Genomic DNA, 57,671 nt, shown 5'->3' with positions numbered 1-57,671 from the left:
AGGGATTGCTGGAGATATGGCCCTTTCAGCCTTGATTGATCTAGGAGCAGATATCGAATATATCCGAGATCACCTGAAACTCCTTCCCTTTGATCCATTCGAAATGCATGTTGAAACTGTTGTGAAGCAAGGGATGTCGGCTAAGAAGCTAGTTCTCCGATTTGAAAAAGAGGCTGATGGCCACAGTCACGATCATAGCCATGATCACGGCCACAGTCATGATCACGGCCACAGTCATGATCACGGCCACAGTCATGATCATAGCCATGATCACGGCCACAGTCATGATCATAGTCATGATCACGGCCACAGTCATGATCATAGCCATGATCACAGTCACAGTCACGATCATAGCCATGATCACGGCCACAGTCACGATCATGTCCATCGTAAGGCTTCGGGAATTATTAAGGATATTGAGGAATCCTCATTACCGGAACGCGTGAAGCATAGAAGTATTCGAATCTTTCAAGCGATTGCTGTTGCGGAAGGTAAAATTCATGGCATGAGCCCGGAAGATGTTCATTTCCATGAAGTAGGTGCGATGGATTCTATCATTGATATCATCGGCGTGTGTCTGGCACTTGAGAATCTCGATATTGATATTATCGAATCATCGCCTGTTCCGACTGGAAGAGGAAGGATGCGAATGGCACATGGGCTATACCCTATTCCGGCTCCTGCTACATTGGAGATCCTGCAGGGTATTCCATTGGATGACTTTGCTGTAGAGAGTGAATTGACAACTCCCACTGGAGCAGGAATTCTAAAGGCTCTAGCGACACGCTTTGGACTACTTCCTGCAGCGCCAATCGAAAGAATGGGTTACGGCGCTGGAACGAAAGACTTTGCCCATCCCAACGTACTGCGTGTATGTCTAATAGAGCACAATGAGTATAGCCAGAGAGAGACGATTCAAGTTCTTGAAGCTCAATTAGATGACAGTACAGGTGAGATGATGGCTTTCGCGATGGAGCGTTTGTTGGCAGCAGGAGCACTGGATGTATTTTACACATCCGTTTACATGAAGAAGAACAGACCTGGTGTATTAGTGACTGTATTATCTTTACCAGATCATGTGGATCAATGTGAAGAGACGCTATTAAGAGAGACGACAACCTTTGGAGTTCGTAAAAGCGAATGGTCTCGCAAAATACTAGATCGCAAATGGATCTCAGTGGTTACGAAATATGGAACGATTAAAGTGAAGCAGGCTTGGCAAGATCAGAAGATTATCCACCAAGGGCCCGAGTACGAAGATGCCGCTAAGGCAGCTAGGGAGCATCATATTCCCATCAAGTGGGTGTACGACGAGGTCGCAGCACAATTAATACATGGGGAATATTAAAATACTATTATATGGAGGATTATTATTATGAAACAAATTGCCCAGGCTTTAAAAGAAGGTCGTATTGAAACCGCTTCACCACAACATGTGAAAATTTATGAACGTTCTCTACATACCCATAATAAAGTTCATCTACTGATGCTCAAAGTGGAGAGTAAGAAAGTGATCATGGCGGTTGGCGAAGGTGCATTATTTAATGAACTGGCTGGTGAAGTTCAAGATGGATATAAACTAAGCCCTTTATCCCATGAGAATCGTATCATTCTTGCTAAATATTTCCCACATTTATCACCAAAGGCTTTCGGAAGACAATCAACAACATTTGGTTTAGGAGATCGATTGGGACTTGCAGGACCAGGACATTTAGCGACACTTAGAGGACGTCCAGTCTCACCCGTTCTTGCACAACAAAGTATCCGTGAACTTGCTTTGACTGGCAGAACTTATCTTGATGTGCTTGATGCAGCTAGTTACGCAGCATTCCAAGAGGGATTCAGAGATGGATACGGAGCCGACGGGGATCATTTGAAAGAAGAAGCAGACATTCAGATGTCTCTTGATCTAGGATTTACCATGCTGACTCTAGATTGTTCAGAGAAGATTCCGAGTGATATTCAGGATCTGAACGACGCTGAATTGAATGAACGGTATGGTCAACTTTCAGAAAAGATACGTAAGGGTTATGAGGAAAGATACCTAGATCAATCATTCCAAGTGGGTGAGGAGAAAGTATTCTTCGATCAAAAAGAACTTATGAAATGTGTTCTTATTTATAATGAAGCTATTCCATTCATGATCTACATTTATGAAAAATATATTAAATCGGTGGATCGCGAGATTGACTTTGAAATTTCCATAGACGAAACGGTGACACCAACATCTCCGGAAGCCCATTATTTCGTAGCAGCTGAGCTAGAGCGTAACGATGTTCATATCTTCAGTATGGCTCCAAGATTTTGTGGGGAATTCCAAAAAGGAATAGATTACATCGGAGATCTTGAACAGTTTGAGAAAGAATTACGTATTCATGCAGCAATTGCAGATCATTTCGGATTTAAACTCAGCATTCACTCTGGAAGTGATAAGCTAAGTGTGTTCCCAGTAATTGCTAAGTATACAAAGGGACGCTTCCATGTAAAAACAGCTGGAACAAATTGGCTTGAAGCGGTAAGAACAGTTGCGAAAGAGAGTCCTTCTCTATATCGCAGAATGCATGCATACGCATTGGCGCATTTTGAAGAAGCAAAAGCATACTACCATGTGACTACAGATATTTCTAAAATTAAGCCACTGGATCAAGTATCTGATGAGCAATTACCAGAGTATATGGAGGAAGACAATGCACGTCAACTACTCCATATTACGTATGGTATTCTACTTAAGGCACAAGATGGAGCGGGTCAGAATTTATTTAGTGACGAGTTCTTCGACACGCTTGAGAAGAAAGAAGAGGCTTATGAGCAGTCGCTTAAGTCGCATATTGGTAAACATTTGGATTTACTTAACGTCTAGTCCCCCTAATAACCAATAAGAACTAACAAATAGACCACATGAGCTGATTTTCTCATGTGGTCTATTTGTTGAAAAATTAGTTAAATGCTATTCTACGGTTTCAGTAGATGTCTCTTCAGTAGTAGTCTCAGGTGTTTTCACATCTTTAACTAGTGTATTCTTGATGTCTGCATTTGTTTTAAGTCCAGCGATCCATTCCGAAGACAAAGTTGAAAGTTGTTGACTAGTCAACATTTCTTTAATATCAGCAGATGACTCTTCAAGCGTTGCTGTGCCAAAAGACTCTGCATTGCTTTCGAAGAATGTCTTGATATCCTCATCCGTTACTTTTACTTGAGGTTCTACTAATTTACGTATTTTTACTTGAATCTTCATTTCTTCTTTCAGGTTGTCCAAAGTCATGCCCATTTGAGTAAGAGCTGCTGTGAACTCCTCATCCGATCCAAAGTTCTTCTTAATAGTATCCATTTCTTTGGTTATGTCTTCTTCCGTAACAGTAATCTTCGCTTTGGTCACTTCTTGTTCAATTAGTTCTTCTGTAATAAGGTTCTCGAGTGTCTGAGTACCACCAAGAGTGATCAATTCGTTATACAGCGTGTCTTTAGTAATATCAACACCATTCACAGTAGCTACGGATTCAGTTCCTCCATTGCCACCAAAAGGTGGTTTAACAAGTACAATCACAAGAACAATAGCAAGAAGAAGGGTAAGACCCATCCATATCTTAGGGCTACTGTTAGATGGTGGCGTAACTGCGGATTCTTGATTAGATGGATTCTGATTGCCTTGAATTTGATGAAGGACAGCCGTCTCTTCTGAGTTTAATGATTCTGTAGTGGAAAGGATGGGTTCGTTTACGATCAGTTCATCTTCAACGAGATGATCTTCTACCACTACATTCTCAATACTCTCATTGTTTTCTGAGTTTGTTTCCTCAGGCTTTCCTTCAAAAGATTCGTTTTCTGGATTCCCTAATTCTTTGTCAGTCATTACTTTGTAATCCCCCTTAATATTAAATACACATTTACTAGACTTTAGTTTAACAGAAGTTGGAGTTTCATTCCTTAAGAGTTAATGAAATTATTTTATTTTCTTTTAAGGGAATTTTAATTTTTGCTAATTACTTCGTGAACAACTCAGCAAATATGACCGCTTTTGAGAAATATGATGAATCATTGGATGTACACTTTTCAACAGTATGAATCTAATGATACAATAGAGTTCAGTACGAACAAAAATACCTTGAACATAGGGAGCCTAGCCTTACGTGATGACATCATTTAAAGAAACTCTTCAAATACCAGCTGTCAAAAGAATAATCGTTCTGGCAACACTTATCTTGTCGCTTTATTTATTTAGAAGTATGATGAATCTATTATTAATCACGTTTATTATTACCTATTTGGTTAATCGGTTGCATTCATTTCTTAGCAGAAAGGTTACTAGTCGATTCAAGATTAATGGAATCGTGTTGGTTATAATTATCTATGTTATTGCTCTGGGTATTTTAACGATTGGTACATACAAATATGCCCCTAAGCTGATATCGCAGCTTAATGATCTCTTACAGCAAGTGATTTCTTTTTATAGTAGACCCTTTGAGCCTACAGATAACAAAATAATTAACTATTTAATGGAATCTATTCGTAAGATTGATGTGGTAAGTTACGTGGATCAAGGCGTAAGTATCATTATGAAGACGTTATCTGATATAGGTAAGTGGAGTTTCAATATTGGAATCGCGCTTATTATGAGTTTGTTCTTCATGCTTGAGAAGGAGAAGGTTACTCACTTCACCGCGAATTTTAAGGAAAGTAAATTTGCTTATTTCTATGATGAATTAACTTACTATGGTAAGAAGTTTATTTTCTCATTCGGCAAAGTAATTGAAGTTCAGTTTTTAATTTCTATCATTAATTGTATTGTTTCAACGTTTTTCCTTTGGATGATGGGATTTCCTAATTTATTCGCGCTTGCAATCATGATCTTTCTTTTAGGTCTAGTTCCTGTTGTTGGTGTATTTGTCTCATTAGTCCCATTGTGTGCTATTGCATTTAAATTGGGTGGAATAATTAATGTTGTGTATGTGCTAGCAATGATAGCAGCGTTACATGCTTTTGAGGCTTATTTTATGAATCCGAAGTTTATGTCCTCCAAAACCCATTTGCCAATCTTTTATACGTTTGCTGTCCTTATCGTATTCGAACATTTCTTAGGAGTATGGGGGTTGATTCTTGGAGTACCAATATTCATGTTTATTTTGGATCTACTGGAAGTTCCCGTGTTGGAACCAGATAAGAAGAAATGATGAATTGAATGATATGGAGTGAACAAAATCCTAACCGCAAAGTTAGGATTTTAAAGTTGAGATGTGATCTTTGTTAAAGATGTGAGAAGGTGCCGTGTTGTATTTCATGGTGATTTCCATATTTATGATTCAGAGCGATCTTTAGTTTTTCGGGTAATTTTCGCTTGATCATTTCACCTTGTTCTTTACTTATTTTTCCGGATTTGATAGCAGAGTCGATCTTTTTGAGTTGTATCTCACTTAATTTCTTGGTGAACAATTCTTCATTCCATCCTTTACGATCTTTAGCGATTTGAATCAGGGTATTTCCTTTCTGCCATTCTTTCAATAACTCCTGGCTTTCCATATTCAGCAAATGAGCGACATCTCTTGTGATGCCTCTGTGATGATGTGGATGTTTGTGTTGTCTATGTTGCCTATTTTGATGGGGTGTCTGCGTTGTCGGATCTTCTGAATGGGCATAGACGGTGAACTCGTCTGTCTGTGCTCCAATGAATAGAAGGCCGGTCATCATAGTTGTTATAGCTAACTTAGTTAGTAAATTCTCATGACTCATACTCTATTTCACCTCTGCTTTACTTGTTCTTTCCAGAATTAGTATGAACCATTTACAGAATTTCATGCATAATAACATAGAGTGGCTGTTCAATAGGTGATATTTTGAACGACCATTGTGCTAAGGTAGGGGTAATATATTAATAAGCAATTGTAAGGGGGACAGATGACTGTGACTTTTGGTGCACGTATGCTTAAAACAGGGATCGCGGTTACCCTCGCTTTATATCTTAGTTCATGGCTTCAACTCTCACCTCCTGTGATAGCGGCTGTTGCGGCTATATTTGCTATGCAGCCTTCGATATATCGTTCGTGGCGGTATTTTCTTGATCAAATACAGACGAATACTTTAGGGGCAGCCATTGCGATGTTTGCTGGTTATTACTTCTCAAATGAACCTATTGCTGTTGGAATTGTATGTATCGTTGTTATTATGATCTGTCTCAAATTCAAAATGGGTGATACGATTGGTCTGACTCTTGTAACTGTCATATCTGTCATGGAAGCTTCGGGTCAATGGGAATTTGCATTGAATCGATTCTCACTAAGTATTATTGGGATCATCTCAGCATTTTTAATTAATATTCTGGTTATGCCACCGAAACCAAGACAGCAACTAACGGGACAGATTCAGGGAATATTTGATCATATGTCGCTATTGCTACGGACATCTATTACGGACGAAATGAAGGAACATATATTTAGGGATGAGAAGAATACCTTGGAGAAGGATATTAATTTTCTTTCTGACAAGTATTCATTATTTGAGGAAGAATATAAGAAGCTTAAGAGGGGTTCACTCAGTGAAAGTAGACATTTAGTTGTGTATAAGCAAATGTTGAATACGCTACGAAAGGGTCAGGAAGTGCTAGATGCGATAGGAGAGCATTATTTCCAATCGGAACGTCTTGCGGATACAGATCAGGAATTTACTGATGAAATTGAAATGCTCACGAAATTTCACGAGCATATTTTGCTGAAACTTGATCATAAGCTAAAGCCGAATACAACAGATGCGCTATTGACGGAAGAAACTAGCGATGAGTTTATTAAAAGAAACATTAAGCATTACATGGAACTAGAGGGTGGTCGTTCATTTCGATTAACGATTGTAGCGGCATCGATGTACGACTATGGTCATCAATTGAATCGGCTTAATCGTCTAGTGGATAATTATCTTAAGAATGAAGAGGATAAGGAGCATATATAATGACACAAATATATAAATGGAGTAGATCAACATTAGCAGATTGTATGCCTGAACTTGTTGCGACAGCGCGTGGGGATCTAAAGGCAACACTTGCAGTGATCAATATTAAATTAGTGAACGTCATCTCAGGTGAAATCCTACCCGGAATGTCGATTGCTGTAAAGGGATCAAGAATTGCCTACGTAGGCAAAGATATTAGTCATACTATAGGTGAGAATACAGTTGTAGTCGATGGGCAGGGTAAATATGCTGCTCCCGGCCTTCTAGATGGTCACTGTCATATTGAGAGCACGCAGCTTACAGTAACCGAATTCGCCAAAGCGGTACTACCTCTTGGAACAACAGGCGGGTTCTTCGATGCACATGAAATATCAAATGTCATGGGTCTAAAGGGACTGCGTTTCATGCTAGATGAAGCTAGAACGACACCATTGGCAGCATATATGCAGGCTCCATCTTGTGTTCCCTCGACACATCCAGGTTTTGAAACAACAGGGGCCTTTATTGGTCCTGAGGAAGTTGCGGAAGCATTAAGCTGGGGTCCAGATATGATTGGATTAGGGGAAGTCATGAACTTTCCAGGTGTTGTGTATGGTGATGATAAGATGATTCGTGAAATTCAGGAAACGTTACGTGCAGGTAAATATGCTGATGGTCACTTTACTTGGAAATCAGATGACTGGCGATTGCCGGTATATGCTGCGAGTGGTATAAGTGGGGATCATGAATGTGTGACGAAGGAAGACGTTATCGAACGCATCCGACTTGGGATGTACGCCAAGATGCGGCAAGGATCTGCATGGCATGATGTGGCTGAGACGATTAAGGCCCATACAGAGGACGGAATCGATACAAGACGAATGATGCTGGTCACAGACGATCGAAGTTCTGAATCGTTACTTCGGGAAGGGCATATTAATTTTGTAGTTAAACATGCAATTGCACAAGGAGTAAAGCCCGTTACTGCCTTCCAAATGGCAACGATTAATACGGCTGAACGGTTTGGGGTATCAAGAGATATTGGCTCCATAACGCCGGGGTCATGTGCAGATATCATATTACTTGATGGCAATTTAGTTGATGTAGATGTGGTGATGACGATTGCTGCAGGTCAAGTTGTGGCTGAGAATGGTGAAATGAAGATGACATGGGAAGGATATCGTATCCCTGAGGAAGCATTCGAGACGGTTCATATTGGTAGACAGTTGACGGAAGTGGATTTCAACATCGTAGCTCCAATAGCTAAGGGGATAGTGTCCGCTACAGCAATCGAAGTGATTGAGAATCATGTTGATACGCATGAAAGGAAAGTACAAGTTAAAGTAGAAAACAATCACGTAGTTCTAGAGGATTCGGTTGATCTGTGTAAAATGGCGGTATTTGAGCGTCATGGTTTAAATGGAGGACAATCCATCGGAATTGTGAAGGGTATTGGACTGAAAGTACCAGCAGCCATCGCTATGACAGTATCACATGATAGTCACAATTTGACTGTGATAGGGAACGATGACGTTCTTATGGCGAAGGCAGGGAACCTCGTTGCTAATATGCAAGGAGGTGTGGTCATGGTGACGGAAAGTGAGACAACCATATTCCCATTACCAGTTGGTGGGTTGATGTCCCCAGAACCATTCGAGACGGTAGCGCTTCAATCTGAAGCGATAAGTCAGGCTTTATTACGAGCAGGTTGTAGTCTTAATAACGTGTTCATGACGTTATCATTACTATCACTTGTAGTCATTCCGGAAATTCGCCTGTCGGATAAAGGATTAGTGCGAATATCGGCCGAAGGGATTGAAATTATTCCTTTATTTGATTCTGTTGGTGAGAATGAATAGAAAGATAGTAAGGGGATGAAACATTCATGAGTACGATTGATCAAGAATGGCGTGATGAACAGCAACGAGTTGATGAAGTAACGACGAAAGTGACTAGAAGAATAGATAAGCTTCAACAAGAAGTGGGAACGGTACGCGGTGATGTTGTAGATTTACGTAAGGAGTTCTGGGATGAAGTACGAGTCAACTTTAGTAGCTCAGATGACTTAGGTGAAACATCTACCAGTCTACGACAACAGTCTCAAGTGTTATCAGAGCGGGAACGAAGACATCTTCATTCCTCTGAATCATTGAAGAAAATGAAATTGCTTGTAAGGTCCCCATACTTCGGACGGATAGACTTTGAAGAAGATGGTTCAAATCTGAATGAAACGATTTACCTAGGTATCGCTTCCTTCCTAGATGACGATGATAAGACATTCCTTGTGTATGATTGGCGTGCGCCTGTATCAAGCTTGTATTATGATGGTGCACCCGGCCCGGCTAACTATGAAACTCCCAGTGGTGAGATTAGGGGTGAAATGAAACTTAAGCGTCAATTCGTTATACGAAATGCTCAAATTGATGTTCTATTCGATACAGGTGTGACGATTGGAGATGAGTTGCTTCAACAAGTGCTTAGCCACAGCGCTGATAATCAAATGAAAAGTATCGTTGCAACCATACAGAAGGAACAGAATGCCGTTATTCGTAATGAAAAGAGTCGTATGTTGGTTGTTCAAGGTTCGGCAGGTAGTGGTAAGACATCAGCTGCTCTACAGCGTGTCGCTTATTTACTATACAAACACCGTGCAACTTTGAGCGCTGATCAGGTTCTTCTGTTCTCGCCTAACCCTTTGTTCAATAGTTATGTTTCATCGGTTCTCCCTGAGCTAGGGGAAGAGAATATGCAGCAGACGACCTTTCAGGCATATTTAGATTACCGATTAGCTAAAGACTTTGAACTTGAAGATGTCTTCTCACAAATGGAATCTTTATTGAAGACAGAAGAGGGGCACTCTCTTGATGTGAAGCGGGCAGCTATTAATTACAAATCATCACCTGCATTCTTGGAAGTTATTATCAAGTATAAAGAATATTTAGAAACCCAGGGTATGATGTTCCGACCAATTCGATTCCAAGGAAGATTGATCATATCATCAGAAAAGATGAGAGAAAAGTTCTATGGCTTCGACCTTGGAGTGAAATTAGCAAATCGTATTGAGCTCATGGTGGAATGGATGTTGAAGGAACTTACACTCTTTGCTCGGAAGGAAAGAGAGGCTGCTTGGGTAGATAATCAGATTGATCTGCTAAGTCCTGATGAGTATCAGAAAGCTTACACGCAAGTCCGGCGTAAACAGCATGCGAAGAAGGACAGTTTCGACGGTTATGATCAAGAGCGGAATCTATTAGCCAGAATGATTGTGAATGAGTGGCTGAAGCCAGTTCGCAAGTGGATTCGACGGAAGCGATTCGTGGATGCGAAAGGAATCTATAGGGAACTATTTCGGAGTGAAGAGCTTCTTAAATCCATTAATGGAACGGAAGAACTACCTGATTATTGGAATGAAATTAGTGAGAGTACTTTAAGTGAGCTGAAGAGTGGCAAGCTATCTTATGAAGATGCTACACCGTATTTATATTTACAGGAATTGGCTCAAGGTTTCCAAACGAATAATCTCATACGTTATGTATTCATAGATGAGGTGCAGGACTACTCACCTTTCCAGTTGCATTATTTAAAAAGATTATTTCCTCGTGCTTCAATGACGGCACTTGGTGATTTGAATCAGGGGATTTATGCCCATGCATCCGTTCTTGGTAGTATGGAATCGTTGCAACAACTGTATGGGCCAGAGAATACTGAAATGATCAATCTGATTAGAAGCTATCGTTCAACTTATGAGATTGTGGATTTCACCCGCAGTATGATGCCTGGTGGGGAGAAGATCATTGCCTTTAACCGGCAAGGGGATAAGCCAATGGTCGTTGTTGAAAGTGATCTTGACGAGCTGCATCGGAAGATCATTGCAGATATTGAATCGCTGAATGCCCAAGGATTTGAACATACAGCGATTATCTGTAAGACGCTTGAGGAGAGCGAGCTAGTATATGAAGCTTTGAAGGATCATTTAACGTTGAAAAAAGTAACCAAAACAACGCCTTCCTATGTGCTAGGAACGCTGGTCATTCCTTCCTACTTGGCTAAAGGGGTAGAGTTCGATGCGGTGATCATCTATAACGCATCGAACGATGTGTATGTGCGTGAGAGCGAACGGAAGCTATTCTATACTGTTTGTACGCGTGCGATGCATCTCCTCCATGTATACAGCTTAGGGGAACCAAGTCGTTTCATTACAGATGTGGATTCAGACAAATATCATTTAGTTTAACCCTTCAAAGAATTGCTTCCGGTACTTAGACGGAGTGCAATTCTTTTGTTTCTTAAACACAGTGATGAAGTAGCTCAGATTGTCGAAGCCAACATCCATAGCAATATCGACTATTTTTTTATCCGTGTTCTCAAGTAGCTTAGAGGCTTTCTGGATGCGATAATTATTCATGTAATCTATCGGCGTTTTCTGTACCATTTGCTTGAAGAATCGGCAGAAATGGCCCTCGCTCATATTGATCTCTGAAGCAAGGTCGTTTAGCTTAAGCGGCTCTGGATAATGCTCATGAATATAATTCAACACATTTTTGATTCGCTCCACCTTCTCATGACTTCCGGTAGAACGGATTTCATTTCTTGTCGTCGTATGCATATGATTGAACATCTTAGCAAAAATAAGATAAAGATGAGCTTTGGTCGTTAACTCACATGTTACTGAATTTTCTTCATTCTCTGTAAGGATGTTATCTAGGTAATCTAGAACATCGATTTCCCATTGCTCCGTTCTCTTGATATGCGGCGGTGGGAGTATTTGTTTCTTGAGTATTGGCGTGATAAACTTTTCTTGCACAATATCGAAGGCTTGACTAAGAAGCAGGTCAGGACTAAACACGACTGCTGAGAAAATACAAGGAATATCATCTTCATTCTCCACATACCCAGCATGGAGCTCACCACTATTTACAAAGATAGCTTCGCCTGCGTGGACTTCATAATAGGACGTATTAATTTGGAAAATAGCGCTGCCTTGCCTGACAACGATGAATTCCATTTCGTCTTGCCAATGGCAATCTAAGATGCTTTGACCGTTTAGTTGCTCAACATTAGGATAGATGCTAACAGGATACATGGGGTTACCATGCGCTCGATTTTCTTTTAATAATTCTCGATTCATTATATGACATGCCACCTTTAGGTTATTTATGGGTTGAGTTGATAGTAAATATCAATATATTGATACATTTGGTCAAAATATCGTAAGAAAAGTCTCCTTTTAATCAATATAATTATAGTATAAACCAATAGGAGGTAAAAAACATGAAATTTACGGATGGATATTGGCAAATCCGAGAAGGTTATGAAATTCAGAATCCAGCGGATATTCGCGACATCACACAGAATGGTGATTCGATGACCGTCTATGCAGCAACAAAAGAGATTAAATCAAAAGGTGATACGCTTAATGGTACATTGTTGAAAGCTACTTATAGCTCTCCAATGCCTGATGTTATCCGCGTTCAGCTTAACCATCATAAAGGTAAAGTGAAAAAGGGTCCTGAGTTCGAATTATTCACTGAAAATACAGATGTACAAATCGCCATTGGCGAAGAAGTGGCTGAGCTTACGAGCGGAAGCCTTAGCGTCAAAGTGAACAGAAAAGAAGGTTGGAATGTCGATTTCAACTTTGCTGGTAAACGTGTGACTGGTAGCGGTTGGAGAGCACCAGCCTACATCCAAGCTACTACTGCTGACAAGAGCACTTATTACCGTGAGCAGCTTGATCTTGGCGTTGGGGAATATATCTATGGTCTTGGCGAACGCTTCACTCCGTTCGTGAAGAATGGCCAAATTGTTGATATGTGGAATGAAGATGGCGGGACAAGCTCTGAGCAATCTTATAAGAATATTCCTTTCTATCTATCCAACAAGGGCTATGGCGTATTCGTTAATCATCCAGAGAAAGTATCTTACGAGATTGCCTCCGAGAACGTATCAAGAGTACAGTTCAGCGTCGAAGGGGAATCACTTGAATACTTCATCATTGGTGGTGGCACTCCGAAAGAAGTGTTGAATAACTACACGAAATTAACAGGTAAGCCTGCACTTCCTCCAGCATGGACATTTGGTCTATGGCTTACAACTTCATTCACGACAGATTACGATGAAGACACTGTAAATCATTTCATCGATGGTATGGCAGATCGCGATATTCCGCTCTCCGTATTCCACTTCGACTGTTTCTGGATGAAAGAATACCAATGGTGTGACTTCGAATGGGATAAAGATATGTTCCCAGATCCAGAAGGCATGCTAAGACGTCTGAAAGCTAAAGGTCTTAAAATATGTGCATGGATTAACCCGTATATTGCGGAAAAATCCCACTTGTTCGATGAAGGTATGGAGCAAGGATATTTGGTTAAGACAGCTGACGGAAGCGTATGGCAATGGGACAAATGGCAAGCAGGTATGGCGCTTGTTGACTTCACCAATCCAGCTGCGGTTCAATGGTACAAAGATAAGTTGAAGACGCTAATTGGTCAGGGCGTAGATAGCTTCAAAACAGACTTCGGTGAAAGAATTCCAACAGATGTAGTCTACTATGATGGATCTGATCCAGTCAAAATGCATAACTACTATACTTTCTTATACAACAAAGCTGTATTTGAAGTATTGGAAGAAAACTTGGGTAAAGGTGAAGCTGCTCTATTCGCACGTTCTGCAACGGTTGGCGGACAACAGTTCCCTGTACACTGGGGTGGAGATTGTTCGGCTAGTTATGAATCGATGGCAGAAACCGTTCGTGGTGGATTGTCATTAGGTCTATCTGGATTCGGATTCTGGAGTCATGATATTAGTGGTTTCGAAATGACAGCTGCACCAGACGTATACAAACGTTGGGTACAATTCGGTCTGTTGTCTTCGCATAGCCGTCTACATGGAAGTACTTCATACCGAGTGCCTTGGTTGTTCGGTGACGAAGCGGTTGATGTCGTTCGTGAGTTCACGAAGCTGAAATGCAGAATCATGCCGTATCTATTTAACTCAGCAGTAGAATCTACTGTGATGGGTATACCGATGATGAGAGCGATGGTGCTTGAATATCCTGAAGATCCTACTTGTGCTACGTTGGATACGCAATATATGTTCGGTGATTCCATCTTGGTTGCTCCAATCTTCAATAAAGAAGGCGATGTAACGTATTACCTTCCAGAAGGTAATTGGACGAACTATCTGACAGGTGATGTACTTGAAGGTGGACGTTGGTATAGCGAGAATCATGACTTCATGACGCTTCCAATGATGATTAAATCCAACAGTATCATTGCAGTGGGTCAACAAGATAACAAGACGGATTATGATTTCGCTGATGGTGTTAGTCTACATGTGTTCCAATTGGCTGATGGTGCAACAGCGCAAGCTGAGGTTGTTAACCTACAAGCTGAGAAGGAACTTGATGTTACAGCTACACGTACTGGCTCTGTAATCGAAGTTACAACAAGCGGTGTTGGTAAAGCTTGGTCTGTTGTACTTAGAGGCATTAATGAAGTAGCTTCTGTCGATGGTGGTAAGTCAGAATCCGGTGCAGACGGTGTCGTAATTACACCAGCAGCGGGTGCAACTTCTGTGAAGATTACATTGGTATAAGTTAAGATAACTTCTTCATGTATGAGAAGAAATTTGAAACATGAATAAAGATGTTTGGTAATTCATAAAAACCGAGTCATGAAGACGTGCAGCTGTGCGCGTCTGATATGGCTCGGTTTATTTTATATAAGGGTTGTGGCAATGATATGGAAATGTCTAAGTTATTTAAGAATGTGTCAGATGAACAAATCCGTTCTTTTGAAAAAAATATGATGGCAGTTGAACCATATACTTATGGGTTGATGGCTAAAGAGGGAATTCCCTGTACACATGTTATTCGTTATGATGGTTCTGGATCGATTATCGATCGACAGTATATGTTAATTACATTTATAGAAAGTATTCAATTAAACGATCTTTCGATTACAGAAGAGGAGTATGATACATTACAAGAAGAACTTGGGGGATTAACTCGCCAAATGCATGATATAACAGCTGATTATTTTGGATTTCCACAGCCAGATGGAACAGTGAAAGGGTCGACATCTTGGAGTGATGTATTGATCCTGTTCTCTTCGGAAGTTGCTGGCTTGTGTAGAGAGCATTGTTTGCTTGAAACGACTATGATCGATGAATTCCAATACTATTTTGTAACGCACAGCGCGTTATTTGATGAAGTAACTGTACCTTCATTAGTCCATAATGATCTATGGGATCCTAATGTACTCGTTCAAAGAGGGCATGACGATGTTCTACGTATTGCAGCTATAATCGATGCAGATCGGGCGATGTTTGCTGATCGTGAGTTTGATTTTGTATTATATAACAATGAACCTAGGTTTATAAAAGGATACGGGATCGAACTTGACATGAATGAGAAGGCGGTTGCCCGTAGAAAAGCATATGATGTGTTATGGACCTTTACGAATCTGTATATTCATGAGGTACAAATTGAATTACATGAATTAGCAGCTAAATTGAAAGAGGATGCAGTTAAATCTTTTCAATCACTAATCCGAGTCACGTAATGATTGTCTCACCTTCGTATAGGAAAGTAACCATATTACATTGAAGGGGGACTGAAATTGGGAGACCAGCATTTTAAAGAAACAGTTGAACTGACCTTGAAAGTCATCGGAGGAAAGTGGAAACCGGTTATACTATGTCATTTGACAGAGGGTACACATCGTTTCGGAGAATTGAAGCGAGAGATGCCCATTACGCAAAAGATGCATGAAATAGCTCTTCATAGTATCGAATTGGTAACTACGTTACATAAAGGTGCGTACTTTTCATTTGGATAAGGTGTGTCTAGATTAGGGTATAGTAAGTCTAGTACATTTTAGAGGAGATTATTATATATGAAATTACAATTAGCGTTAGACCTTGTCGATATTCCAGGAGCAATTGAAGTTGTGAAGCAAGTTGAATCTTTTGTTGATATTGTTGAAATTGGTACACCGATCGTTATTAACGAAGGTCTACACGCGGTAAAAGCGTTAAAGGAAGCTTTTCCTAATCTGACTATACTCGCAGACTTGAAAATTATGGATGCAGGTGGATACGAAGTTATGAAAGCAGTTGAAGCCGGTGCAGACATCGTCACTATCCTTGGTGTAGCGGAGGATGCAAGTATTAAGGGTGCGGTTGAAGAAGCCAAAAAACATAGTAAGCAGATATTGGTTGATATGATTGCCGTGAAAAATCTTGCTGTGCGCGCAGCAGAGGTTGATGCCTTAGGCGTGGATTACATTTGCGTTCACACGGGCTATGATCTTCAAGCAGAAGGACAAAACTCCTTCGAAGATCTTCGCACGATCAAAGCGGTAGTCAAAAATGCAAAAATAGCAGTTGCTGGCGGTATTAAACTGAGCACTTTACCAGAAGTTATTGCGGTGCAGCCGGATTTAGTTATCGTAGGCGGAGGTATTACAGGACAAGAGGATATGGTAGCAGCTGCTTCTGAGATGAAGCAACTGATCACGCAAGGGTAATCGAAATCATGGAAACGAAGTCATACGTTGCTGCGATATTGAGGGAGTTGGACAACGCTTCTAGTCAGCTCGCGGATGAACAGCTAGATCTACTTGTTGAGCGAATAAGTGAGGCGGGAAGAGTGTTCGTAGCTGGTGCTGGCCGCTCTGGACTGATGATGCGCGCCTTTGCAATGCGGCTGATGCACCTCGGATTGGATGTATACGTTGTAGGCGAGACGGTAACGAGAAGTCTTGCTCAGGGAGATCTGCTTATAATTGGGTCGGGTTCGGGAGAGACGAAGTCGATTGTGCCGATGGCTGAAAAGGCACGAAGCTTGGGGGCAATTGTAGCCGCTTTGACGCTGTCACAAGCGTCTACAATTGGTGAGCTAGCACATATTATGGTTCTGCTTCCTGGCGCACCTAAGGATCACCTGGAGAATGAATCAAGCACAATTCAACCGATGGGTTCGCTCTTTGAGCAAATGCTATTACTTGTATGTGATGCCGTTATTTTGCGACTGATGGAGAAGCAGTCATTGAGCGGTAAGGCGATGTACGGTAATCATGCAAACTTAGAATAAGGTTAGGCGGTCCTACGGGACCGTCTATTCTATCTATATTAGTATGCCGTATGCTCGACAGGCTAAATAAAATGTATTAAATGGTATGTGAATATGAATGGATGAATTAAACCACAATAGATATGTCTACAGAACCTCAAAGGTGGTTAATTCAATGGATAATAAGAAATGGGACTTAGTAGCACTCGCTTCCATTCCACTCATCATGACGCTGGGTAACTCCATGCTGATTCCTATTTTGCCGCAAATTTCGCGTGAACTTCACGTAAGTTCTTTTAAAGTAAGTATGTTGATTACGGTGTATGCGATTGTTGCAATCCTGTTTATTCCCATTGCAGGTTATCTTTCAGATCGGTTCGGTAGAAAGAAAATCATTATTCCAAGTTTAATTATAGCAGCTGTAGGGGGGGCGGTCTCTGCGGTAGCCTCCTGGTTATTAAAGGATATGTCTGCATACTGGATCATTCTAGCAGGTAGGCTTCTACAGGGGATTGGTGCGGCCGGCGCTTTTCCTATCGTTATTCCTTTGGTTGGAGATATGTTCGAGAAAGAAGAAGACGTCAGTCACGGTCTTGGGATTATCGAGACGGCCAACACATTCGGAAAGGTTATTAGTCCAATTCTTGGGGCTGCCCTCGGGATGGTTCTATGGTATTTACCCTTTATTAGTATACCCGTGCTCTGTCTCATTTCTCTGCTGCTCGTTATATTTCTAGTTCAATCTCCACATAAGGGTGAGTCTAGCGTTTCTTTGAAGAAATTTTTGATGGGAACAAAGGACATATTGAAGGAAAAGGGCCGTTGGGTTTATGCGATCTTTGCTGTGGGTTGTATATGTATGTTCATTCTATTTGGAGTACTGTTCTATTTGTCGGAGACGTTGGAGTCGAAATATAAACTAGAAGGCGTTATTAAAGGGTTGGTGCTAGCGATCCCATTGGCGTTGCTTTGTCTGTGCTCATACATTAGTGGGAAGGTGATTGGCCAGAATAAGATGCTGATGAAATGGACCGGATTTGCAGGAATGGCTTTATTAACAGTTTGCCTAGTTATTATAGGTTTTAGTAGCCAAATTATTTTTGTGATTAGTTTATTTTCACTTTGCGGTGCAGGAATTGGGCTCGCACTTCCTTGTATGGATGCGTTAATTACGGAGGGGATTGAGAAAGAACAGCGAGGAACCATTACCTCTTTATATAGCAGTATGAGATTTATCGGGGTATCACTCGGACCACCTATTATATCCTTGTTACATAATATAGATCACTGGATTCTCTTCGATATAATGGCGATAGTCGCGGCAGTTGGCGGATTGCTGACCCTATTTGCGGTTAAGCCATCGGAGAACAAGAATGAGGATCTTAGAGGTGAGATATAGTTAATATTAGAACAGTCCGGTTGGAATTATAATGATATGGTTACTTGAAAGTGAGGTGCGTGACCATATCGGAAGAAATCAGTACGAAGCGGCGGGCTAAACCATTAGAAAATAGGGGTCCACGCATTGTTAGGGAGAAAGATATCGTAGCTATTATGATTCATAAATATTGTAAGGGGCATGGACATATTCGAAATGAGAACACGGAGAATGGTTCAGACGAAATGTGTACTGACTGCAAGGATCTAGTTCGCTATGCTCATGCTCGTCTTGCACTGTGCCGTTTCGGTGAGGATAAGACGACTTGCGGACGTTGCCCTGTTCACTGCTACAAGGCAGATCGACGTGTCCAGATTAAGGCTGTTATGAAGTATGCAGGACCACGCATGTTATGGAGCCATCCGTTAGAATCACTTCGCCATGCATTGGATGGATGGTCTGGACGGAGAAATAAACGTGTATAAATGGATGGATCATTTTAGAATGATCAACGAAGTTAAAGAGCCCTCAAGGTCAATGATCTTGAGGGCTCTTTGACTTTCAATGAAGAATAACTCAACTTTTGCAGCTTAAATTCGGCAGGTAAACCTTGATGTCCTTGAACAAACTGGTGATTTATTGCTGGAATTGTTTTTGGATGGTCGCAGCGTGGTGTTTGTATGAAAAACTATATAAAGTGCTGTCAATTGGCAGTAGTAGGATGGGTCTTATACGAAAAAACGTACAAAATGCACTCAATTGGCGCAGCAAGTTTAGGTTCTATACGGAAACCCGTACAAATCACCCAGGCACATCAAATAGTTAAGCCGAGTTTTCTCTGCGAAAGTTGAGTTAATAGCAAATAGAGTGCCGTTGAATGATTATTAAGCTACTTCACAGATTGTCCACTTGTGAAGTAGCTTGATAACTATGTATAATAGTGAAAATTCATATTGCTGGATGATGTTTGCGGGAGATGGAATGCAAGTTCCGACCGAAGGGGCAAAGCTCTCAGGTGCTTAGGTTAGTAGAAGCGGGACCGTGAACGGACAGAACTCTGGAGAGACCCTATATTTTACGGGCGCCGAAGGTGCAAGGCAGATGAAGATCTGCTTAAACTCTCAGGCAAAAGGACAGAGACAGGATTAAAATATGGTAGATATCACCTATGATTTGTGATTATTTTCACTAATTGATGGAATATTTGTGTTACCTTATATCCTGTGCCTCTCTCTAAGAGTCTAAATCAATTGATTTGGCTCTTTTTGTTATTTATTATTATTTGGGGGAGTGGTTTAGATGTTAGAATTATTAGAGAAAATTAGCAACGTGGTATGGGGAGCACCCTTACTTATTCTAGTCATGGGAACAGGGATTTGGCTGAGTATTCGATTGAATTTACTTCAGGTACTACGTCTACCGATGGCGCTCAAGTTGATTGGTAAAGCACCCAATGAGGGTGATGGTGATGTTAGCAGCTTTGGGGCATTAAGCACAGCGCTGGCCGCAACGGTAGGTACAGGTAATATTGTTGGTGTAGCCACAGCTATTAAGATGGGTGGTCCGGGAGCATTATTCTGGATGATGGTTGCAGCCTTTCTAGGAATGGCAACGAAATATGCAGAAGGATTGTTGGCTGTTAAGTATCGCACGATTGATAAGAATGGAAATTATTCGGGTGGACCGATGTATTATATTGAGAAAGGTCTCGGACCTCGCTTTAAACCGCTAGCAATCATGTTCGCTGCAAGTGGTATATTAGTAGCATTATTCGGTATAGGAACGTTTCCGCAGGTGAATGCGATTGTATCCTCAACAGAAGCGAGCTTTGGAGTTCCCATCGTAGTAACGGCTGTTATTCTAGCGGTGCTGACAGGAATTGTGACCATTGGAGGGATCAAGAGTATTGCTCAAGTGTCCACGAAGGTGGTTCCATTCATGTCCGTTTTGTATATTCTTGCTGCTCTAGGGGTTCTAATCACCTTCGCTGAGGAACTTCCACACGCGATCGCTCTAGTGTTCACATCTGCATTTTCAACGACTGCGGCAACAGGTGGTTTCGTCGGGGCGACGATTATGCTTGCGATGCGCAGTGGTGTTGCAAGAGGGATCTTCTCCAATGAGTCTGGCTTAGGAAGCGCACCAATCGCTGCAGCTGCAGCCAAAACGAAATGGGCAGCTGAGCAGGGATTGATTTCGATGACAGGTACCTTTATAGATACAATTATTATTTGTAATCTGACCGGACTGACTTTATTGGTAACAGGAGTATGGAATGGAAATAGCGAAGGTGCGCTTATGACGCAGGCAGCATTCGCCAGCGCTTTCCCTGCATTTGGAGCAGATTTACTGACCATCTGTTTGGTATTGTTCGCATTTACGACTATTCTAGGATGGAATTACTATGGGGAACGATGTGTTGAATATTTAATAGGGGTAAAGGGGATTAAACCATATCGTATCTTGTTCATAGCATTAGTAGCTGGTGGAGCATTTATCAAATTGGATGCGATTTGGCTGTTAGCTGATATTGTCAATGCGTTGATGGCATTCCCTAACTTGATTGCACTACTAGGTCTATCAGGTGTTGTAGTATCTGAGACACGAATATATATGGAGGCAATGGGTAAGGGGAAGCAGAAGGAATGATCCCGAGCTTGTCGAATGATATGGAGTGGACTCCCTACCTAATTAGAGATGGGATATAATAGAGTTGTGTAAGTCCATCATATAACATCAACGACATAAAGGAGATTACTTAATTATGCATACACACGCTAGTCTTTTGGAACAAATGAATCAAATGGAGATTAACCAAGAAGGTGTCGTACTTGTACACTCCTCCATGAAAAGTTTAGGTGAGGTAGAAGGAGGGGCTGATACGGTCCTCAACGTGTTGTCAGAATTCATGGAAGACGGACTGCTAGCTCTACCTACTCATACATGGGCTAATATAAATGCGAACAATCCTAAATATTATGTGGAAGAATCACCTTCTTGTATCGGTATTCTTCCTGAAATATTCCGTAAGCGACCGGGTGTCATACGCTCTTGGCATCCTACGCATTCCGTGGCGGCCTTGGGTGAGGGAGCGGAATCATTCACTACGGGTGATGAAGTGTTCGATACACCATGTGCCAGAGGTTCAGCATGGGGCAAATTATTGGATCGCCAGGCGACCATTCTACTCGTAGGGGTGGACTTGCGCAGAAATACGTTCATGCATGGGATTGAGGAATGGGTTGATATTCCAGGCAGAATGACCGATGATCCTGAACCGTTGCAAACCGTCTTAGCTGATGGAACCGTGATTGAAGTGCCATCCCGTAGGCATTGTGGACAGTCATGGTCAGAGTATTTCTGGAAGGTTGAGGACGTGATGGTGAAGCATGGTGCGATGTATTTCGGACAATTGGGTGATGCGGTTGTACGTGTATGTGACACGGTCAAGATGACTGAGGTTCTTACAGAAATGCTGCGTGAGTATCCCGATTTATTCTCGGACAATGAACCATTAAATGAGCATATGCAGCAGTTATTTGGATAAGTTAGTGAAGAATAGAGTAGTATACATATTTCTATTCTTTATAGTAATGACTTTAGGAATTTGTTCGAGGACCTTTTCAGATGTATTACCCTTATTTGTATCACGACATTTCGGAGATGCTTTGTGGGCAAGTATGGTTTACTTCGGTTGTCGGATATTGTTCTTACAGCAAAGATTACTTGTGTCTGTTTGTTTAAGTTTAATCTTTAGCTTTAGTATTGAATTCAGTCAGTTATATCAAGCGGATTGGATTATTGGAATACGATCAACACTATTGGGAGCATTAATATTAGGAAAAGGTTTCTTAGTCATTGATTTAATCCGATATGTGGCTGGGATCGCTTGTTCTTGTATTATGGATTATTACTTGTTTAACCGAGGAGGAAGAAGATGAGCAACCTGAAATGGTTAGAAGGTTGGTATGAGAATCATTGTGATGATGAGTGGGAGCAGACCCATATTTTGAAGATTGAATCGATAGACACTCCCGGATGGAGATTAACGGTACCTTTACTTGAGACTGAATTAGAGGGAAAAACGTTAGACGAAATTATTATTGATCGAGATGATCATGATTGGGTGAGATGTTGGATCAAAGATGGATATTTCGAAGGTGCAGGTGGATTGAGAAATTTAGAAGAGATGATACAGATCTTTAAGGAATGGGCGGAAAGCTAGCAGAGAGATACCATAAAAATATCTTAATGGGGAGTTCGTGGGGTTCTCAATTTCAAAGAATCTAAAAAAAGAGATTCTAAAGTTCCAATAATTGTGTTAGTATGTATCCAATTGAATACGTTAGATCACTAGGGGTGCTATTTGGCTGAGACGGAATGTGTGATTCCAAACCCTTTGAACCTGATCTGGATTATACCAGCGTAGGGAAGTGAGCTTGAGCTTTGGTTAAGATATTTTTGTATGCGTATATGCGTATATACGTCTGCATTCTTTTGACTATAGTTATAGGCCACCTTCTATTGCAGAGGGTGGCCTTTTCGCTGTTCCATCTTATCTGAGATTCGTCATACGAGAAAATAGGGAGGGAGTGCGATGTCAGCACGAGAATTACATGTGATCTCGAATGGTCAGTCTGAGTTAGAACACTTTGCAAGGATTGCGGCACTTATTCATCCTTTTGTAACGGCATTTCATATAAGGGAGAAATCAAGTCATGCAGCTGAACTTTGGGCAGGGGTATTGGCTTTAAGAGCAGGTGGAGTACCCCTTAGTAAAGTGATCATAAACGACCGAGTTGATGTGGCTTATGCCGCTGGAACTGGGGGAGTCCAGTTAAGCTACCGTAGCCTAGAAGTGCAGGCAGTGAGGAAAGCTTTCTCTGAATTGCGAATAGGACGTTCTGTTCACGATGTTCAAGAGGCAGTGGAGATGAGTGAGCAAGGATCTGATTATCTAGTGTTTGGGCATATCTTCCCAACAGCTTCTAAGCCCGGACAGCAAGCTAGAGGAACGAAGAAGTTAAAGGAAGTGGTGAAAAGTGTTCCTATTCCAGTTATTGCGATCGGAGGTATTAAGCCCGATCATGTGCAGCAGATTGTCGCAACTGGAGCAGCAGGTATTGCAATATTATCAGGGATTACTGCAGCAGATGATCCGTTAAGTGCAGTACACAATTATCGAGAGGCATTGGATATGAAAGGTTATGCTAAAAAAAAGTAGGAGGTTATTGACTAGAATGAAACAATTGGATGTCATTATTATCGGTGGCGGTGTTATTGGGAGTTCAATTGCCTATTATATGTCTGCGCGGGGAATGAAAGTTATCTTATTAGAGCGAGATCGCTTGGGTAGCCAAGCTTCGAGTGCGGCAGCGGGTATGCTTGCTGTACAGGCAGAGATCACTGAAGCAGGCCCGATGTTCGAGATGGCGCGTGCCAGTCGGACGTTATTTCCACAGCTAGCGAAGGATTTAAAGGACTTGACTGGAATAGATATCGGCTTGAAACGCAAAGGGATGTTTCGGCTAGCTGCAACTAAGGATGATATGCAAGAAGTTCAGCGTATTCTAGCTTTTCAAAAGCAAGTGGGAGAACAAGCGGAGTGGTTATCTCAAGAGCTGGTAGGACAACGTGAGCCCAAAATATCCGCAGATATAGAGGGAGCAATGTTCGCAGAAGAAGATAGTCATGTTGATGCACCTGAATTATGTCTTGCATTGGCGAAGGCAGCGGTAGTACTTGGAGCAGAAATAAAGGAATTTACTGAGGTTAAATCACTTCTCTGTGATCAAGAGCGTATTACTGGGGTAGTTACAAGCGAAGGAGAGCTTCACGCTAATCAAGTTGTGATATCTGCTGGGACTTGGAGTGATTCTCTGCTTAAGCAAGCTGGATTAACTTGTGAGATGTATCCAGTCAAAGGAGAGTGTTTCTCTGTGCTTAGTCATTCTCCGTTATTGAAATCTACCGTGTTTAGTGATGGTTGTTATCTCGTCCCGAAGAAAGGAGGACGACTCGTAGTTGGAGCTACGATGGTGGAACATAGTTATGATCGCAGGGCTACAATTGGAGGGATTTCTAAACTATTAGATGCTGCAAAACGGATCTTACCAGGTATCGTGGAGGCGGAGTGGGAACAGGCTTGGAGTGGTCTCCGTCCGCAGACATTAGATGGGTTACCTTATTTGGGTGAGCATCCGACTTTGAAAGGGTTATATGTAGCAACGGGTCATTATCGTAAAGGAATTCTACTTGGGCCAATTACGGGTACCATTGTGGCAGATTGGGCAGAAGGAAAGAAGGAAAAGAACTTGTCTATAGAATCGTTTCGTGTCGATCGGCATCAGAATGTTAAGCGGGAACAGGTCGTGACTATATGCTAAAGTTACAAATTAATGGTGAACAGGTCGAAGTCGCTAATACATGTACGACAGTTACAGCATTATTGTCGCATTTTGAATTAGAATCTAAGGTTGTTATTGTGGAGTGGAATCAGCAGATCTTAGAGAAATCAGATCATGAGACGACATGCTTGGCAGATGGAGATCGAATTGAGATTGTACATTTCGTAGGAGGTGGCTAATTTGTTGAAGATAGGAACACATGAATTTAGTTCAAGATTGCTATTAGGAACAGGGAAATTCCCAAGCTTTGAGGTCCAAAAAGAAGCCGTTGATGTATCTGAGGCACAAATTTTGACGTTTGCGGTTAGACGTATGAATATATTTGAGGCGAGTCAGCCTAATTTTTTGGAAATGTTAGATATTAATAGGTATACACTACTCCCGAATACAGCAGGTGCTTCAACAGCTGAGGAAGCCGTTCGCATCGCGAAATTAGCGAGAGCATCTGGGCTGTGCGACATGATTAAAGTCGAAGTGATTGGTGATTGGAAGACGCTGTTGCCAGATCCACTGGAGACGTTAAAAGCTTCGGAAATGCTTCTAGAGGAAGGATTTATCGTTCTACCCTATACATCAGATGATGTGTTATTAGCGAAAAGACTACAAGAATTAGGTGTTCATGCCATCATGCCAGGTGCATCCCCGATAGGTTCGGGTCAGGGTATTATTAATCCTTTGAATCTTAGCTTCATTATTGAGCAAGCAACGGTGCCGATCATTGTAGATGCGGGTATTGGTAGTCCTGCTGATGCGGCATTTGCTATGGAGCTTGGAGCCGATGCGGTATTACTGAATACGGCTGTTTCAGGAGCGCAGCATCCTGTGAAGATGGCTCTAGCAATGAAACTCGCGATTGAAGCGGGTAGATTAGGATTTGAAGCGGGTCGAATTCCGAAGAAGCGATATGCATCTGCTAGTAGTCCGATGGAAGGATGGAGTAGCACTTGAATGAACGATATTCACGACAGAAGCTATTTGCACCGATAGGAGAATCGGGACAGCATAAGCTGGGTACGAAGCATGTCCTGATTATCGGTGCAGGGGCATTAGGTACAGGAAATGCAGAGGCACTTGTAAGAGCAGGTGTAGGCAAGCTAACGATTGTTGATCGAGATTACGTGGAATGGAGTAACCTGCAACGCCAACAACTATACTGTGAAGCGGATGCGGAGCAACGCATACCCAAAGCTATTGCAGCGAGGCAAAGGTTGATGGAGATTAATTCGATGGTGGAAGTGAATGCACATGTAATGGACGTTACGACAAGTGAGATACAATATATGGTCTTGGGTGTCGATCTGATCATTGACGCGACAGATAACTTTGATACTCGGTTGCTAATGAACGATGTTTCTCAAAAGGTTCGTGTACCTTGGATTTATGGAGCATGTGTCGGTAGCTATGGGATCACATATACCATTATTCCTGGAGAGACTCCTTGCCTGAACTGCTTACTCGAAACCGTACCGTTAGCTGGAGCTACCTGTGACACGGTGGGTATTATTAGTCCAGCTGTACAAATGGTTATCGCTTATCAGTCAGCAGAAGCTTTGAAGTTATTGGTAGGGGATGTATCTTCATTACGTAATAAACTTACTTCTTTCGATCTATGGAGTAATCAGCACTCTTCCATAAATGTACATAGCATGAAGAGGCTGTCATGTCTTTCCTGCGGAGAAAAGCCGACCTATCCCTATCTTTCTGAGTCAAATCATACGAGAACAGCCGTCTTATGTGGAAGAGATACGGTTCAGATTCGACCACCCGTACCGATAAGACGAGATTTAGTGAAACTCGTTGCAGTTTTCGCTCAACAAGGATATCGAGTAGAGTATAACCCATACCTGGTTTCGTTATATACAGGTAATCATAGGTTGGCTATTTTTCAAGATGGAAGAGTGTTGGTACACGGAACGAATGATATTGCTGAAGCTAAGAGCTTGTATCATCGATATTTAGGTTGATCTTATGGCATGCTCAAAATAGGGGAGAAGCCCAGTGACGAGAGTCATCCTGGACTTCTCTTCTCCTTCTTTTGAAAAATGCTTACCTTATCTTTGATCAGTAGGAAATCAACTAGCTTGATATACAACTTAACCTATATAATGGAATACATAATGTATTATATTTCAATTTTAATGATTATAGAGACTTTTTATAAACGGAGGTGTTGTGTCCATGATTCGGTTATGTAACGAACAAGATGTGAAATCTATATATGACATCATAAATGATGCCGCTCAAGCATATAAAGGGATCATCCCAGAAGATAGATACCATGAACCTTATATGTCTCTTGAAGAGTTAAATGAAGAAATGAATAATGGTGTGCTTTTCTGGGGGTATGTAGTGGATAACAAGGTTGTTGGCGTGATGGGATTGCAAGAAAAAGGTGATGTTTCCCTTATACGCCATGCTTATGTGAGGACCAATCAACGTAATCTCGGTTTGGGTGGTAAGTTATTAGTTTATTTGGTTTCTTTAACAAAGAAGCCTTTACTCATTGGCACCTGGGAGTCAGCATTCTGGGCAATTGGATTCTATGAGAAATATGGGTTCCAGGTCGTATCTAATGAATCTAAAGAGGAGTTATTACGTAAATACTGGAATGTCCCGGATAAACAAATCCAAACATCGGTCGTTTTAACGAATGAAATCAGGTACCTGTAAATGAGTACTTCTTCTTAGGAGATAATCCTAACGATAGTTTCGACTCTCATACATGGGATTGTCCTTTTGTTTATTACTATAAACTATAAGTGCTATTTGTTTTATATATTTCAACAATAACCATTTTTATGTAATAATACCTTCAACAACATTATTGTCATGAAGGAGGATGTACATGATGGGATCAATACATGAATGGAAACCGGAATTATATGATGATAAATTAGGGTTTGTTTCACAGTACGGAAAAGGAATATTGGAGATATTAAATGTTCAGAAAGGTGAAAGAATTCTAGATCTGGGGTGCGGAACAGGTGATTTAAGTTTTGGAATTGCACAATTAGGGGCTTCAGTCACAGGCATGGATTTATCCGAAGAAATGATGGACAGAGCGAGAAGAAAGTACCCTGACATCAAATTTATTAGCGGAAATGCTGAGAATTTTTCATTGGATCAACAAGTAAATGCTGTATTCTCGAATGCTGCTTTACATTGGATCAAGAATGCAGAGAACGTTATATCATGTGTCTGGAATGCTTTAGAAGAGGGTGGCCGTTTTGTTGCAGAATTTGGTGGGAAGGGTAATATAGAGATTATAGTAAAGTCTATTACTGATGTACTAGCACAAGATTATGGTGTGGATGCGAACGAGCTTAACCCTTGGTCTTTTCCGAGTATAGGAGAATATAGCCATTTGTTAGAACAACAGGGCTTCCGAGTAACCTACGCGGTTCACTTTGACCGTCCTACACAACTGGAAGATGGAGAGAATGGGCTAGCACATTGGTTAAATGGACTTGCAGCCGATGTGTTTTTTAAAGGTTTCACGGAGTCAGACAAGAAACGTGTTTTCGAAAGAATAGCCGATATCGCTAGAAAGTCATTATTTGACGGTGAATCTTGGGTTGCTGACTATAAGAGAATAAGAGTCGTGGCTATAAAATAAGAAGGAGTACTACGGGAGATGAAAATTTGAAATTTGTATTTGATTTGGATGGAACGATTTGTTTCAAAGGGCAGCCGATATCAGAAGGGATAGTACAGCGTTTAGAACAATTAATAGAAGAAGGTCATGAAGTGATCTTCGCTTCAGCTCGGCCCATTCGCGATATGCTTCCAGTTGTTGATAAAAGGTTTCATAATCATATCTTAATAGGTGGGAATGGTTCACTTGTTTCAAAAGAAGGAAAAGTGATCCACGTAAACTCATTTATGGTGGAACAAGTAGGGCAGATCAAGGAGCTTATTCGAGATCATGAGGCTACCTATTTAATCGATGGTGACTGGGATTACGCATATACTGGAGCAATGGATCATCCTATTTTAAATAATGTAGATTCCATGAAACTGGCTAAGAGGGTTTCTGTCGAATCTCTTGAAAGAATCGTTAAAATACTTATATTATCGGCGACCAATATGGAGAAATTATCGGAAAAGTTAGCGGAGCTTGATGTGGTTGTGCATAAACATAAAGACGAGAATGTGCTCGATATTAGTCCTAGAAACATTCATAAGTGGAGTGCTTTGCAAGCCATCGGAGTTGAAGAGAAACAATTTATAGCTTTTGGGAATGATGCCAATGATATTAGTATGTTTAAAGCTGCGCTGCATTCCGTTAGAATTGGTCATCATCCTGAACTAGGCGAGTATGCCACGGAAAGTATATCGCTGGGAACTGATGTGGAGAGAAGTATTATTGATACAATAGGAGAGCTATCTGAGAGGAGATTAATATGATCGCACTAGTCCTAGCTGCTGGGTATGCAACGAGATTGTATCCACTCACATTAAATCAGCCTAAATCGTTGTTGCCCATTGGCAATCGGAGTATCTTGGACTATATGATAGATGAATTAGAACAACTTGAAGAGATATCACAAATCTATATCGTGAGTAACGATAAATTTTACCAAGCGTTCGTAGATTGGGCTGACTCAAGGACGACGAATACAAGGCTTCATATCATTAACGATGGCACAACAACAGTGGAGAATAAATTAGGGGCAATTGGAGATATTCACTATGTGATTGAGAAAGAGCAAATCCAAGATGATCTCATGGTGCTAGCGGGTGATAATATTTTCACATTCGATCTTCGAGATTATATTCAATTCTTTTATAAGGAATATAGGGACAGTATTCTAGTGCAGAAATTGGATGAATTAGAAGACCTGCAAAGAGTTGGTGTTGTGGAGTTAGATAACGAACAGAGAGTATTATCTTTTGAAGAGAAGCCTGTTCATCCGAAAACGAATATAGGTGTGTTTGCTATTTATATTTATAGAAAAGATACGTTACCGTTATTCGATCAGTATTTAAGTGAAGGACATAATCCAGACGCTCCTAGCTATTTCCCGGAATGGTTACATTCTCGCAAAGAGATCAGGGCATACGATGCCGATGGGGATAGCTATGATATAGGGACTCATGAAGCATATCAGGAGGTTCAGACACTATGGAGGTGTTGACATGTGTGGACGATATACAATAACCGTCTCTATGGAAGAGTTGTTAGTCAGATACTTAACGAATGATTCGACCATGATCCACTACGCCCCGAAATATAATGCAGCCCCCATGCAACTCATCCCAGCTGTCATACATAATGGTTCAGGGAATAGATTAGGAGAACTCCGCTGGGGTCTTGTCCCGTCCTGGGCGAAGGATCAGAAGTTGGGCAGTAAAATGATCAATGCAAGAGCAGAAACGTTGTTGGAGAAAGCCTCGTTCAAACGTCTTGTTAGTACTAGACGATGTATTATCCCGGCAGATGGGTTTTACGAATGGAAGAAGCAAGGCAGTAGCAAACAACCGATGAGAATCGTCATGCGTGATGGAGATGTTTTCTCAATGGCAGGATTATATGATATTTGGATAGATCCCGACGGTAAGAAAGTAAGTACCTGTACGATCATCACGACAACACCTAATAGCCTCATCGCAGACATACATGATCGCATGCCAGTTATTGTGCGGCGCGAAGACGAGGCGGAATGGTTGAGTCGGGATAATCGTGATGAATCGTCACTAATGACGTTACTTCGTCCATATGAGGCCGATAAGATGCATGCCTATCCTGTGTCATCTACTGTAGGAAGTGTGAAGAATGACTCAAAGGAATTAATTGAAGAAATAGAGGTGGGTGGGTGATTGATATGAATCTGAAATGGCTTGAATGGGCGAAGCAAATCCAGGCAATTAGTCAGAATGGGCTTGCATATTCCAAGGATGTTTATGATCTGGAGCGTTTCGGACAATTAAGGGATCTTAGTATTACGATATTGAATGAATATACAGATGTGGAGATTGATAAGATCAGAACACTGTTTGCGAGTGAGAAGGGATATGCAACACCTAAAGTGGATGTGCGAGGAGTTGTTTTTCAGAATGATGAAATCTTACTTGTAAAAGAGCGGCTTGATGGGGCGTGGGCATTACCCGGGGGATGGGCAGATATAGGACTCTCACCACGTGAGGTCGTTATTAAAGAGATAAAAGAAGAATCGGGGTATGATGTTAGAACCATTCGATTACTAGGAATTTTGGACACGAAATTTCATGATCATCCACCGTCTGCGCTACATGTTTATAAAGTATATATTTTGTGTGAGATTACCGGTGGAGATGCCTCTGGCGGAGTAGAAACTTCTGAAGTGAATTTCTTTAAGGAGAATGAATTACCAGTCCTATCGGAAGAAAGAGTTACCGAGAAGCAAATAAAAGAATTGTTTAAATTTCTGAGAGATCTCAATAAAGAGATTTTGTTAGATTAGGATGTGACAAGACTTGAAAAAGCTGCTCCTATTCATAAGCTTATGTGTTATCACATTGACGACGTATATTGTAGTAAAGTATCGCTATACCCCCTCGAAATAGAACAAAAGAAGGGGATAGGTATGAAGTTTATGTTCCGCCTTTAACAGCGGATGTAGCCCATATCTATCCCTTCCTACCCACCACATGAACTCTTTCGCCAAGGGAAGCTTAGCTGTCCCTACTTAGATAAACAGATTAATACCGGATTGGTCTGCCTTTCCTCAATAATAACCAACTCCACCGATCTGAACGTGATCGATTAATTCTTCTCGTGTGATACCCATGCCCATCATATCATTTTGGACATCGATAATTTACGACTTCCGCGGGGTAACATGGCTCCGAGCATCCGTCCTATGAAGGTTTTGTCGACCCCGTTGAATACGACCGCTTGTGCCCCGAGAACCGTCCCTTCATCGTTGAACAGAAGTTTGATCGTCATCGGTGTAGCTCTAGGCTAGTAAGTAGCATGAGAACTTGGGTGAACATATATTACATAGTAAGGAATATTTAAACGTTGCAATGTCTTCTCATTTCTCCTCCCCCAAAAAGTGCTTATTATGCTTTATAGTGCAAGATGCAACCATGATCTTGATATACAACCAGATTCATGTTATTATCATATAATAATAATTATAAATAAAATTTATGACAAATATAATATTAGAAAAGATTGAGGAGGTGTCGTTAGTCTATGATTAAAGAGCGCATCGAGGATATCAGAAAGCAATTGACTGCTAAAGGATTTAAGCTCACAACGCAACGGGAAGCAACGGTAAAAGTGTTGTTAGAGAATGAGGAGAATCATTTAACGACGGAAGAAATTTATATGATTGTTAAAGGTATAATTCCGGAAGTGGGTATTGCTACAGTATATCGAACCTTGGAGTTGTTGAAAGAACTTCGTGTAGTTGAGAAAGTTAATTTTGGTGATGGCATTGCACGTTTTGACTTACGTAGTAAAGATCAAGCTCATTTCCATCATCATATTATTTGTACGGAATGTGGAGATGTGCAAGAAATTAAGGAAGATTGGTTGTTACCGTTAGAAATACGCGTCCAACGCGAGTTTGGCTTCACAGTTACCGATCACCGTCTTGATTTTCAAGGAGTATGTCATTCCTGTAAAGCCAATCGTACCAGTGGGACATGCAAATCGGTTTCTTGAATAACCTCTCTATAAGAGGACAATGAGCCCAGAATATATTCTGTGGCTTTTTTTGTACGTGCTATCATAGATAGACTGACCTAATATATTGAAATAGGGTATTATATTAGTAAAGGAGAGCATAAAGTACAACTTACTGTCGGGAGTAAGCAAGCTGTCGTCAATGACAAAGAAGCTGCACTGAAGGAAGTATCAGAAATTAGAGAAGGAAGAGTATTCATACCTCTTCGTTTCGCTGTTAAAAGCTTAGGCGCTAGAATTAAATGGGATGCAACTACACGCACAGCTGCTATTGAGTCAACCTTTTCATCAGCCAAAGCCAAATCGGTCATTGCGGATATAGCGGAGAAGGTGATTCAAGCATTAAAGAATAAAGATTTGATATCACTGTCGAATATGAGCAATCAGAACAAGGGTATTCGGTTCTCTCCCTATGGCTATGTCAAATTGGACGAAGATCGAGTGTTAACTCATGAGGGGATCGCCAAAGGATTTGACGACAATAAGAAGTATATTTGGGGATTGGAAGATGGGACTGGAACTCCAATTTCGAGGACTTTTGACTCTTACTATAATCGATTTGTGTACAGTAGTGATTTTGCTAAAGCGCCGCAGATCAGTTACAATCAGACGCTTGGTACTGGCAATACATTGAATAATGTCCGTGCTATCTATCCTAACGCCATCGTTGTTTTGAATATTACTACGATGGATTTGACCCGCAGTATGAAGGGATGGACTGGCAGAGCTTACGTCTTGTATTTGAGAGCGAAGCTGATAGAAGGGTCTTGGTAGGGATTATCCATGATGAATGGACGATATAAGCAAACAATTAACATTCTTATATTATAAAAACTAAAGTTGTGGATCGAACAACAAGTTGAAGGAGCATAATTTATCATGTGGCTGTTACTCGCGGCCCTTTCAGCCCTTTGTTTCGGGCTAAGGGGTATTTTCTATCATTGGTCTTCACAGCAAGGAATAGATCGGAATTTGATGCTGTTCGGCGTGTTTTTCACAGGCGCTGTAGCAAGTGTGTCTGCTAGTTTTATGTTTGGTCAGGATTGGACAGCTAGTGCGTTAACGGGTTTATTTATGGGGACGTTCTCATTTGTTGCTAACGCATGTATGTATCAGGGATTCGCTGTAGGGAAATCATCACTCATTGCGATTTTGACAGGACTACCGCCGGTCGTTGTTGTAGTTCTAGCATATATATTATGGGGAGAAACATTAACATTAGGGCAACTATTTGCTTTTGTTCTCATCGTTGTTGGTATTTTGACAGTGCGTTATTCAAATGACCTGCGGATAGGTAATCTTCAAGGAGCTCAGTGGGGACTGTTGGCTATGCTGTTCTTTGGAATGAATGATATGGCAGGTAAATATTCTACTAAATTGGAAGCGGATCTGTTTCCAACGTTATCTTATATGTTTACGATTGGTTCATTCTTTTTTGCAGTATGGTGGCTTGTTGACAAGAATAAGAAGAGTAAGAATGCTATAACAACTGAAGTTGTTCAAGTGAAGTCAAGCCGCTGGTCTGAAAAGCGAACGTTCTTATGGGGAATGTTGATTGGTCTGACCAATTTTTTTGGAATGATATTAATCATTAGTGCATTTAAGTATGGTGTTACTAGTCTTGTCTCAGCTGTTGTGGCGATTAACGTACTTATGATTCTTTTATATACCCGGGTATTTGTGAAAGTCAAATTTAGTAGACTAGAAGTCACAGGTATGGTGATAGCATTAGTCGGGATATTGGCACTTCGATTGTTATAATTCTGTATTTTGAATAACCCGAAAGATGGACACATTGACATCAAAGTGAACATCTTACGGGTTATTTGTTGTCGGATCCTTCATTTAATATGAATAATAAATAGAGGATATTTATATAATTCTAACGAATTATTATTATGTAATGTTAGTGTGAAAGTGACTAATTCAAAAGAGTGAGTCATATAATATGATGGGATAAGTTTTTTTGAAGCGGCGATTGGAACATTACGAAAAGGAGGAGAACATAGAATGAAATTAATCCGAGAGATAGACGATACTGTTATTACTCGAGAAGAGATGAACTTGCAGGACATTACATTTAATGTGAGAAAATCATCGAGGGCGATTGTCTCAAATTCATCTAAGCAAATTGCTATCATTTATGTATCAAAGGATAAGTATCACAAGCTTCCAGGTGGTGGAATTGAGAAAGGCGAGGATTACATGAGCGCCTTGAATCGGGAATTGATGGAAGAGGCAGGTGTAGAAGTTACTGTGCTCGGTGAAATAGGTATGATTATTGAGTATAGGAAGGATCATCGACTTCTCCAAATATCGAATTGTTATGCCGCTGAAATGATAGGTGAATTAGTAGAACCTTCTTTAACGAAAGATGAGAGAAGTAAAGGGTTTGTGTTGAAATGGGTGGATTTGGCGGAGGCGATTTCTCTTTTGGAGAATGACCATCCTAGAAATTATGCAGGAAAATTTATTAAAGAGAGAGATCTGACATTTTTGAAGGAAGCTGCGACATTAAATGAATAAAGATGTTTCTTGTTTAAATGACACAAAAAGGCTGTTTTCCTGTCCGATCTGACAGAGAAATAGCCTTTTTAGAACGTGAAATATTGGGCTAGATTAAACGGTATCCACTTGGTAAGATGTCAGTATTACGAATATTTCGGATTTGGGCTAAAGTTAATCTTTGATTACTTGAAATTAACGATTCTAAATCATTCCCAGCGATTAAATCATCTAAATCTCGGATGATGCGGTTTCGACGAAAGTTCTCTTCAGATTAAATGATGAGACGGGGAAAAGTCTGAGATATACTTACTTGTTTGGAATAAATGAAGAGGAAGTGTTAAAGTATGCATGTTATTATTCAGGCTACGATGGAAGATTTGGAAGAGGTTGTGTTACTGTTTGATCAATACCGAATTTTTTATGGACAAGATTCTGACACGAACCAAGCGCGCACCTTCATATCTGCTAAATTTGAAAATAATGAATCCGTTATTATGTTAGTTAGAGATACGATTTCCGATGAGTCCATTGGGTTTATACAGATGTATCCTTCATTCTCTTCTGTCTCGATGAGAAAAATATGGATACTTAACGACTTATTTGTTATTGAGAAATACAGACGACAAGGCGTTGCTCAATCACTTTTAGATGAAGCAGCACATTTTGCACGTAAAACGAAAGCTAAAGGTATTGAATTATCTACTGCTTCAAATAATGTAAACGCACAAAGGCTTTATGAGTTGAATGGTTATGAGAAAGATGAAGTTTATGTTCACTATGGATTGGAAATCTAGAGAATAACAGAAGGATCAAGATTCTAATTAGAAGGGGTGTTAAGATGCAATTTCAATATATACTATTCGATTTAGATGGCACGCTCACAGATCCTAAGATGGGTATTACGCAGGGTGTCCAATATGCTCTGAACAGATTTGACATTGTGGAAAATGATTTGGATAGTCTAGAACCATTCATAGGTCCGCCCTTAGCGCATTCTTTTGCTGAGTTTTATGGATTCTCGGAATTGGATTGCCAAAAGGCTATTGGATATTATAGAGAGTATTTCGCAGAACAAGGTCTGTATGAGAATGCGGTCTATGCTGGTATTCCAGAGTTGCTGCAAACATTAATCAATCAGAAGAAGACGCTAATTGTAGCAACCTCAAAACCAACGGTATACGCAGAGAAGATCATTCGACACTTCGGGATGGACTCGTTTTTTCAACAAATATATGGAAGTAATCTGGATAATACTCGGTCTGATAAAAGTGAAATCATTCGGTCGATTATTGATGAGAATGACCTTGATAAATCACGCATGATCATGATTGGAGACCGTAAATACGATATTATTGGGGCTAATCATAATGGTATTGCCTCGATTGCTGTTGAATATGGTTATGGTAATCGTGAGGAATTATTGGAGTGTGAGCCTACATATATTGTGAACACGGTCGAGAAGTTAAAGGATCTCTTCTGTCAAGAAGTGAGGAGAGATTAGCATGACGATAGTTGAAGTAACTAATCCGGATAAGTATCCGATGGAGTTATTATTATTGGCCGATCCAGAAGAGCGAGCGATACAAGCTTATATCACAAGAAGTAAGTGTTTTGTGAAGGAGGTAGATGGGGAGATTGTAGGAACTTATGTTTTACTACCGACAAGACCGCACACGATGGAAATTATGAATATAGCTGTAGAGGGATGTTCACAAGGCAAAGGGATCGGTCAACAATTAATTCATCATGCTATACAGACTTCCAAGGAATTAGGGTATACATGTATGGAGATTGGAACGGGTAACTCTAGCATCGCACAGTTATATCTATATCAGAAATGTGGTTTCAGAATCGTAAGTATCGAAAAGGATTATTTCACGCATCATTATGATGAGCCGATAATGGAGAATGGATTACAGTGTAGAGATATGGTGAGGTTGCAACAATATATATGATGGATAAGTTATGTGATTCTTTCGGTAACTTCGGTGAAATAACCAACAAGCAGGAAGAGACAATCTCATAAAGGAAATGGAAAGTCGAGAATTGGATATGGTTGATCAGCCCCGTAATAGGGGTTTTTCCATGTTTACAACATTTATATTAATAAAATAAATACAACCTGTCACAAAGAGCCATCATTTTCAGTTATATGGACAGAAAGGAGGGAATCACATGAATGAATCACCTAAATCAGATGGGAGTTTAGACATAGAAATAAAGTCGGTGGTGGAGAAGGTACAAACCGGAGACAAGCAAGCTTATGCCTTTATTATAAAAAGGTTTCAAAGACAGATATTTTTGTATTGTTATTACCTTCTCAAGAGCGAAGAAGAGGCTGAAGATGCAGCTCAGGATATATTTTTAAAAGGATTACAGCATATCAATTGCTTTTCCAATACTGTTTCATTATCAGCCTGGCTTTACAAAATTGCCCACAATCATTGTTTAGATCTACTTAAGAAAAGAAATAAAAATCATCAATATTTATTGAAGTATAAGGCTAACAAAGAGCAAGAGAAAGATCTTGAATACACGGAGCTTATTCATGATTTATTAGAATATCTAAATGTTGAAGAACGGCAAATTCTCTTGTTACGATCCCATGAAGAGTACAGTTATGACGAAATCGCTTCAATTATGGATTTGAAACCGACGACTGTTCGGAAAAAGTATGAACGGCTTCGCAAAAAACTAATGAAACAAAAGAATAAGGGAGGGGAAGTCTATGAACACTCGTTCAGAATTGGAGGATCATGAGGTCGATCATGTGCAAAAGTTAATCCGAGAAACTCCTATTAGAGTTGACTTGGTTGAAAAGACGATGAAGCGGGTTGAAAGTAGCAATCTAAGAGATACGAGAAATTATCGCACACATCGGAGAAATGGACGGCGCAGTGTATTGATCACTGTGGCATCAGTAGTGATCGTGTTTACGCTTGTTCTAGGTACTGGATTTGTTTCGCCGACTATGGCAGCATCCATAAAAAAAATTCCCGGGATGGATACGATTTTTCGATTTGCAGGTGACCTTGGCTTGAGAACAGCAGACGAGAAAGGTCTGGTTACTACACTTGATGGGAGTGTTACCCATGAGGGTTTAACATTGAAGGTACCCGTTGTAATATTCGATGGTGTTCGTATTTCCCTCGGAATCGAACGTGAGACTTCTGAAGAAAAGTTGTTAGAGGATAGTGTGCAAGGTAACATTAGCAATGTGAATTTGTTCATTAACGGTGAGTCCATCCAATCCTATGCCCCTTACGGTCACTCCCTTGGTCCCATTATGAATCCGGGTAAAAGTGATAATACAACCTTTTTACATATTTCAGATTTACGTAATCAAGGAGGGAAGGCTTTTCCAGATCAATTTGAATTAACATTAGCGCTGACCGTGTCAGGCATTTCGGAGCCGTTTAATTTCATTATTCCGGTGGAGAAGAATACAGAAGACATTGTGGTGCTAGTGCCTTCTGTATCTCGAAAATATGAGAGTATCAGTGTGACACTAGAGAAGGTTGAAATCACACCGATTACAACGAATATAACCATTCTTACTGAGTTTCCAGAAACGATGAGAAAACGCTCTTCACAACCATCTTTAGGCTATGAAATTTATGATGATAAAGGTAATGAATTGCAATTAATTAATGGTAACGGATCGTATCCAACCAGCCGTGGTAATGTTACTTTAACTGATTACCGATTTGAACCATTTGCAACGATTCCTAAATCTATTACTATAAAAACATATAAAAACATTCTGCAAAAAGAAGATAAGAGCCAATATGAGCTGGATGAAAATGGAGTGCCAAAGAGGGTGTATTTTCCTGCATTAGATATCACCTTGCCAATAAGGTGAATCACATGAATAGCCGATACGACACTCACCAAATTCCATCTATATTCCATGAAAGATCTTAAATTCCGGATGTAATTCAGTAGAATATGTATAGAGTGGCGACGTTAGGGTGACGAACAATACTTCACGCATGGAGGTAGTGAAGTTGAGGCTTGAGTAGATGCAGAAAGTACACTTAATTAGCAGGAAAAGTAGGAAAAGAGAGAATTAGTTGTACAACCTACAGTTAAAAATGGCGATAACGCTAAAAAGTAGATTTTCCAGTAATTTAGATGTACTCCATGCAACTAAAGTTAGCTTAAGAGGAATTAGGTTGAATTTAGATGTACTTATTGCACCTAATAGTGAATGGTGGTGGGGGAAGGTGATTATTGGTGATAGTCTCGCTGTTGTAGCTCATATCTGCCAACGAAACTGTGGATCATTGGCAGCGTAAACGTAACCTTCTTCACTATATTATATAAACTCTTTCACCAAGGACGCCGAAAGGCGTCTTTTTTTGATTATCAGAAAGTATTCCTGTTTTATCGGTGGTTCAATGTAGTACTAGCTGTACAAGAAAACTCTTGACAAAGTTTCAATTTAGAATTACTTTTGTATATGACAACAAGTTTTGCCTTGATGCAACATTCATAGCTAGGGTGAAGATTCCATGGGCGTAAATATAAATTACATACTTAGAAAATTGAGGAGTGAGAAAGCATGCAAAAAAGAATGAGGAAGATGAAATTGGTTTTAATGATGGGTTTAGGATTGTCACTTTTATTATCATCATGTAGTTCTACTGCTGAGAATTCAGTAGCTGATAATAAAATTAAAGTCGTGACCACGATTGGTCAGATTGCTGAACCGATATCGATTATCGGTGGAGATCGTGTATATGTGGAGAGCTTAATGGGACCAGGAGTTGACCCCCATCTGTATAATGCTACGCAAGGTGATATTCAGAAGCTTGCGAACGGAGATGTTATTTTTTACAGTGGACATCATCTTGAGGGGAAAATGGGAGAGATCTTCGAACAAATAAACAAGACTAAGCCTGTTTTAGGAATTACGGAAGGCATTCCTGAGGAAGAGTTACTTATGGATGACACAGGAGCGATCGACCCTCATATATGGTTCGATATTGATCTTTGGAAGCAGGGGCTACAAGCTGCAACGGAAGAACTGAAGAAGGTCTCTCCGGAGGATGCAGCGTATTTTGAGTCGAATAAGATGGCCTACTTCGCGCAATTAGATGAATTGAAGAAAGAAACAAAAAGTAAGTTATTACAGATTCCCGTCGAACAACGGGTACTCGTTACGGCACATGATGCGTTCGGATATTTTGGACGGATGTACGATATGAAGGTAGTGGGTCTTCAAGGGTTGAGCACAGAGGCTGAAATCGGAATATCTGACATTCAATCGACGATTGATCTGCTCATGGAGTATCAGATCCCTGCTGTCTTTGTGGAAAGTAGCATTAATAAAAGTTCTATTACAGCGGTAATCGAAGGCGCTTCAAGCGCTGGGATCAAGGTGGAATTAGGCGGTGAGTTGTTCTCGGATGCTATGGGTGCAGAGGGAACAGAGGAGGGAACTTATATCGGGATGTATGGACATAATGTAGATGTTATCTATCAAGCTCTAACAGGAAAAGGTGAGTGACTATGAACGTATTAAATGTAAATGATCTAACGGCTTCATATCGGAAAAATAAAGTGTTGAATGATGTGTCATTTAATGTGCAATCTGGCTCATTGACGAGTATTGTAGGTCCCAATGGTGCAGGGAAATCTACATTGTTGAAAGTGATGTTAGAATTGCATCCTAGACTTACTGGAGATGTTGCTTTCTTCGGTTCGACGTTGAACAAGATGAAAACGAGAGTGGGATATGTGCCACAGCGTGGATCTGTCGATTGGGACTTTCCAACGGATGCTCTTGATGTTGTGTTAATGGGGTTGTACGGAAGAGTTGGCTGGCTGAAGTGGCCGAAGCGTGAGCATCGGGAAAAGGCGATGGAGTCGCTTGAGAAAATGGGGATGGCTGATTATGCTGGGCGTCAAATTAGTCAGCTCTCTGGTGGACAGCAACAACGTGTATTCTTGGCTCGGGCCCTTGTGCAGGAAGCCGATCTATACTTCATGGATGAGCCATTGGCTGGGGTAGATGCAGCTACGGAACAGGCGATCATGACGATTCTTAATGAGTTGAAAATGAAGGGGAAAACAGTGATGGTCGTACATCATGACTTGCAAACAGTCGAGGATTATTTCGATCATGTGCTGTTGTTAAACCGTACTGTTATAGCTCATGGCACAACAAGGGAGGTTTTTACAAAGGACAATGTTTATCAAACTTATGGAGGAACACTCCGTTGGATGATGGAGGCAGCAACATGAATATTATACTTTCTCATAATGCACAATGGGTTATTTTTAGTACATTAATTCTGGGTATGGCATCGGGCATGATGGGTTGTCTCGCCTATTGGAAACGTCAAAGTCTGATGAGCGATGCCTTATCCCATGCCGCTCTTCCAGGCGTTGTTATCGGCTTTGCGCTGGTCGGTGTGAAGAGTTTACCGGTGATGATGGCAGGTGCGGCGATCAGTGCGATAATTGCAGCTTTCCTCATTCAATGGATCCGTTCCTCAACCCGAATTAAAGAGGATACAGCGATGGGTATCATTCTGTCTGTATTCTTCGGACTTGGGATTATGCTTCTTACGATGGTAAACCGAATGCCAGGAGGGAATCAAAGTGGGTTAGATAGTTTTATTTTTGGGCAAGCGGCCTCTATGGTTCGGAAAGATGTGTACACGATGCTCTTGCTGGCAGTACTGGTCATATTGGTCTTATTTATCGGATACAAGGAATGGAAGATATTTCTATTCGATCCTGATTTCGCAAGAGGGCTCGGACTTTCAGGTCGACTGATGAACGCTATTTACTTAACGGTGCTAGTGCTTGTCATTATTACAGGAATTCAGGTTGTTGGCGTTATTCTCATGTCAGCACTACTTATTATACCAGCAGTCAGCGCAAGATACTGGACACAATCCTTCAAATGGATGCTGATCTTATCTGCTCTATTTGGGGGTGGCGCTGGAATGGCTGGAACGATCATTAGTACGCTGGGTAAGGGATGGCCTACGGGACCATTTATTATTGTGACTTCCTCTACATTATTTGTTATCTCACTTGTGTTTGGTGCCCAGAAGGGGCTATTGATTCAAGCGTTGCAACTTCGCACACAGAGAAAAGCGCATGTCTCTTCACAATTTAAACTTAAGCAAGGAGGGGAATAATATGTCGTATGCCGCATGGATTCTACTCACGGCATCCCTCGTTGGATTATCTTGTGGATTGATGGGTGTCTTTCTTATCCTTCGAAGAATGGCTATGATGGCAGATGCGATCAGTCATTCGGTGTTAATTGGTATTGTCAGTGCTTATTTGATTACACGTGAACTGAGCGGTTGGCACATGATGGTAGGCGGGATTATTGCTGGGCTTCTTACAGCGGTGCTAGTTCAATGGTTTAATGCACGTGGAGTGCAGCAAGATGCCTCGATTGGTGTTGTATTTACTACGTTATTTGCCATTGGGGTCATTATGATTGCAACTCAGGTAGGGAATGCACATCTTGATGTGAAGCATGCACTCATGGGAGAAATTACATTCGTTCCTTGGAATGTTGTATCATTGCCTTGGTTTGGTAACATACCTGAGGCTACCTTAATCCTTGTTATCGTATTAATTATCGTACTTTTTGCGATTCTCGCCTTCTATAAGGAATGGAAGATCACGTCCTTTGATCCGATGCTTGCAGCAAGTATTGGTATTCCAGTAGCATTGATGCATTATCTGTTTATGACACTAGTATCCGTTACAACTGTCGCTGCTTTTGATGCTGTGGGAGCCATTATGGTTGTGGCGATGCTGATTACCCCCGCAGCAGCTGCCTATTTATGGACAGATCGATTGTCGATCATGTTAGTTCTGAGTGGAGCATTTGGTGTTCTATCTGCGATTGGTGGATATTATATAGCGGTATTCCTTGATACTTCGATCTCAGGTTCAATGGCTTTTGCAACAGGTCTAGTATTTATGATTAGTTTCTTATGTTCTCCAAAGCATGGGGTACTTGCTCAGTATTTTCGAACGGCTGAAACATGACTGATTGTCTAGCCTTGTCACACGTGGGTTGATAATCCCTAATATAAATTAATGGTATATTGGAAGCACAAGCCCTCCGTTGTTACGGAGGGTTATTCTTAAGTTAAAGAAGGTACAATATTTAAATAATTATGTAACTATATTGCAACGTATTGCCATTTTGAATCGTTTATAGTTATGAAAGAGTTGTTCATGGTAATTATTAGTGTTTGAAGTTTACTCCACAGGGGAATCATATAGTATAGAATTTGAATGTTATGTAATGAATATGCAGCCAAAGGAGAATTTTCATGAGAAAAAAATCCGCCCTAATTATGATGATTATGACAGTTATCCTTTTACCCTTTATTACATCTGCCAGTGCAGTTGCTAATCAACCAATACAGGTGAAGCAGGATATAGTTACAGCTTATATCACGTTACTTGAACATAAAGAGGATCAGATGTTAATCGAGGCAGATGCTATTCAATGGTATGAAGGTGAAGATGCAAGCAAAGTATTCCTCGAACGTGAACAAGATACAGGTGATCTAGATGGTCCGCCAGATGGGTACTACATCCTAAATGACAACGAAGAACTGACAACGTATAAAGTATCAGACAACGTCGAAGTACTGATGCAAATTTATGATCGTGACGGTACCTATGAAGGAATGGATATTATCTGGAATGAGCCTATATCTCTAAATAAGTTTCAATCGGTATTCGAGAATAACGAGTTCATGGATTTAAGTCAATTCCCTTATCATTTGACGATAGAAGATGGTGTTGTAGTTCGAATTGTTCAACAATATGTTCCATAGAAGCACGATAAATACTGTACGAAGAGAAGGACCGATTCCGATGATACGTCATCGATTCGGTCCTTTTTGCACTTATCTTAAGGAATTGCTAGTCGAAAAAGAATGAAGGTATAGAAGTGTATGATCCTTCGACTTAACTTTTAGTCTTTGAACATTACATATTCATCACGAAAGAGATCAATCAAACGTATACATATAATATTCCTATAAGCGATCTCATGTAGTTACAGTAGCAGCATCTGAAAGATCACCCCCCAGGAGGGATGCCAATATGTTTAACAACAAAGAAGCGTTTAAGCAACTCTTTCAGGAGAATCTGGTCAGTAAATTGGGAAAACCGAAGATGGAAGCCCAGAAAGAAGATGTATATAAAGTTCTGAGTAGTATGATCCATGAGTATGCAAGGGGAAATTGGATAGAGACAAATCGAAATTATCAATCCCATCAGGAAAAACAGGTGTATTATTTCTCGATGGAGTTTCTCATAGGTAGGCTTCTTGGTAATAATTTGCTTAATTTAGGTGTGCTTGAGCTTGTAAGGGATGGTCTTAAGGAGTTAGGATGGGATCTTGAGGAAATTGAGGAAGAGGAGTCAGATGCAGGTTTAGGAAACGGAGGATTAGGCCGACTTGCAGCTTGTTTCTTAGACTCTTTAGCTACACTACAGTATGCGGGACATGGCTGTGGTATACGATATAAATATGGTCTATTTGAACAGAAAATTGTTGAAGGAAATCAAGTGGAATTACCAGATTATTGGCTTCAGAAAGGGAATGAATGGGAAGTACGTAGACCGGATAAAAAAGTGGAGGTACGCTTCAAGGGGAATGTAGAAATAACTGTGGAGAACGGTGAATTAGTATTTGAGACCCATAATTATGAAGCGGTCACTGCCATACCTTATGATATGCCAATCATAGGATATGGCGGGGAGCATGTTAATACTTTACGGATATGGAGCGATTGTTCCGTTGATTCTATCTCTGAATTTCTATATCCTGATGATTCGCAATATGAAGGAAAGCTACTCCGACTCAAACAACAATATTTCCTATGTTCAGCAGGTCTACAGAGTGCTCTGCGTACATTTGAAAAGCTTGGATTATCTATTGAGCATTTGCCTGAAAAGGTAGCTATCCATATTAATGATACACATCCTACACTTGTCATTCCTGAATTGATGAGGATATTAATTGATGTAAAAGGGTTGGGTTGGGCTGAAGCATGGGACTTAACTACGAGAACAGTCTCTTACACGAATCATACAACTTTAAGCGAGGCACTTGAGAAATGGCCTGTTTCTATGCTGAAGGAACTACTCCCACGTATTTACATGATTATTGAGGAGATCAATACAAGGTTCTGTGGCATGCTGATGAAGCAATACCCGGATCAACCAGAAATCGTGCCACAGATGTCGATTATTGATGGGGAGCAATTGAGAATGGCGAACCTGGCTATTGTAGGTAGTTACAGCGTGAATGGTGTGGCGGCACTTCATACTGATATTTTGATGAAACGCGAAATGAAGTTATTCTATGATCTGTATCCAAACCGTTTCAATAATAAGACGAATGGAATTACACATCGACGTTGGCTGCTGCATGCTAATCCAGCACTTTCTAATCTAATTAATGAGTCCATAGGCACACGGTGGATGGATTCTCCAGAAGAGATGGTCGGAATATTGAAATACAGCGAGGACAGTGGCTTCCAAGATCGAACTCGGGCCATTAAACAGCATAATAAATTGAAACTTGCATCTTTCATTCATGACAAACAGGGAATGGTCGTTGATCCATACTCTATCTTCGATGTTCACGTGAAGAGGCTGCATGGCTATAAGCGGCAGTTGATGAACATCTTGCACATCATGTATTTGTATAATCAATTGAAACAAAATCCGGCGATAGACAGAATCCCGCGCACGTTTATTTTTGGAGCTAAAGCCGCACCGAGCTATTGGTTGGCTAAAAGAATTATTAAACTTATTAATGTAGTAGCTAATCAAGTCAATCGAGACCGAAAAGTGAATCAGAAGTTGAAAGTCATATTCTTGGAGAACTACTCTGTATCGCTAGCAGAGAAAATTATTCCAGCTGCGGATGTCAGCGAACAGATTTCAACGGCTAGTAAGGAAGCTTCTGGTACAGGAAATATGAAATTTATGATGAACGGTGCACTGACAATTGGAACGATGGATGGGGCTAACGTGGAGATGCATGACATGGTCGGGGACGCTAATATGTTTATCTTCGGTTTACAATCCGATCAAGTACTTGAATACTATGAGCATGGTGGTTATACAGTGCAGAATGTGTATCACAGTGATGCGCGTGTACGGGAAGTAATGGATCAATTAGTGTCTCCAGGTTACTTCGGTCTAAATGGATATGAATTCGAGGACATATTTCATTCGATCATGAGTACTAATGATGAGTATTTTGTACTTAAGGATTTCGCAAGTTATATTGAAGCACACCAACAGATTGATCGTTCCTATCGTAGTCCGAAGAAGTGGCAACGGAAATCCATCATAAATATAGCTCATTCCGGGAAGTTCTCAAGTGATTGCACAATTCGTAAATATGCTTCTGAAATATGGGGGTTAGAGAGAATTTAATATAACTGGGGAACGGATATCAGCTTAAATGGCTGGAAACCGTTCCCTTTTTCAGTTTTTCCAATCATTAGTTTCCTTGACAATCGAGCTTCCTAATTTTAAGATGGGAAGACTTACCATCCTTACTTGAATAAACCTTCAACCGAAGAGAAATTAGGGGTTAATGTTGACGTCTACATATGGAAAGAATAATTCAAGTATTTCTTTCATGGCTATGTTTATTATTTTTGTTGGAACGGTAATCTTGGTTCAATTAACAACGGGTTATATCAGTTTTGGATGGATAATCATCCTATGTGGGATTAACCTGTATAAACCTGTAACTCGTCGTATTCGTGCCGTTTCTTTCTTAAGTGCTCTCTATGCCCTGGGTTACTGGATAACCGTCAGTTTGAATTCCTGTATAACTGATTATCTTATCTTTCTAGAATTTCCTAGGGAATTAATCATTGCATGTTCTCGATTGAGTCTCATTGGATGGGTTGTTCCGTTCATTCTCTTTAAGAAGATGGACAAGACTACGACAGATTATATGGCCAAGGGGAGCTTTACAGAAAGTATTCATTTTCCTTTGATATGGCATGGAGTGAAGGATCCGATTTGGAGATTTCTACTGATTGCTTCATGTATTGTTATTCTTTCATTTAGTTTCGTCATTGATGTTAGCCCGGCAAATATCAATACTCTCCTGTGGGCTAGTATCCTATTTGCGCTGATTAATTCTGTACTAGAGGAAATACTATGGCGCGGGCTCATTCTCAGTCGATTCGTTGATATGTTAGGTGAGGGCTGGGGACTCATCATCGTTAGTATTGGTTTTGGAATGTATCATTATTCAATAGGGTTCCCATGGAGTGTATGTGCTTTATTCTCTATATTCGGTATGTTATTAGGAGGAATCGCCATCCGTTCAAAAGGGCTAGTCCCCGTTATCATTCTACATTTTATAATGAATATATTGTTTGCATTAAGCGGATTAATCTTCTAATTGCCTACTCTCGTGTTAAACTGTATAGACATCATGAATGAAAAAGGGGGAGTATGGCGTGATATATATTGCATTAGTAGTTGGTATCATACTACTGGTTGTATCCGGTGTATTAGCATGGAAGAATTCACAGATCATTGCAGAGAAGAAGAATGAGGATCAAGGACCAAGCCCATCCTCATTGCAATATACAGTTCATATGACTGACAAATGGGAAGATCAGGACTCATTATCACTTATTGTTTTGTTTCAGACTTCCTATATCGTTGAAGAACGAGAATCTCAGGCCTATCTCTGCCGGGTTACTGGAAAACGTGGTGAACTGAAACTTTATGAGGCTGAGAATGTCATGCTTCATAATATTCGCCACGCCAAGCGGAAAGGAAGTTTATTGTCGGGTGTGGCTATGTTCGAATTAGCGATGAATGAGGATGAGAAGGTAGCTTTAACTCGATTAGAACAGGTGCTAACAGAGCATCCGAATGGAAATGATCAATAAGATCAACGAAATTCATGAATATGGACTATTCTTAGGAGTGTGAACTGGGATGAATATGAAGAGAATTGCCGCTGAACACGCTGTACAATATATCAAAGACGGTATGAAAGTTGGATTGGGAACGGGATCAACAGCCTATTGGGCTATTCAGAAGTTAGGAGAACGAGTGAAGGAAGGGCTATCTATCCAGACTGTCGCAACCTCTAAAGCTTCAGAGAAGCTGGCCGTTGAACTTGGGATCCCGATCATACCTTTTACAAAATTGGATGGTTTGGATGTAACGATTGATGGAGCAGATGAAATCAATACAGATCTAGACTTGATAAAAGGTGGCGGGGGTGCGCTTCTTAGAGAGAAGATTGTGGCATATCATAGCGCAAAACTTATTATTATTGCAGATGAGAGTAAAAGGGTACAAACACTAGGACAATTTCCTCTACCGATTGAGGTTATTCCTTTTGCAGTAGATTGGACACTTAAAGCTTTAGAGGCGCTTGGTTGCCGTGCTCAGTTGCGCACGGATGATGAACATTTGTTCATTACGGATAATGGAAATTACATCGCGGATTGCAGTTTTGGATCTATTGCAGCTCCTCTTAAACTACATAATGAAATACTAGGTGTTCCAGGTATCGTGGACAATGGATTATTTATCGGACAAGCTGATCTGGCGATTATTGGCCATAGGGATGGTAGTATAGAAGTATTGGAACGTAAATGAGGGTGCGTAGATTGAAAAGAAGAACTCGAAATATCATATTAACGATTCTGATTTTTTGTTATAGTGTGTGTCTCTTGTATTGGATGTTTGTTGGTTTTGGACGGGTTAGACATTCTGGTGGACCGCTTAGGTATAACATAGTACCATTTGAGACGATTTGGCTTTATATTCGGAATATCAATCATTTACCCAATCGGACATGGATCATTAATTTATTCGGAAATATGGGTGTGTTTGTACCTTTTGGACTGATACTTCCTATTATTATTACAAGACTGAGATCCTACTGGAGATTAATGCTGATCTTTGTACCTGTCGTGATGTTGCTAGAACTATCCCAAATGTTGGTACGTGTAGGAAGCTTTGATGTTGATGATGTGATCTTAAATGTTATCGGAGTATGGATAGGATACGGCATATTACGACGATTATTCAAACGTTACATATCTTAGGAGAGAACGTGGAATATTACCTCTAACTTGGTTCATGACCTTGAAATCTTGTGCAGAGGTGGAATATTTGTAATGAAACGTCCAGTTCTTCTTTTTATCGCATGCATGATATTGGCTTTCGGATATACACAGACAAGAGCAGATGCAGGTACTACGGATCAACGTCCCTATCACTTTGGATTCAAGAAAAGTAAAGACGGACAACTTCCATCCATTAATGAAGAAGGGTTCAAATCCATATTACAAAAACATGAAGCGATCTTTCTTGGGGATACGAATCAAAAAGAGATTTACTTGACCTTTGATAATGGTTATGAGAATGGCTATACAGCGAAAATTTTAGATGTTCTTAACGAAAAGAAAGTACCCTCGATCTTTTTCGTGACGGGACATTATGTGAAAAGCCAGCCGGAGTTGGTCCAAAGAATGGTCTCTGAGGGTCATCTTATAGGGAACCATTCATGGAGTCATCCCGATGTTACTCAAATTTCTAGCGCTCAATTGAAGGATGAGTTGTCCAAGGTGAAGGATGCTGTAGCGAATTTAACGAGCCAGAAGGAAATGACTCTTCTCCGTGCTCCTCGGGGTATTTTTAATGAAGCTATGTTGGAATCTAGCCGAAATGAAGGTTATACCAATGTATTCTGGTCTGCTGCATATAAAGATTGGGATATCCAAATCCAAAAAGGATCAGAATACGCCTATACTCAAGTGATGAATCAACTACATCCCGGCGCTGTCATATTACTTCATTCGGTTTCTAAAGATAATGCAGAAGCGATGGGACGGATTGTTGATGATGCTAGGAAGCAGGGCTATGTATTCAAGAGTCTCACGGATCTAGTGAAAAAGACATACTAAGATTGACAATAGCTCCACTTTATATTATCTTTAAACTAAGATAATATATTTGGAGGTAGAATTTGTGGTAGAGATTAATAAGACCAAAAGTAACAATGAGCTTTCACTCGATTTGTTTATTGTGCTAGTGCGGGCCTATAATTCAGTAATAGCTCATTCCACTCGCAGTATTCAAAGTCACGGATTGAACCCTACAGAATTTGGTGTGCTAGAATTGTTATATCATAAGGGCCCTCAACCGTTACAGAAGATAGGAGAGAAGGTCCTTATTTCAAGCGGAAACATTACCTATGTAGCGGATAAACTACAGAATAAGAACCTACTTGTGAGAATTGCATCTCCAGATGATAGACGCGTTATATTTGCAGATCTAACAGAAGAAGGAAGAGCCTTCATGGATGATGTATTTCCTCAACATAAGAACATTATAGTTAATTCTGTAGAAGGTTTAGATGAGGAAGAGAAGAAGCAAGCTATTGGACTTTTGAAGAAATTAGGACTTTCAGCAGAAAGTAAATGATAAATTGGGAAGTGAACAGAAATGAATGGTCAACTACGATCTACAATAACTGCAGGACTTGAGGTAGATATTGTACTGAAGCAAGATCAACCAACAGGTAAGTTAACTCGAGGAACCGTCAAGGATATACTGACGAATTCTCCGAAGCACCCTCACGGAATTAAAGTCCGTTTAACCAGTGGACAGGTTGGACGTGTCCAGCATATTATTCAGAAATAAGATCCGTAATGGGTGAATACTCATGAACAACCTGGAATAGATAAAGGCAGCATTGAACTTGGTAATCAAGTCTAATGCTGCCTTTGTTGTGTCACTGTCGTTACGTCTGATTCGTTACATCATCCTGAAACGTTCCAACTGTTCCCACAACTTCTCTTGGATTAATATTTCCCTCTGCTTAGGACCGAGGAGATCGAAATGAGGAAACATAGTACGATGATGAATATATTTAGGTGGCAATCCGTTAGCGATACACCATTCAGATAAACGTGTCACGTCAGCACAACCTACCTTGGTCACTGTGTTGAATTTAGGGAATCGAGGATCGATCCAGTAATGAGTAAGATAAGCAATTTCCCCTCTGTTCACGGCTGCTTTCCATTGCGATAATTCTTCACGGTTTATTCCAAAAGCCATTTTTATCATTCATCCCTATTTGGTTATTAGTATTCATTATACATGAGGAGAAGGTATATCGACCACAATCAAGATGCCAATAGGATTACATGTTCCTTCTCATGGAGTATAATTAGATTTTCTACATAATAAGGGAGCTGAATTCGTTGAATACAAAAGTCATTGTTGGAATTGACGGTGGTGGAAGCCATACACGTATTCTTGTCGTGGATCAGAGTGGACATGCCCTTTCTTATATCGAGACAGGAGGGTCTAATCCCTATCATCATCAAGATGCGGATCGTCATCTTCAAGATGGTATTCGTGAAGCTCTTGAGGTTGCCGGGCGTACAGCAGGTGATGTTGCATCTCTAACAGCGGGCTTAGCTGGTCTTGATGATGAGAAGGATTATTTGTGGGCGAATCAGCAGCTTGCGGCTACTGGTATAAAGGGAACTATAAATGCAGTAAATGATGCGTTTCCCGCACAGGTGGGAGCTTTTCTCGGAGAATCGGGGATTGTCGCGATCTGTGGTACGGGCTCTATCATCTATGGACGGAATGAGCAGGGGAAAGAACAACGTAATTATCAATTTGAACAATATGCACCTGCTGCTGCAAGGTTTCTAGGATACGATGCTGCTCACCGAATCATTGCAGGTAGATATGTTCAGGCTGATCTCTCCTTCGTGAGAGAAGTGTTGGATTTCTTTCAGTTGGATGATGTACATCAGCTGGCACAGATGGGTGCTACAGGGTTCTATGAGGACGCTAAGGTTAGGAATCGTATCTTTGGGCATCTTGCACCTCACGTGACTGTAGCTGCAGAATGTGGAGTTCCGTTAGCATGTCAAGTGTGTGATCGTGCTGCAGAATCGGTGGTCATAGGTGTTTCTCTAGTGGGATCTTCGTTCCTTTCAGCGGATATCCGAGTGTCATTGATAGGGAGTGTTCTATTAAGTACATATATGAAAAAAGCTGTATTGAAGCAACTGAGTATCACTAATACTACTGGAAGAAACTATATTTTCAGTGATGCACAGGTTGTACCCGTTGTAGGGGGAGTTATCCACGCGTTAAAAGAAGTGGGATTGGAACCTTCAACCGACGTATTCTCATCCCTACAGAGATTTGTTCATAATCACGTTGTGAAGGAAAGTTGATATTCTTCATCAAACCTATTAAAGTAACGTATGAGCTATTAACTAGAACAAATGGGCTGGAGGTATACAACATGTTGCTAAACGTTAAATCTTATATTCATAAGCAGGAAGTGGCAGAACTGCTTTCCTATGCTGTTTTTCCAGATGATAAGTCTTTGGATGCTGCCATACAGAAGTATGAGGAGACCGAGTCTTTGCAGCTTTATGGGTTTGAAGACGAGAAGTTATTGGTAGGGCTAATCGGCTATGAGATGGATGATACAAAAATTGTTACGGTTCATCATTTGGCTGTATTGCCCGAGAATCGACTAAAGGGGTATGGACGAGGGATATTCTTTGAGTTAATAAAGACTAGAAATCCATCTCAAATTATCGTGGAGACGGATGAAGAAGCAGTAGACTTTTATCGAAATATTGGATTTGTTGTGTATAGTCTAGGCGAAATTCATCCAGGTGTAGAACGCTTCCGATGTGTATATGAAGTAGAAGATGAATAATAATAATAACTTGATTGCTTGAGACAAAGAACCTGAGGGAGAAATCTCCTTCAGGTTCTTCTCATTAGGAGATATATCCCTTCCATCAATAAACCAAGAATAAACCCGCCCAACATAAACACCGCGAAAGTCAGAAAGCCAGCGAGATCCTCCCAGCCCGACATATCTCTATTAGTGTACAGGAACATAAGTACAAGACCGATTATAATCCCGATAGTGGTAATGAGCCATACAAGACGCGCGCCAAGCCATCCGAATCCATTAAGTATACCGGAGATAATGAAGGAAGACAGAGCAAAACGCAGGAGAATGATAATATCTAGTTGTTGTCCCAGAAAGGCGAAACGATGCAGGCCTAGTAGCAGCCACAAGATGAATCCGTAAGTGACCATCCAGAGGAACCAGTGTCTACTTTTTGTCGAAGGCATAAATTTCATTTGATCCTTCCTCTCCATATCGTTCTCATTGATCTTATTAATTATAGTCACAAAAAGTGGTATGGTGTATTACTTTGAAATTGGTTATTTATAAATATAATATAATTGAGGTATAATTTGACATATAGTCGAGTTAAGGAGGACGCCTGTATGAATCAAATGCGTAGTTATCATGGTGGGAACAGTAGAGAGTTGAAAGTTGAATTTTCAAAGGATGTTTTTTCCATAGCACCAGACTTATATGTTGGATTGATTGCCACTCCCAAAGCTATAAACGTGGACAAAGATCCTGAGGTGGATGCGTTACTTACACATATGGAACAAGAAATAATGAATTCTGATCTTCGAAGAGATTACATCAGTGAACTTCCTACTATTGCTGCTTGGCGAAGGATTTATAGTCAATTTGGAGTGAAACCCGCAAGGTACCCATGCGCTGCCGAATCTCTTATTCGGCGGGTGATCGAACAAGGGTCATTGGCAAGGATTAATACCCTAGTGGATTTATGTAATGCGATATCACTGAAATGTCGCACTCCGATTGCTTCATGTGACATCTGTGATGTACAAGAATTGGTCATTCGAAGAGCGGAAGGGAACGAACGTTATTTGCCCATCGGTAAGGTTGATGAATATGAGAATCCAGCACCAGGTGAGATCATCTATGCGGATAATGTCGAGAGGGCTCACTCCCGACGTTGGAATTGGAGACAGAGCGATACGATTAAGACCACCGCGGAATCTTCACAAATGCTATTTACAATTGAAGCCGTTCATAAAGAAGCTAAAGTACTAGTAGAGGCAACTACGTTTCTTCTAAATGAATTGTTACAACCGTTTACCGAAGCGGGAACTTGTGAAATGTCCTTTATTCATAAGGATTCTCCTAAGCATACATTTCAATTACATAGTGGGGGGCTTTATAGATCATGACGAATACAATGGGGCAAGTGAAAAGAGGATTGATTGATTCCGGTCCCATCGTAATAGGATATATCCCAGCATGTGTCACATTCGGGCTAGTTGGTAAAGCGCTATCGTTGGGGAATTTAGAAGTATTTCTGTTATCAGCGTTAGTGTACGCCGGAGCAAGTCAGTTTATTGGTGCCCAACTGTTAGCGGCCGGGACTGCGGCACCCATTATTCTTCTGCTCACCTTGATTATCAATTTAAGATACTTCTTTATCAGCATGTCGTTCTCAAAAAGGGTAAGTAGTGACTCCCACTCGTTCTTCAAAGGGATCATTAGCTTCGGATTAACGGAAGAGGTATATGCGATAAGTATGATGTCAGAAAAAAACCGAGGGCAAGTAGGGAATCAATCCATACCCTATTTACTGGGATTAGAGTTCCCGCCATACGCGGTCACATTAATCTCAACGTATGCAGGAATTATGCTTGCAGGTTATATTCCTACAGGTATCCTGCCTGCACTTAATACTTCACTCTATGCCTTGCTAATCGCACTGATTATTCCCCAAATACTCGGAAATAGGAGAAATCTGGCGATTTGTATCTCTGCGGCTATCACTTCGTGGTTGTTACAGCCATTCTTAGGAACAGCTACTGTACTTATAGCTATGTTAATCGGAGCAAGCGTAGGCAGATGGGTACCTACTCAAGAGGATAAGATCAGGAGTGAAGTAATATGACGTTGTTAGTGATCTTGGGAATGGGTGTAATCACGTTCTTATTTCGATTCACCCCCCTGCTGCTTATTAAGAGGTCAGAGGTTGAAAATAGAAGAAATGGATTTCTGGAGAATCTACCATTGGCTGTACTTAGTGCATTGACCATTCCTGGTATATTTCAAGTTGACGAAGAGACACCGATGGTAGGAATTGCAGCGGGAATCGTGGCGATTTTCCTCGTATTACTAAAAAAGGTACCTTTATTTGGGGTGATTGTTGTCACTGTTATGGTAGCTATTGCTGTAAAGATTCTTTAAAAAATTGTGAGGACTTATTAGTATGAGAGTATTGTTAAAGTGTCTGTAGATGGTATGTTTGGTGAAGATCTAAATCACACGGGAGCGCATAAAAATTAATAATACACTTGGACAAGTTCTCCTTGCTAATCGAATGAATGTAAAGAAAGATCTGGATGGTTAAGGGGGGATATCACTTGTCACACGAGTTACTGATCAGAATAGATAAAACGCTAGATACATCTTTAACCAGACAAATTTACGAGCAAATCTTACAATCGATAACGAATGGTTGCTTACGGACGGGCGAACCAATCCCATCAACACGGTTATTGGCTGAGCAGATTCAAGTTTCTCGGAGTGTTATTCTTCAGGCTTATGAACAGCTTCAAGCTGAAGGGTACCTAGAGATGAGGAAGGGTGCCGGGACATTCATTGCAGCAAGCGTAGCAGAAGTAGACATAGACCTTGTGAGCAATGAACTTAATTTAGATTATGGTGTGACTACGAAAATACCCAATTTTATATCGGCAGTAAACTCGCCTTTATCTGGAATTGTAAATAGCAGAAATCAAGCGGTTTCCTATGATTTCCGTCATGGTGTTCCTGCTTGGGATGTATTTCCTATGGACCGTTGGCAAAGGTCCTTGACGGAAGCGTGTCGAAGAGCCACGCCTGATATGCTTACTTATGGGCCAGCGGAAGGGTCCTTCTCGCTAAGGGAGGAGATCGCACGATTGGTGCGGTCTACCCGCTCTATTCCAGCCGTACCTGAGCAAATTGTCATAACAACGGGAGCTACACAGGCATTAGATATACTCGCCAGACTATGTCTAAACGATGGTGAACAGGTACTCGTAGAAGATCCAACTCATAATGTGTTGCGTGAAATATTTAGATTCTCAGGCGGTGAAGTGATTCCTGTACGTGTAGACCAAGAAGGAATATGTGTTCATGAAATTGATCAGAGTATTGCTTTGCATAGTAAAAGGACTGTGATAAGTCCTAAATTACTCTATGTTACACCATCACATCAGTTCCCAACGGGCGTAACGATGTCATTAAATCGGAGAATAGAACTCTTAGATTGGGCGAGAAAGACAGGGGCATTAATTATTGAAGATGACTATGATAGTGAGTATAGATATGTGGGCCAAAAGGTATCTGCGCTGGCAGGACTAGATTCAAGCGGTCGGGTCGTTTATGTTGGAAGCTTCAGTAAAATTCTGTTTCCTGCTTTACGTATTGGCTACGCTATCTTGCCTCCTGCCTTAATAGAGCCATTTCTAGCTATTAAGTGGATTACGGATCGTATGACGCCTACGTTGGAGCAGGAAGCACTAACGGATTTTATACAGTCAGGTCAATATGCCAAGCACGTGAGTCAAATGGGGAAACTATATGCTTTTCGCAGAACTTGTTTAGTGAATTCACTAGATCAAGAATTTGGGGAGCGTGTCAAGTATTTTGGAGACGAAGCAGGGTTACACTTGTTAATTGAACTAGAAACGACAGCTAATGAAGAGGTGATTGCTAGGAAGGCACTTCAATATGGTTCCAAAATATATCCGGCATCCGACTATTTCATGAATGCCAAACCCAACAAGGCTACTTTTTTATTAGGGTACTCCAATTTATCAGAGAATCAAATAAGATTGGGTATTAAGCAGGTAGCACTCGCAGAAAAGGAATGTTAAAAAAAATAAGCTATTTAGCATTCCTTTACCAATGGAGTATTTAAATTCTTCGCTAAACCTTGCCATACATTTACGCCTCCTCTAGAACTTCTATACTAATTCTATTAATCAGAACTCAGCAAGAACGAACTTGAATTGAAAGGTCTATGATTCTCCACTTCATTCAATCAACAATATCATCTGAAATATGGAGCAAAGCTATTGTTTTTTAAAGTTTATCTTTAAATCAATATAAAACCATGCTAGTATATATAATGACAGTATTTACTATAATTTGTATATATGTTACTTCGTTGTATCTTTGTGCATTAATAGAATCTTGAAGGGGGGTGAAAAGGCGTACTTCATTCATAGGGAGGTGATGATAACACAACGTTGAAATGATTTTAGTTGGTATGTGTATAAAGAGTGTCAGGGAATAACGAACCTTCATGTAAGCGTTTTCTTTATTTGGTTGGGTTATTTTAAAAAATTAAAGGAGCTGAAGAAATGACAAATATATTTAGAAAGAAATCTTTTAAATTGTTTGTTCTCTTAACATTTCTTATCACTACGTGGATACCATTAGGAGGCACTAACACTTTCGCCGCTGAAACACATGTGGATAACCCCTTCGTTGGTGCAACGCAATATGTGAATCCTGATTATGCGGACCTCATTGATACTTCGATTGCTCAGCTGAACGATAGTAACTTAATCGCCCAAATGAATACTGTAAAAACATACCCAACAGCGATTTGGTTAGATCGCATAGCGGCGATCTACGGTGGCGAGGAAAACGGAGGTCGTAAAAGCTTAGAACAAACTTTGGATCATATACTCACTCAAAAACAAGGAAATACACCAATCGTAGCTATGTTTGTAATTTACGATTTGCCTGGT

63 protein-coding genes, 3 pseudogenes and 2 riboswitches (2 of these 68 only partly in view) are annotated in these 57,671 nt (G+C 40.6%); of the genes and pseudogenes, 60 read left to right on the top strand and 6 right to left on the bottom strand.

Annotation, left to right across the window (positions count from 1 at the left end; translation table 11 throughout):
• Together larC and AC1TO9_RS06930 are read left to right on the top strand one after the other, a co-directional pair.
• Nucleotides 1–1,348, top strand: the 3' portion of a protein-coding gene (larC, locus tag AC1TO9_RS06935; protein ID WP_482058704.1) for a nickel pincer cofactor biosynthesis protein LarC. 32 nt of this gene lie to the left of the window's left edge; the window shows 1,348 of its 1,380 coding nt (coding positions 33–1,380); its start codon lies off the left edge, out of view; its stop codon occupies nt 1,346–1,348.
• 27 nt (nt 1,349–1,375) lie between these two features.
• Nucleotides 1,376–2,860 carry a tagaturonate epimerase family protein gene (locus AC1TO9_RS06930; RefSeq protein ID WP_482054113.1) on the top strand — a complete coding sequence of 495 codons (1,485 nt, stop codon included), beginning with the start codon at nt 1,376–1,378 and terminating at the stop codon, nt 2,858–2,860.
• Between the two features lie 87 nt (nt 2,861–2,947).
• Here the strand turns inward: AC1TO9_RS06930 and AC1TO9_RS06925 are convergent, their stop codons facing one another.
• Entirely contained in the window at nt 2,948–3,850 is a 903-nt protein-coding gene (locus AC1TO9_RS06925) for a SurA N-terminal domain-containing protein (RefSeq protein WP_482054112.1), read from the bottom strand.
• Between the two features lie 280 nt (nt 3,851–4,130).
• Here AC1TO9_RS06925 and AC1TO9_RS06920 point away from each other — a divergent pair, with 280 nt between their 5' ends.
• Complete coding sequence (locus tag AC1TO9_RS06920; protein ID WP_482054492.1) at nt 4,131–5,168, top strand: AI-2E family transporter; 1,038 nt, start codon at nt 4,131–4,133, stop codon at nt 5,166–5,168.
• A 73-nt stretch (nt 5,169–5,241) separates the two neighbouring features.
• Here the strand turns inward: AC1TO9_RS06920 and AC1TO9_RS06915 are convergent, their stop codons facing one another.
• A complete protein-coding gene (locus AC1TO9_RS06915) occupies nt 5,242–5,724 on the bottom strand; it encodes a hypothetical protein (RefSeq protein ID WP_482054111.1) in 483 nt (160 codons plus the stop codon).
• A gap of 171 nt (nt 5,725–5,895) precedes the next feature.
• On the opposite strand from AC1TO9_RS06915, the gene AC1TO9_RS06910 reads away from it, so the two are divergent.
• The 3 genes from AC1TO9_RS06910 to helD are packed head-to-tail and all read left to right on the top strand — an operon-like array spanning nt 5,896 to nt 11,146.
• Complete coding sequence (locus AC1TO9_RS06910; RefSeq protein WP_482054491.1) at nt 5,896–6,933, top strand: FUSC family protein; 1,038 nt, start codon at nt 5,896–5,898, stop codon at nt 6,931–6,933.
• Entirely contained in the window at nt 6,933–8,771 is a 1,839-nt protein-coding gene (locus AC1TO9_RS06905; protein WP_482058703.1) for an adenine deaminase, read from the top strand. Before AC1TO9_RS06910 ends, AC1TO9_RS06905 begins: the two co-directional genes overlap by 1 nt.
• Before the next feature lie 26 nt (nt 8,772–8,797).
• Nucleotides 8,798–11,146: an RNA polymerase recycling motor HelD gene (helD, locus tag AC1TO9_RS06900; RefSeq protein WP_482058702.1), complete on the top strand. Its 2,349-nt coding sequence runs from the start codon at nt 8,798–8,800 to the stop codon at nt 11,144–11,146.
• Here helD and AC1TO9_RS06895 read toward each other — a convergent pair.
• A complete protein-coding gene (locus AC1TO9_RS06895) occupies nt 11,138–12,040 on the bottom strand; it encodes an AraC family transcriptional regulator (RefSeq protein WP_482054108.1) in 903 nt (300 codons plus the stop codon). The two genes, helD and AC1TO9_RS06895, sit on opposite strands and share 9 nt — an antisense overlap.
• A 143-nt stretch (nt 12,041–12,183) precedes the next feature.
• Between AC1TO9_RS06895 and yicI the strand changes: the two genes are divergently transcribed.
• The 23 genes and pseudogenes from yicI to AC1TO9_RS06780 all read left to right on the top strand — a co-directional run bounded on the left by yicI (nt 12,184) and on the right by AC1TO9_RS06780 (nt 31,218).
• Nucleotides 12,184–14,511 (top strand): alpha-xylosidase, encoded by a 2,328-nt coding sequence (gene yicI / locus AC1TO9_RS06890; RefSeq protein WP_482054107.1) that lies wholly within the window; start codon nt 12,184–12,186, stop codon nt 14,509–14,511.
• A gap of 152 nt (nt 14,512–14,663) precedes the next feature.
• Nucleotides 14,664–15,479, top strand: a complete 816-nt coding sequence (locus tag AC1TO9_RS06885) for a phosphotransferase family protein (protein WP_482058701.1) — start codon at nt 14,664–14,666, stop codon at nt 15,477–15,479.
• 57 nt (nt 15,480–15,536) lie between these two features.
• Nucleotides 15,537–15,755 (top strand): winged helix-turn-helix transcriptional regulator, encoded by a 219-nt coding sequence (locus AC1TO9_RS06880; protein WP_482058700.1) that lies wholly within the window; start codon nt 15,537–15,539, stop codon nt 15,753–15,755.
• 57 nt (nt 15,756–15,812) lie between these two features.
• Nucleotides 15,813–16,445, top strand: a complete 633-nt coding sequence (gene hxlA / locus AC1TO9_RS06875) for a 3-hexulose-6-phosphate synthase (RefSeq protein ID WP_482054104.1) — start codon at nt 15,813–15,815, stop codon at nt 16,443–16,445.
• A gap of 8 nt (nt 16,446–16,453) precedes the next feature.
• A complete protein-coding gene (gene hxlB / locus AC1TO9_RS06870) occupies nt 16,454–17,011 on the top strand; it encodes a 6-phospho-3-hexuloisomerase (protein ID WP_482054103.1) in 558 nt (185 codons plus the stop codon).
• A gap of 154 nt (nt 17,012–17,165) precedes the next feature.
• Nucleotides 17,166–18,389, top strand: a complete 1,224-nt coding sequence (bcbE, locus tag AC1TO9_RS06865) for a bacillibactin exporter BcbE (protein ID WP_482054102.1) — start codon at nt 17,166–17,168, stop codon at nt 18,387–18,389.
• A 59-nt stretch (nt 18,390–18,448) separates the two neighbouring features.
• The gene (locus AC1TO9_RS06860) at nt 18,449–18,853 is read left to right on the top strand and encodes a nitrous oxide-stimulated promoter family protein (RefSeq protein ID WP_482054101.1); all 405 of its coding nucleotides are present in this window, start codon (nt 18,449–18,451) and stop codon (nt 18,851–18,853) included.
• Between the two features lie 562 nt (nt 18,854–19,415).
• Nucleotides 19,416–19,515: riboswitch (glycine riboswitch) on the top strand.
• 152 nt (nt 19,516–19,667) lie between these two features.
• The gene (locus tag AC1TO9_RS06855; protein ID WP_482054100.1) at nt 19,668–21,017 is read left to right on the top strand and encodes an alanine/glycine:cation symporter family protein; all 1,350 of its coding nucleotides are present in this window, start codon (nt 19,668–19,670) and stop codon (nt 21,015–21,017) included.
• A 115-nt stretch (nt 21,018–21,132) separates the two neighbouring features.
• Nucleotides 21,133–21,915 carry an AAC(3) family N-acetyltransferase gene (locus AC1TO9_RS06850; protein ID WP_482054099.1) on the top strand — a complete coding sequence of 261 codons (783 nt, stop codon included), beginning with the start codon at nt 21,133–21,135 and terminating at the stop codon, nt 21,913–21,915.
• A gap of 4 nt (nt 21,916–21,919) precedes the next feature.
• On the top strand, nt 21,920–22,309 hold the full coding sequence (locus tag AC1TO9_RS06845) for a ribosomal maturation YjgA family protein (protein WP_482058699.1): 390 nt from the start codon (nt 21,920–21,922) through the stop codon (nt 22,307–22,309).
• Complete coding sequence (locus AC1TO9_RS06840; protein WP_482058698.1) at nt 22,306–22,593, top strand: immunity 53 family protein; 288 nt, start codon at nt 22,306–22,308, stop codon at nt 22,591–22,593. The genes AC1TO9_RS06845 and AC1TO9_RS06840 overlap by 4 nt, the downstream gene beginning before the upstream one ends.
• Before the next feature lie 120 nt (nt 22,594–22,713).
• Nucleotides 22,714–22,817, top strand: a riboswitch (TPP riboswitch).
• 148 nt (nt 22,818–22,965) lie between these two features.
• Nucleotides 22,966–23,592: a thiamine phosphate synthase gene (locus tag AC1TO9_RS06835; RefSeq protein WP_482058697.1), complete on the top strand. Its 627-nt coding sequence runs from the start codon at nt 22,966–22,968 to the stop codon at nt 23,590–23,592.
• Nucleotides 23,593–23,608: 16 nt separating this feature from the next.
• Nucleotides 23,609–24,754 carry a glycine oxidase ThiO gene (thiO, locus tag AC1TO9_RS06830; protein ID WP_482058696.1) on the top strand — a complete coding sequence of 382 codons (1,146 nt, stop codon included), beginning with the start codon at nt 23,609–23,611 and terminating at the stop codon, nt 24,752–24,754.
• Nucleotides 24,748–24,954 carry a sulfur carrier protein ThiS gene (gene thiS / locus AC1TO9_RS06825; RefSeq protein ID WP_482058695.1) on the top strand — a complete coding sequence of 69 codons (207 nt, stop codon included), beginning with the start codon at nt 24,748–24,750 and terminating at the stop codon, nt 24,952–24,954. The genes thiO and thiS overlap by 7 nt, the downstream gene beginning before the upstream one ends.
• A 1-nt stretch (nt 24,955) precedes the next feature.
• Nucleotides 24,956–25,723: a thiazole synthase gene (locus tag AC1TO9_RS06820; protein WP_482058694.1), complete on the top strand. Its 768-nt coding sequence runs from the start codon at nt 24,956–24,958 to the stop codon at nt 25,721–25,723.
• Nucleotides 25,720–26,739: a thiazole biosynthesis adenylyltransferase ThiF gene (locus tag AC1TO9_RS06815; RefSeq protein WP_482058693.1), complete on the top strand. Its 1,020-nt coding sequence runs from the start codon at nt 25,720–25,722 to the stop codon at nt 26,737–26,739. The genes AC1TO9_RS06820 and AC1TO9_RS06815 overlap by 4 nt, the downstream gene beginning before the upstream one ends.
• A 214-nt stretch (nt 26,740–26,953) precedes the next feature.
• Complete coding sequence (locus tag AC1TO9_RS06810; protein ID WP_482054091.1) at nt 26,954–27,445, top strand: GNAT family N-acetyltransferase; 492 nt, start codon at nt 26,954–26,956, stop codon at nt 27,443–27,445.
• Between the two features lie 17 nt (nt 27,446–27,462).
• Nucleotides 27,463–27,534, top strand: a pseudogene (locus AC1TO9_RS06805) (hypothetical protein); the annotation flags it as partial.
• 86 nt (nt 27,535–27,620) lie between these two features.
• Nucleotides 27,621–28,391 carry a class I SAM-dependent methyltransferase gene (locus tag AC1TO9_RS06800; protein WP_482058692.1) on the top strand — a complete coding sequence of 257 codons (771 nt, stop codon included), beginning with the start codon at nt 27,621–27,623 and terminating at the stop codon, nt 28,389–28,391.
• A 26-nt stretch (nt 28,392–28,417) separates the two neighbouring features.
• Nucleotides 28,418–29,182 carry an HAD-IIB family hydrolase gene (locus AC1TO9_RS06795; protein WP_482054089.1) on the top strand — a complete coding sequence of 255 codons (765 nt, stop codon included), beginning with the start codon at nt 28,418–28,420 and terminating at the stop codon, nt 29,180–29,182.
• Nucleotides 29,179–29,913, top strand: coding sequence for a nucleotidyltransferase family protein (locus tag AC1TO9_RS06790; RefSeq protein ID WP_482054088.1), 735 nt, complete (start codon nt 29,179–29,181; stop codon nt 29,911–29,913). Before AC1TO9_RS06795 ends, AC1TO9_RS06790 begins: the two co-directional genes overlap by 4 nt.
• Nucleotide 29,914: 1 nt before the next feature.
• The gene (locus tag AC1TO9_RS06785; RefSeq protein WP_482058691.1) at nt 29,915–30,595 is read left to right on the top strand and encodes an SOS response-associated peptidase; all 681 of its coding nucleotides are present in this window, start codon (nt 29,915–29,917) and stop codon (nt 30,593–30,595) included.
• Nucleotides 30,596–30,600: 5 nt separating this feature from the next.
• Complete coding sequence (locus AC1TO9_RS06780; RefSeq protein ID WP_482054086.1) at nt 30,601–31,218, top strand: NUDIX hydrolase; 618 nt, start codon at nt 30,601–30,603, stop codon at nt 31,216–31,218.
• Between the two features lie 264 nt (nt 31,219–31,482).
• Here AC1TO9_RS06780 and AC1TO9_RS06775 read toward each other — a convergent pair.
• Nucleotides 31,483–31,796, bottom strand: a pseudogene (locus tag AC1TO9_RS06775) (hypothetical protein); the annotation flags it as partial.
• Between the two features lie 162 nt (nt 31,797–31,958).
• Between AC1TO9_RS06775 and fur the strand changes: the two are divergent.
• The 24 genes and pseudogenes from fur (at nt 31,959) to AC1TO9_RS06655 (ending at nt 50,672) form a co-directional block, all read left to right on the top strand.
• Entirely contained in the window at nt 31,959–32,429 is a 471-nt protein-coding gene (gene fur / locus AC1TO9_RS06770) for a ferric iron uptake transcriptional regulator (RefSeq protein ID WP_482058834.1), read from the top strand.
• Between the two features lie 87 nt (nt 32,430–32,516).
• Nucleotides 32,517–32,711: pseudogene (locus AC1TO9_RS06765) on the top strand (copper amine oxidase N-terminal domain-containing protein); the annotation flags it as partial.
• Between the two features lie 114 nt (nt 32,712–32,825).
• The gene (locus AC1TO9_RS06760) at nt 32,826–33,224 is read left to right on the top strand and encodes a hypothetical protein (RefSeq protein WP_482054085.1); all 399 of its coding nucleotides are present in this window, start codon (nt 32,826–32,828) and stop codon (nt 33,222–33,224) included.
• Nucleotides 33,225–33,329: 105 nt separating this feature from the next.
• Nucleotides 33,330–34,211, top strand: coding sequence for an EamA family transporter (locus tag AC1TO9_RS06755; RefSeq protein WP_482058690.1), 882 nt, complete (start codon nt 33,330–33,332; stop codon nt 34,209–34,211).
• A gap of 249 nt (nt 34,212–34,460) precedes the next feature.
• A complete protein-coding gene (locus AC1TO9_RS06750; RefSeq protein ID WP_482054083.1) occupies nt 34,461–34,976 on the top strand; it encodes an NUDIX domain-containing protein in 516 nt (171 codons plus the stop codon).
• A gap of 326 nt (nt 34,977–35,302) precedes the next feature.
• Entirely contained in the window at nt 35,303–35,752 is a 450-nt protein-coding gene (locus AC1TO9_RS06745; RefSeq protein WP_482054082.1) for a GNAT family N-acetyltransferase, read from the top strand.
• 44 nt (nt 35,753–35,796) lie between these two features.
• On the top strand, nt 35,797–36,459 hold the full coding sequence (locus AC1TO9_RS06740; protein ID WP_482054081.1) for an HAD family hydrolase: 663 nt from the start codon (nt 35,797–35,799) through the stop codon (nt 36,457–36,459).
• A gap of 1 nt (nt 36,460) precedes the next feature.
• Nucleotides 36,461–36,913, top strand: coding sequence for a GNAT family N-acetyltransferase (locus tag AC1TO9_RS06735; RefSeq protein WP_482054080.1), 453 nt, complete (start codon nt 36,461–36,463; stop codon nt 36,911–36,913).
• A 220-nt stretch (nt 36,914–37,133) separates the two neighbouring features.
• Nucleotides 37,134–37,718 carry an RNA polymerase sigma factor gene (locus AC1TO9_RS06730; RefSeq protein ID WP_482058689.1) on the top strand — a complete coding sequence of 195 codons (585 nt, stop codon included), beginning with the start codon at nt 37,134–37,136 and terminating at the stop codon, nt 37,716–37,718.
• On the top strand, nt 37,687–38,820 hold the full coding sequence (locus tag AC1TO9_RS06725; RefSeq protein ID WP_482058688.1) for a DUF4179 domain-containing protein: 1,134 nt from the start codon (nt 37,687–37,689) through the stop codon (nt 38,818–38,820). The genes AC1TO9_RS06730 and AC1TO9_RS06725 overlap by 32 nt, the downstream gene beginning before the upstream one ends.
• 232 nt (nt 38,821–39,052) lie before the next feature.
• The gene (locus tag AC1TO9_RS06720; protein WP_482054078.1) at nt 39,053–39,256 is read left to right on the top strand and encodes a hypothetical protein; all 204 of its coding nucleotides are present in this window, start codon (nt 39,053–39,055) and stop codon (nt 39,254–39,256) included.
• Between the two features lie 266 nt (nt 39,257–39,522).
• Nucleotides 39,523–40,470 (top strand): metal ABC transporter solute-binding protein, Zn/Mn family, encoded by a 948-nt coding sequence (locus AC1TO9_RS06715; RefSeq protein WP_482054077.1) that lies wholly within the window; start codon nt 39,523–39,525, stop codon nt 40,468–40,470.
• 2 nt (nt 40,471–40,472) lie between these two features.
• On the top strand, nt 40,473–41,207 hold the full coding sequence (locus AC1TO9_RS06710) for a metal ABC transporter ATP-binding protein (RefSeq protein ID WP_482054076.1): 735 nt from the start codon (nt 40,473–40,475) through the stop codon (nt 41,205–41,207).
• Entirely contained in the window at nt 41,204–42,115 is a 912-nt protein-coding gene (locus AC1TO9_RS06705; protein ID WP_482058687.1) for a metal ABC transporter permease, read from the top strand. Before AC1TO9_RS06710 ends, AC1TO9_RS06705 begins: the two co-directional genes overlap by 4 nt.
• A 1-nt stretch (nt 42,116) precedes the next feature.
• A complete protein-coding gene (locus AC1TO9_RS06700; protein WP_482054074.1) occupies nt 42,117–42,986 on the top strand; it encodes a metal ABC transporter permease in 870 nt (289 codons plus the stop codon).
• 290 nt (nt 42,987–43,276) lie between these two features.
• Nucleotides 43,277–43,789, top strand: coding sequence for a hypothetical protein (locus tag AC1TO9_RS06695; RefSeq protein WP_482058686.1), 513 nt, complete (start codon nt 43,277–43,279; stop codon nt 43,787–43,789).
• A 271-nt stretch (nt 43,790–44,060) separates the two neighbouring features.
• Nucleotides 44,061–46,412 (top strand): glycogen/starch/alpha-glucan phosphorylase, encoded by a 2,352-nt coding sequence (locus AC1TO9_RS06690; protein ID WP_482058685.1) that lies wholly within the window; start codon nt 44,061–44,063, stop codon nt 46,410–46,412.
• Between the two features lie 163 nt (nt 46,413–46,575).
• The gene (locus AC1TO9_RS06685) at nt 46,576–47,400 is read left to right on the top strand and encodes a CPBP family intramembrane glutamic endopeptidase (protein ID WP_482058684.1); all 825 of its coding nucleotides are present in this window, start codon (nt 46,576–46,578) and stop codon (nt 47,398–47,400) included.
• Between the two features lie 58 nt (nt 47,401–47,458).
• The gene (locus tag AC1TO9_RS06680; RefSeq protein WP_482058683.1) at nt 47,459–47,899 is read left to right on the top strand and encodes a hypothetical protein; all 441 of its coding nucleotides are present in this window, start codon (nt 47,459–47,461) and stop codon (nt 47,897–47,899) included.
• Nucleotides 47,900–47,948: 49 nt separating this feature from the next.
• On the top strand, nt 47,949–48,620 hold the full coding sequence (gene rpiA, locus AC1TO9_RS06675; RefSeq protein WP_482054069.1) for a ribose-5-phosphate isomerase RpiA: 672 nt from the start codon (nt 47,949–47,951) through the stop codon (nt 48,618–48,620).
• Between the two features lie 11 nt (nt 48,621–48,631).
• On the top strand, nt 48,632–49,072 hold the full coding sequence (locus AC1TO9_RS06670; RefSeq protein WP_482058682.1) for a VanZ family protein: 441 nt from the start codon (nt 48,632–48,634) through the stop codon (nt 49,070–49,072).
• 72 nt (nt 49,073–49,144) lie between these two features.
• Nucleotides 49,145–49,933 carry a delta-lactam-biosynthetic de-N-acetylase gene (gene pdaA, locus AC1TO9_RS06665; protein ID WP_482054067.1) on the top strand — a complete coding sequence of 263 codons (789 nt, stop codon included), beginning with the start codon at nt 49,145–49,147 and terminating at the stop codon, nt 49,931–49,933.
• A gap of 73 nt (nt 49,934–50,006) precedes the next feature.
• Nucleotides 50,007–50,453, top strand: a complete 447-nt coding sequence (locus AC1TO9_RS06660) for a MarR family winged helix-turn-helix transcriptional regulator (RefSeq protein ID WP_482058833.1) — start codon at nt 50,007–50,009, stop codon at nt 50,451–50,453.
• Nucleotides 50,454–50,474: 21 nt separating this feature from the next.
• Nucleotides 50,475–50,672 (top strand): YwbE family protein, encoded by a 198-nt coding sequence (locus AC1TO9_RS06655; RefSeq protein ID WP_458631200.1) that lies wholly within the window; start codon nt 50,475–50,477, stop codon nt 50,670–50,672.
• Nucleotides 50,673–50,786: 114 nt separating this feature from the next.
• On the opposite strand, the gene AC1TO9_RS06650 is transcribed toward AC1TO9_RS06655, so the two are convergent.
• Entirely contained in the window at nt 50,787–51,089 is a 303-nt protein-coding gene (locus tag AC1TO9_RS06650; protein WP_482054066.1) for a hypothetical protein, read from the bottom strand.
• Between the two features lie 146 nt (nt 51,090–51,235).
• Here AC1TO9_RS06650 and AC1TO9_RS06645 point away from each other — a divergent pair, with 146 nt between their 5' ends.
• The gene (locus AC1TO9_RS06645) at nt 51,236–52,231 is read left to right on the top strand and encodes an N-acetylglucosamine kinase (protein ID WP_482058681.1); all 996 of its coding nucleotides are present in this window, start codon (nt 51,236–51,238) and stop codon (nt 52,229–52,231) included.
• 71 nt (nt 52,232–52,302) lie between these two features.
• Nucleotides 52,303–52,728: a GNAT family N-acetyltransferase gene (locus tag AC1TO9_RS06640; protein ID WP_482058680.1), complete on the top strand. Its 426-nt coding sequence runs from the start codon at nt 52,303–52,305 to the stop codon at nt 52,726–52,728.
• A gap of 50 nt (nt 52,729–52,778) precedes the next feature.
• Here AC1TO9_RS06640 and AC1TO9_RS06635 read toward each other — a convergent pair whose 3' ends face one another.
• Entirely contained in the window at nt 52,779–53,165 is a 387-nt protein-coding gene (locus AC1TO9_RS06635) for a hypothetical protein (RefSeq protein WP_482058679.1), read from the bottom strand.
• Nucleotides 53,166–53,315: 150 nt separating this feature from the next.
• Here AC1TO9_RS06635 and AC1TO9_RS06630 point away from each other — a divergent pair, with 150 nt between their 5' ends.
• From AC1TO9_RS06630 to AC1TO9_RS06610, 5 genes are all read left to right on the top strand, one after another.
• Nucleotides 53,316–54,098 carry a B3/B4 domain-containing protein gene (locus AC1TO9_RS06630; protein WP_482058678.1) on the top strand — a complete coding sequence of 261 codons (783 nt, stop codon included), beginning with the start codon at nt 53,316–53,318 and terminating at the stop codon, nt 54,096–54,098.
• A complete protein-coding gene (locus tag AC1TO9_RS06625) occupies nt 54,095–54,817 on the top strand; it encodes an AzlC family ABC transporter permease (RefSeq protein ID WP_482058677.1) in 723 nt (240 codons plus the stop codon). The genes AC1TO9_RS06630 and AC1TO9_RS06625 overlap by 4 nt, the downstream gene beginning before the upstream one ends.
• Entirely contained in the window at nt 54,814–55,113 is a 300-nt protein-coding gene (locus AC1TO9_RS06620; protein WP_482054060.1) for an AzlD domain-containing protein, read from the top strand. The genes AC1TO9_RS06625 and AC1TO9_RS06620 overlap by 4 nt, the downstream gene beginning before the upstream one ends.
• A gap of 176 nt (nt 55,114–55,289) precedes the next feature.
• Nucleotides 55,290–56,789, top strand: coding sequence for a MocR-like pyridoxine biosynthesis transcription factor PdxR (gene pdxR, locus AC1TO9_RS06615; protein ID WP_482058676.1), 1,500 nt, complete (start codon nt 55,290–55,292; stop codon nt 56,787–56,789).
• Between the two features lie 489 nt (nt 56,790–57,278).
• A protein-coding gene (locus AC1TO9_RS06610) for a glycoside hydrolase family 6 protein (protein ID WP_482058675.1) crosses the window boundary here: on the top strand, nt 57,279–57,671 show its 5' portion. 2,052 nt of this gene lie beyond the right edge of the window; the window shows 393 of its 2,445 coding nt (coding positions 1–393); its start codon is at nt 57,279–57,281; its stop codon lies beyond the right edge, outside the window.

It is taken from the genome of Paenibacillus sp. Y916 (genome assembly GCF_056786435.1).
Note: the sequence above shows the minus strand (reverse complement) of the source record. Positions and strands in the feature narration are given on the sequence as shown.

Bases quoted from the DNA above. Each gene is read 5' to 3' on its own strand.
- thiO (WP_482058696.1), top strand. From the start codon at position 23,609: ATGAAACAATTGGATGTCATTATTATCGGTGGCGGTGTTATTGGGAGT.
- AC1TO9_RS06705 (WP_482058687.1), top strand. From the start codon at position 41,204: ATGAATATTATACTTTCTCATAATGCACAATGGGTTATTTTTAGTACA.
- helD (WP_482058702.1), top strand. From the start codon at position 8,798: ATGAGTACGATTGATCAAGAATGGCGTGATGAACAGCAACGAGTTGAT.
- AC1TO9_RS06930 (WP_482054113.1), top strand. From the start codon at position 1,376: ATGAAACAAATTGCCCAGGCTTTAAAAGAAGGTCGTATTGAAACCGCT.
- AC1TO9_RS06760 (WP_482054085.1), top strand. From the start codon at position 32,826: ATGAGCAATCAGAACAAGGGTATTCGGTTCTCTCCCTATGGCTATGTC.
- AC1TO9_RS06920 (WP_482054492.1), top strand. From the start codon at position 4,131: ATGACATCATTTAAAGAAACTCTTCAAATACCAGCTGTCAAAAGAATA.
- AC1TO9_RS06700 (WP_482054074.1), top strand. From the start codon at position 42,117: ATGTCGTATGCCGCATGGATTCTACTCACGGCATCCCTCGTTGGATTA.
- AC1TO9_RS06690 (WP_482058685.1), top strand. From the start codon at position 44,061: ATGTTTAACAACAAAGAAGCGTTTAAGCAACTCTTTCAGGAGAATCTG.
- AC1TO9_RS06625 (WP_482058677.1), top strand. From the start codon at position 54,095: ATGACGAATACAATGGGGCAAGTGAAAAGAGGATTGATTGATTCCGGT.
- AC1TO9_RS06850 (WP_482054099.1), top strand. From the start codon at position 21,133: ATGCATACACACGCTAGTCTTTTGGAACAAATGAATCAAATGGAGATT.
- AC1TO9_RS06685 (WP_482058684.1), top strand. From the start codon at position 46,576: ATGTTGACGTCTACATATGGAAAGAATAATTCAAGTATTTCTTTCATG.
- AC1TO9_RS06635 (WP_482058679.1), bottom strand. From the start codon at position 53,165: ATGAAATTTATGCCTTCGACAAAAAGTAGACACTGGTTCCTCTGGATG.
- AC1TO9_RS06790 (WP_482054088.1), top strand. From the start codon at position 29,179: ATGATCGCACTAGTCCTAGCTGCTGGGTATGCAACGAGATTGTATCCA.
- AC1TO9_RS06840 (WP_482058698.1), top strand. From the start codon at position 22,306: ATGAGCAACCTGAAATGGTTAGAAGGTTGGTATGAGAATCATTGTGAT.
- AC1TO9_RS06785 (WP_482058691.1), top strand. From the start codon at position 29,915: ATGTGTGGACGATATACAATAACCGTCTCTATGGAAGAGTTGTTAGTC.
- bcbE (WP_482054102.1), top strand. From the start codon at position 17,166: ATGGATAATAAGAAATGGGACTTAGTAGCACTCGCTTCCATTCCACTC.
- pdaA (WP_482054067.1), top strand. From the start codon at position 49,145: ATGAAACGTCCAGTTCTTCTTTTTATCGCATGCATGATATTGGCTTTC.
- AC1TO9_RS06750 (WP_482054083.1), top strand. From the start codon at position 34,461: ATGAAATTAATCCGAGAGATAGACGATACTGTTATTACTCGAGAAGAG.
- AC1TO9_RS06725 (WP_482058688.1), top strand. From the start codon at position 37,687: ATGAACACTCGTTCAGAATTGGAGGATCATGAGGTCGATCATGTGCAA.
- AC1TO9_RS06740 (WP_482054081.1), top strand. From the start codon at position 35,797: ATGCAATTTCAATATATACTATTCGATTTAGATGGCACGCTCACAGAT.
- rpiA (WP_482054069.1), top strand. From the start codon at position 47,949: ATGAATATGAAGAGAATTGCCGCTGAACACGCTGTACAATATATCAAA.
- AC1TO9_RS06855 (WP_482054100.1), top strand. From the start codon at position 19,668: ATGTTAGAATTATTAGAGAAAATTAGCAACGTGGTATGGGGAGCACCC.
- AC1TO9_RS06735 (WP_482054080.1), top strand. From the start codon at position 36,461: ATGACGATAGTTGAAGTAACTAATCCGGATAAGTATCCGATGGAGTTA.
- AC1TO9_RS06720 (WP_482054078.1), top strand. From the start codon at position 39,053: ATGGCGATAACGCTAAAAAGTAGATTTTCCAGTAATTTAGATGTACTC.
- AC1TO9_RS06885 (WP_482058701.1), top strand. From the start codon at position 14,664: ATGTCTAAGTTATTTAAGAATGTGTCAGATGAACAAATCCGTTCTTTT.
- AC1TO9_RS06800 (WP_482058692.1), top strand. From the start codon at position 27,621: ATGATGGGATCAATACATGAATGGAAACCGGAATTATATGATGATAAA.
- AC1TO9_RS06640 (WP_482058680.1), top strand. From the start codon at position 52,303: ATGTTGCTAAACGTTAAATCTTATATTCATAAGCAGGAAGTGGCAGAA.
- AC1TO9_RS06755 (WP_482058690.1), top strand. From the start codon at position 33,330: ATGTGGCTGTTACTCGCGGCCCTTTCAGCCCTTTGTTTCGGGCTAAGG.
- yicI (WP_482054107.1), top strand. From the start codon at position 12,184: ATGAAATTTACGGATGGATATTGGCAAATCCGAGAAGGTTATGAAATT.
- AC1TO9_RS06630 (WP_482058678.1), top strand. From the start codon at position 53,316: ATGAATCAAATGCGTAGTTATCATGGTGGGAACAGTAGAGAGTTGAAA.
- AC1TO9_RS06620 (WP_482054060.1), top strand. From the start codon at position 54,814: ATGACGTTGTTAGTGATCTTGGGAATGGGTGTAATCACGTTCTTATTT.
- AC1TO9_RS06895 (WP_482054108.1), bottom strand. From the start codon at position 12,040: ATGAATCGAGAATTATTAAAAGAAAATCGAGCGCATGGTAACCCCATG.
- hxlA (WP_482054104.1), top strand. From the start codon at position 15,813: ATGAAATTACAATTAGCGTTAGACCTTGTCGATATTCCAGGAGCAATT.
- AC1TO9_RS06715 (WP_482054077.1), top strand. From the start codon at position 39,523: ATGCAAAAAAGAATGAGGAAGATGAAATTGGTTTTAATGATGGGTTTA.
- AC1TO9_RS06915 (WP_482054111.1), bottom strand. From the start codon at position 5,724: ATGAGTCATGAGAATTTACTAACTAAGTTAGCTATAACAACTATGATG.
- thiS (WP_482058695.1), top strand. From the start codon at position 24,748: ATGCTAAAGTTACAAATTAATGGTGAACAGGTCGAAGTCGCTAATACA.
- AC1TO9_RS06655 (WP_458631200.1), top strand. From the start codon at position 50,475: ATGAATGGTCAACTACGATCTACAATAACTGCAGGACTTGAGGTAGAT.
- AC1TO9_RS06710 (WP_482054076.1), top strand. From the start codon at position 40,473: ATGAACGTATTAAATGTAAATGATCTAACGGCTTCATATCGGAAAAAT.
- hxlB (WP_482054103.1), top strand. From the start codon at position 16,454: ATGGAAACGAAGTCATACGTTGCTGCGATATTGAGGGAGTTGGACAAC.
- AC1TO9_RS06810 (WP_482054091.1), top strand. From the start codon at position 26,954: ATGATTCGGTTATGTAACGAACAAGATGTGAAATCTATATATGACATC.
- AC1TO9_RS06730 (WP_482058689.1), top strand. From the start codon at position 37,134: ATGAATGAATCACCTAAATCAGATGGGAGTTTAGACATAGAAATAAAG.
- AC1TO9_RS06695 (WP_482058686.1), top strand. From the start codon at position 43,277: ATGAGAAAAAAATCCGCCCTAATTATGATGATTATGACAGTTATCCTT.
- AC1TO9_RS06780 (WP_482054086.1), top strand. From the start codon at position 30,601: ATGAATCTGAAATGGCTTGAATGGGCGAAGCAAATCCAGGCAATTAGT.
- AC1TO9_RS06925 (WP_482054112.1), bottom strand. From the start codon at position 3,850: ATGACTGACAAAGAATTAGGGAATCCAGAAAACGAATCTTTTGAAGGA.
- AC1TO9_RS06650 (WP_482054066.1), bottom strand. From the start codon at position 51,089: ATGGCTTTTGGAATAAACCGTGAAGAATTATCGCAATGGAAAGCAGCC.
- AC1TO9_RS06835 (WP_482058697.1), top strand. From the start codon at position 22,966: ATGTCAGCACGAGAATTACATGTGATCTCGAATGGTCAGTCTGAGTTA.
- AC1TO9_RS06745 (WP_482054082.1), top strand. From the start codon at position 35,303: ATGCATGTTATTATTCAGGCTACGATGGAAGATTTGGAAGAGGTTGTG.
- AC1TO9_RS06905 (WP_482058703.1), top strand. From the start codon at position 6,933: ATGACACAAATATATAAATGGAGTAGATCAACATTAGCAGATTGTATG.